The organism is Grimontia sedimenti (assembly GCF_011045095.1).
In the GTDB taxonomy this organism is placed as follows: Bacteria; Pseudomonadota; Gammaproteobacteria; order Enterobacterales; family Vibrionaceae; genus Enterovibrio; species Enterovibrio sedimenti.
The window spans coordinates 1-57,671 of record NZ_JAALDL010000024.1 but is presented as its reverse complement, the minus strand read 5'-3'; the positions used below and the strand labels follow the sequence as shown (position 1 = coordinate 57,671).

The 57,671-nt window shown below is 45.0% G+C and carries 44 protein-coding genes and 1 tRNA gene (1 of these 45 running past the window's edge); 12 read left to right on the top strand and 33 right to left on the bottom strand.

Annotated elements, in window-relative coordinates; translation table 11 throughout:
• On the bottom strand, nt 1-150 hold the 5' portion of the coding sequence (rrtA, locus tag G5S52_RS21785) for a rhombosortase (RefSeq protein ID WP_165018463.1). 414 nt of this gene lie to the left of the window's left edge; only the first 150 of its 564 coding nucleotides appear in the window; the start codon lies at nt 148-150; its stop codon lies off the left edge, out of view.
• Nucleotides 151-199: 49 nt separating this feature from the next.
• Here rrtA and G5S52_RS21780 point away from each other — a divergent pair, with 49 nt between their 5' ends.
• Entirely contained in the window at nt 200-835 is a 636-nt protein-coding gene (locus tag G5S52_RS21780; protein WP_165018462.1) for a tRNA-uridine aminocarboxypropyltransferase, read from the top strand.
• A 143-nt stretch (nt 836-978) separates the two neighbouring features.
• On the opposite strand, the gene G5S52_RS21775 is transcribed toward G5S52_RS21780, so the two are convergent.
• The 10 genes from G5S52_RS21775 to G5S52_RS21730 form a co-directional block, all read right to left on the bottom strand.
• A complete protein-coding gene (locus G5S52_RS21775) occupies nt 979-2,334 on the bottom strand; it encodes an anti-phage deoxyguanosine triphosphatase (RefSeq protein WP_165018460.1) in 1,356 nt (451 codons plus the stop codon).
• Nucleotides 2,327-2,923: a 5'-deoxynucleotidase gene (gene yfbR, locus G5S52_RS21770; RefSeq protein ID WP_165018458.1), complete on the bottom strand. Its 597-nt coding sequence runs from the start codon at nt 2,921-2,923 to the stop codon at nt 2,327-2,329. The genes G5S52_RS21775 and yfbR overlap by 8 nt, the downstream gene beginning before the upstream one ends.
• 146 nt (nt 2,924-3,069) lie before the next feature.
• Complete coding sequence (locus tag G5S52_RS21765) at nt 3,070-3,354, bottom strand: ComEA family DNA-binding protein (RefSeq protein WP_165018456.1); 285 nt, start codon at nt 3,352-3,354, stop codon at nt 3,070-3,072.
• Nucleotides 3,355-3,513: 159 nt separating this feature from the next.
• Complete coding sequence (ppiD, locus tag G5S52_RS21760) at nt 3,514-5,406, bottom strand: peptidylprolyl isomerase (protein WP_165018454.1); 1,893 nt, start codon at nt 5,404-5,406, stop codon at nt 3,514-3,516.
• Nucleotides 5,407-5,656: 250 nt separating this feature from the next.
• The gene (gene hupB, locus G5S52_RS21755; RefSeq protein ID WP_002535556.1) at nt 5,657-5,929 is read right to left on the bottom strand and encodes a nucleoid-associated protein HU-beta; all 273 of its coding nucleotides are present in this window, start codon (nt 5,927-5,929) and stop codon (nt 5,657-5,659) included.
• Between the two features lie 197 nt (nt 5,930-6,126).
• Nucleotides 6,127-8,499, bottom strand: a complete 2,373-nt coding sequence (lon, locus tag G5S52_RS21750; protein WP_165018452.1) for an endopeptidase La — start codon at nt 8,497-8,499, stop codon at nt 6,127-6,129.
• A 159-nt stretch (nt 8,500-8,658) separates the two neighbouring features.
• On the bottom strand, nt 8,659-9,939 hold the full coding sequence (clpX, locus tag G5S52_RS21745; RefSeq protein ID WP_165018450.1) for an ATP-dependent protease ATP-binding subunit ClpX: 1,281 nt from the start codon (nt 9,937-9,939) through the stop codon (nt 8,659-8,661).
• A 139-nt stretch (nt 9,940-10,078) separates the two neighbouring features.
• A complete protein-coding gene (gene clpP / locus G5S52_RS21740; protein WP_002535561.1) occupies nt 10,079-10,702 on the bottom strand; it encodes an ATP-dependent Clp endopeptidase proteolytic subunit ClpP in 624 nt (207 codons plus the stop codon).
• Between the two features lie 107 nt (nt 10,703-10,809).
• On the bottom strand, nt 10,810-12,111 hold the full coding sequence (gene tig, locus G5S52_RS21735; RefSeq protein WP_165018448.1) for a trigger factor: 1,302 nt from the start codon (nt 12,109-12,111) through the stop codon (nt 10,810-10,812).
• A gap of 680 nt (nt 12,112-12,791) precedes the next feature.
• Nucleotides 12,792-12,868 (bottom strand) — tRNA-Arg (locus G5S52_RS21730).
• Nucleotides 12,869-13,176: 308 nt separating this feature from the next.
• On the opposite strand from G5S52_RS21730, the gene G5S52_RS21725 reads away from it, so the two are divergent.
• From G5S52_RS21725 to wecA (G5S52_RS21690), 8 genes are all read left to right on the top strand, one after another.
• The gene (locus G5S52_RS21725; RefSeq protein WP_165018446.1) at nt 13,177-13,674 is read left to right on the top strand and encodes an MgtC/SapB family protein; all 498 of its coding nucleotides are present in this window, start codon (nt 13,177-13,179) and stop codon (nt 13,672-13,674) included.
• 181 nt (nt 13,675-13,855) lie between these two features.
• A complete protein-coding gene (locus G5S52_RS21720) occupies nt 13,856-15,043 on the top strand; it encodes an MFS transporter (protein WP_165018444.1) in 1,188 nt (395 codons plus the stop codon).
• Nucleotides 15,044-15,591: 548 nt separating this feature from the next.
• Nucleotides 15,592-16,302 carry a trypsin-like peptidase domain-containing protein gene (locus G5S52_RS21715; protein ID WP_165018442.1) on the top strand — a complete coding sequence of 237 codons (711 nt, stop codon included), beginning with the start codon at nt 15,592-15,594 and terminating at the stop codon, nt 16,300-16,302.
• Nucleotides 16,303-16,440: 138 nt separating this feature from the next.
• Nucleotides 16,441-17,295, top strand: a complete 855-nt coding sequence (gene folD / locus G5S52_RS21710; protein ID WP_002535569.1) for a bifunctional methylenetetrahydrofolate dehydrogenase/methenyltetrahydrofolate cyclohydrolase FolD — start codon at nt 16,441-16,443, stop codon at nt 17,293-17,295.
• A gap of 220 nt (nt 17,296-17,515) precedes the next feature.
• A complete protein-coding gene (locus tag G5S52_RS21705; protein ID WP_165018440.1) occupies nt 17,516-21,643 on the top strand; it encodes a PKD domain-containing protein in 4,128 nt (1,375 codons plus the stop codon).
• 22 nt (nt 21,644-21,665) lie between these two features.
• Nucleotides 21,666-23,726, top strand: a complete 2,061-nt coding sequence (locus G5S52_RS21700) for a hypothetical protein (RefSeq protein WP_165018438.1) — start codon at nt 21,666-21,668, stop codon at nt 23,724-23,726.
• Nucleotides 23,727-23,847: 121 nt separating this feature from the next.
• Entirely contained in the window at nt 23,848-26,346 is a 2,499-nt protein-coding gene (locus tag G5S52_RS21695) for a S8 family serine peptidase (RefSeq protein WP_165018436.1), read from the top strand.
• A gap of 224 nt (nt 26,347-26,570) precedes the next feature.
• Entirely contained in the window at nt 26,571-27,650 is a 1,080-nt protein-coding gene (gene wecA / locus G5S52_RS21690; RefSeq protein ID WP_165018434.1) for a UDP-N-acetylglucosamine--undecaprenyl-phosphate N-acetylglucosaminephosphotransferase, read from the top strand.
• A gap of 169 nt (nt 27,651-27,819) precedes the next feature.
• On the opposite strand, the gene G5S52_RS21685 is transcribed toward wecA (G5S52_RS21690), so the two are convergent.
• The 4 genes from G5S52_RS21685 to G5S52_RS21670 form a co-directional block, all read right to left on the bottom strand.
• A complete protein-coding gene (locus G5S52_RS21685) occupies nt 27,820-28,113 on the bottom strand; it encodes a hypothetical protein (RefSeq protein ID WP_165018432.1) in 294 nt (97 codons plus the stop codon).
• A gap of 1,165 nt (nt 28,114-29,278) precedes the next feature.
• Nucleotides 29,279-29,773, bottom strand: a complete 495-nt coding sequence (locus tag G5S52_RS21680) for a DUF1353 domain-containing protein (protein WP_205744024.1) — start codon at nt 29,771-29,773, stop codon at nt 29,279-29,281.
• Nucleotides 29,770-30,822 (bottom strand): hypothetical protein, encoded by a 1,053-nt coding sequence (locus G5S52_RS21675; RefSeq protein ID WP_165018430.1) that lies wholly within the window; start codon nt 30,820-30,822, stop codon nt 29,770-29,772. Before G5S52_RS21675 ends, G5S52_RS21680 begins: the two co-directional genes overlap by 4 nt.
• Before the next feature lie 139 nt (nt 30,823-30,961).
• Nucleotides 30,962-31,858 (bottom strand): hypothetical protein, encoded by an 897-nt coding sequence (locus G5S52_RS21670; RefSeq protein ID WP_165018428.1) that lies wholly within the window; start codon nt 31,856-31,858, stop codon nt 30,962-30,964.
• Between the two features lie 506 nt (nt 31,859-32,364).
• On the opposite strand from G5S52_RS21670, the gene G5S52_RS21665 reads away from it, so the two are divergent.
• The 3 genes from G5S52_RS21665 to G5S52_RS21655 all read left to right on the top strand — a co-directional run bounded on the left by G5S52_RS21665 (nt 32,365) and on the right by G5S52_RS21655 (nt 36,241).
• Entirely contained in the window at nt 32,365-32,673 is a 309-nt protein-coding gene (locus tag G5S52_RS21665) for a hypothetical protein (RefSeq protein ID WP_165018426.1), read from the top strand.
• A gap of 10 nt (nt 32,674-32,683) precedes the next feature.
• Nucleotides 32,684-33,394, top strand: a complete 711-nt coding sequence (locus tag G5S52_RS21660) for a hypothetical protein (RefSeq protein WP_205744023.1) — start codon at nt 32,684-32,686, stop codon at nt 33,392-33,394.
• 375 nt (nt 33,395-33,769) lie between these two features.
• On the top strand, nt 33,770-36,241 hold the full coding sequence (locus G5S52_RS21655; protein ID WP_165018422.1) for an FG-GAP repeat domain-containing protein: 2,472 nt from the start codon (nt 33,770-33,772) through the stop codon (nt 36,239-36,241).
• A 180-nt stretch (nt 36,242-36,421) separates the two neighbouring features.
• On the opposite strand, the gene wecA (G5S52_RS21650) is transcribed toward G5S52_RS21655, so the two are convergent.
• The 18 genes from wecA (G5S52_RS21650) to G5S52_RS21565 all read right to left on the bottom strand — a co-directional run bounded on the left by wecA (G5S52_RS21650) (nt 36,422) and on the right by G5S52_RS21565 (nt 57,581).
• Nucleotides 36,422-37,501 (bottom strand): UDP-N-acetylglucosamine--undecaprenyl-phosphate N-acetylglucosaminephosphotransferase, encoded by a 1,080-nt coding sequence (wecA, locus tag G5S52_RS21650; protein WP_165018420.1) that lies wholly within the window; start codon nt 37,499-37,501, stop codon nt 36,422-36,424.
• 495 nt (nt 37,502-37,996) lie between these two features.
• On the bottom strand, nt 37,997-38,821 hold the full coding sequence (galU, locus tag G5S52_RS21645; protein ID WP_165018418.1) for a UTP--glucose-1-phosphate uridylyltransferase GalU: 825 nt from the start codon (nt 38,819-38,821) through the stop codon (nt 37,997-37,999).
• Nucleotides 38,822-39,037: 216 nt separating this feature from the next.
• Nucleotides 39,038-40,204, bottom strand: a complete 1,167-nt coding sequence (locus tag G5S52_RS21640) for a nucleotide sugar dehydrogenase (protein WP_165018416.1) — start codon at nt 40,202-40,204, stop codon at nt 39,038-39,040.
• Nucleotides 40,205-40,218: 14 nt separating this feature from the next.
• The gene (locus G5S52_RS21635; RefSeq protein WP_165018414.1) at nt 40,219-41,646 is read right to left on the bottom strand and encodes a phosphomannomutase; all 1,428 of its coding nucleotides are present in this window, start codon (nt 41,644-41,646) and stop codon (nt 40,219-40,221) included.
• A gap of 1 nt (nt 41,647) precedes the next feature.
• Nucleotides 41,648-42,397, bottom strand: a complete 750-nt coding sequence (locus tag G5S52_RS21630) for a glycosyltransferase family 2 protein (RefSeq protein WP_165018412.1) — start codon at nt 42,395-42,397, stop codon at nt 41,648-41,650.
• Nucleotides 42,397-43,803: a mannose-1-phosphate guanylyltransferase/mannose-6-phosphate isomerase gene (locus tag G5S52_RS21625; protein WP_165018410.1), complete on the bottom strand. Its 1,407-nt coding sequence runs from the start codon at nt 43,801-43,803 to the stop codon at nt 42,397-42,399. Before G5S52_RS21625 ends, G5S52_RS21630 begins: the two co-directional genes overlap by 1 nt.
• 15 nt (nt 43,804-43,818) lie before the next feature.
• Entirely contained in the window at nt 43,819-44,286 is a 468-nt protein-coding gene (locus tag G5S52_RS21620) for a GDP-mannose mannosyl hydrolase (protein ID WP_165018408.1), read from the bottom strand.
• Between the two features lie 13 nt (nt 44,287-44,299).
• A complete protein-coding gene (gene fcl / locus G5S52_RS21615) occupies nt 44,300-45,265 on the bottom strand; it encodes a GDP-L-fucose synthase (RefSeq protein WP_165018406.1) in 966 nt (321 codons plus the stop codon).
• Between the two features lie 10 nt (nt 45,266-45,275).
• The gene (gmd, locus tag G5S52_RS21610) at nt 45,276-46,382 is read right to left on the bottom strand and encodes a GDP-mannose 4,6-dehydratase (protein ID WP_165018404.1); all 1,107 of its coding nucleotides are present in this window, start codon (nt 46,380-46,382) and stop codon (nt 45,276-45,278) included.
• A gap of 13 nt (nt 46,383-46,395) precedes the next feature.
• Nucleotides 46,396-47,031, bottom strand: a complete 636-nt coding sequence (locus tag G5S52_RS21605) for a glycosyltransferase family 4 protein (protein ID WP_165018402.1) — start codon at nt 47,029-47,031, stop codon at nt 46,396-46,398.
• A 428-nt stretch (nt 47,032-47,459) separates the two neighbouring features.
• The gene (locus tag G5S52_RS24390; RefSeq protein WP_165018400.1) at nt 47,460-48,533 is read right to left on the bottom strand and encodes a glycosyltransferase; all 1,074 of its coding nucleotides are present in this window, start codon (nt 48,531-48,533) and stop codon (nt 47,460-47,462) included.
• Nucleotides 48,534-48,535: 2 nt separating this feature from the next.
• The gene (locus tag G5S52_RS21595) at nt 48,536-49,627 is read right to left on the bottom strand and encodes an acyltransferase family protein (RefSeq protein WP_165018398.1); all 1,092 of its coding nucleotides are present in this window, start codon (nt 49,625-49,627) and stop codon (nt 48,536-48,538) included.
• A gap of 7 nt (nt 49,628-49,634) precedes the next feature.
• Complete coding sequence (locus tag G5S52_RS21590) at nt 49,635-50,690, bottom strand: polysaccharide pyruvyl transferase family protein (RefSeq protein ID WP_165018396.1); 1,056 nt, start codon at nt 50,688-50,690, stop codon at nt 49,635-49,637.
• The gene (locus G5S52_RS21585; protein WP_165018394.1) at nt 50,680-51,855 is read right to left on the bottom strand and encodes a glycosyltransferase family 4 protein; all 1,176 of its coding nucleotides are present in this window, start codon (nt 51,853-51,855) and stop codon (nt 50,680-50,682) included. Before G5S52_RS21585 ends, G5S52_RS21590 begins: the two co-directional genes overlap by 11 nt.
• A gap of 65 nt (nt 51,856-51,920) precedes the next feature.
• Nucleotides 51,921-53,084, bottom strand: a complete 1,164-nt coding sequence (locus G5S52_RS21580) for a lipopolysaccharide biosynthesis protein (RefSeq protein ID WP_165018392.1) — start codon at nt 53,082-53,084, stop codon at nt 51,921-51,923.
• Nucleotides 53,085-53,105: 21 nt separating this feature from the next.
• Nucleotides 53,106-54,389 (bottom strand): O-antigen polymerase, encoded by a 1,284-nt coding sequence (locus G5S52_RS21575; protein ID WP_165018389.1) that lies wholly within the window; start codon nt 54,387-54,389, stop codon nt 53,106-53,108.
• A 266-nt stretch (nt 54,390-54,655) separates the two neighbouring features.
• Complete coding sequence (locus G5S52_RS21570) at nt 54,656-56,815, bottom strand: polysaccharide biosynthesis tyrosine autokinase (RefSeq protein ID WP_165018387.1); 2,160 nt, start codon at nt 56,813-56,815, stop codon at nt 54,656-54,658.
• Nucleotides 56,816-57,140: 325 nt separating this feature from the next.
• Complete coding sequence (locus G5S52_RS21565) at nt 57,141-57,581, bottom strand: arsenate reductase/protein-tyrosine-phosphatase family protein (RefSeq protein WP_165018385.1); 441 nt, start codon at nt 57,579-57,581, stop codon at nt 57,141-57,143.
• Nucleotides 57,582-57,671 lie beyond the last annotated feature (90 nt).

The following is a 57,671-nucleotide window of genomic DNA, read 5'->3' as shown; positions in this document are numbered from 1 at the left end:
ATTGGTGTGTGTTAGGTTTCCTGTTACGATTCGCCACCATTGCCCTGCAAGAATATCCGTGCGATCCCATACCATGAGTTGATGGATAGAAGGGATTTGGGCAATGAGTATGATGATGGCGAGTAAGCCAACCAACCTAAGATGAGCCAATATGTGCTCCAAGCTTTGTGATATGAGTAAGTTATAGCGTACCGTGGTCATGAACCAGAAAGCCAGTCGATATTGTCCGCAGTGCGGAAAAGCCAACAAAGCCTGCATTTGCGCTTTCATCCAGAGGATTGAAAGTGATGTGCCAGTGATCGTTCTTCAGCACCCTTCAGAGGTCAAACAACCCATCGGTACGGCACGTATTCTTTCCCTGTCGCTCCCAAACTGTCGAATAATCGTGGGAGAAGACTTCAGTGACAATGATGAGCTAAACCAACTTTTGGACAACGATGTTCATTACGCCCTGCTTTACCCGGCTGAAACATCTGAGCCAATCGGGAACTGGCGACTAGATGGAATGGCTCAAAACAAACAATGCGGTTTAATTTTACTCGACGGTACCTGGCGAAAAGCCTTTAAAATGTATCAGCTTTCCCAAAATCTGCAGGCGCTTCCTTGCGTAAAATTGGATGATATCCAGAGCGGAAATTACCGCATCCGAAAATCCCCAGTCGATGGAGGCCTTTCAACCGTTGAAGCAGGTTTCTACGCCCTGTCGGCCATGGCAGGAGACAGCGAGCCTTTCGAACCACTAATGAATGCCTTCAATGAAATGATTGAGTTTCAGATAAAACAAATGCCGCCCGGTGTGTTTGAGCGGCATTATGGGGGGAAAGATAGGTCCTAGGGTCCTAGGGTCCTAGGGTCCTAGGGTCCTAGGGTCCTACAAAGATTTTAAAGTCGTAGCTGTGACATCAAGCTTTTGCTTTGCCTAGGATCTAGGACCGCTCTTTGCTCTTCCTAGGACCTTATTTCCTTAGGACCTCAAATCTATCGAATCGGATATAGCGGTCCCTGACTTGAAGCGGTAAACATGGTCGCGTGAAGCCTTTGGGCATAGCCGTCTGTCATGCCTGATATGTAGTCTGCAATAGCACGGCGACCGCTTTTTCCTTCCGCGATTTCCTGTTGCCATTGAGCGCGTATCGCGACGGGTAACAATCTTTGCGGGTCAGCATCGAACGCGTCGAACAGCTCCATCACCAATTGCTGACCCTTGTATTCCACCACCTGAAGTTCTGGCTTTTGCACCACAAACTCACTGACAAAAGCTTTTAGGACTGACAGTACTGAATCCATGGTATCGGTCAGCTTGGCGTTCCATTGAAGCAAGGGATCGTCAAAACGATTCACACCATCCTGTACGGAAGGTTCTATCGCAATGGATGTCAGCAGTGTGTTCACCAATGCGCCGATGGCATCTTTTCGCTCGTAATGCGGACCAAACATTTGATCGCTCAGATGCCCAATATTGGCTTCCAGCCAAGGATCACCGCATTCCGCCAGTTTGCTGGCTACGGCTTCCTGCCATTGGTCACGCTGAACAATACCCATCACAATGGCATCTTCGAGGTCATGGACACCGTATGCGATATCGTCCGCCAGTTCCATGATCGAGCAATCAATGGATTTGTATTGTGTGCGGCCATGCTGTTCTTTCGTTGGTGCCAATTTCAACGAGGTAAACAGTTTAGCGTCGTTTCCAGACATGCCACCCAACACCCAGTTAAACCTTTCCAGGTCATCTTGATAGATACCCTTGGCGGGGTGCCACTCTGAGGCTTTTAAATGACGAAACTCGACAACATCAGGCGAAAGCACTGAACGCGATATGGACGCAATCGGCGCCGGATATTTCAATAACCCCAGCAAGGTGCGACGGGCGAGGTTCATGCCGTCATGTTCGGTATAAGGTTCGAGCAAGGTAACGATGCGAAAGGTCTGCGCGTTTCCTTCAAAGCCGCCGTCGTTGCGCATCATATAGTTCAGGGCGATTTCACCACCATGACCGTAAGGCGGATGGCCAATGTCGTGTGCAAGGCACAGACTTTCCATCAAGCTGGTTGAAGGCAAGATATCGCGAAACTCAGGCTGTTTCTCTTTGATTTGAGCGAGGATGCCCGTCCCTATCTGAGAGACCTCAAGTGAGTGTGTCAGGCGCGTGCGGTAAAACTCGCTGTGCTCCGCACCCAACACCTGTGTCTTCGCCTGCAAGCGTCGGAACGCGGCAGAATGCAGTATGCGGGCACGATCTCGCTGAAACACAGAACGCTTGTCATTACGGCGCTTTTTGTTTTCTTCAGCAAGACGCGCTTCCCAATCAGGTAATAGTGCAAACTCAGTCATCGCTGATTTCATCCAAGGAAAGCTCAAAGCTTGGCGCAAACGTCGTCATAAAATATTCAGTCGCCTCACTGCCACGCTCGCTCATGGTTTTTTCCAACCGACGTTTGGCTTGTAGAAACTCATGATTGCCCGCAGAAAGCTCTTCAAGACATTTAAGATAGGCACAAATGGCATCAGCCTGCTTCACCAACCGATAGTCATCTTGATTGATGGCTTCACTGTCGATAAGCGGTCGGTAATCCTCTCGGAATTCTTCTGGCAACATGCCAACCAGCTTGTCTTCGGCTATTTGCTCGATTTTTTTGTATTCATCGGCAATGGCTGGATTGAAATACTTGATAGGTGTTGGCAGATCGCCTGTCAGCACTTCGCTACAGTCATGAAACATCGCCAGCAGTGCGACGCGTTCCGGCGAGTATTGCCCGCCGAATTTTTTGTTTTCTATCAGCGCGAGCGCGTGAGCAACAAAGGCAACCTGGAGGCTGTGCTCAGAGATATTTTCATTAGAGACATTACGCATCAGCGGCCAACGGTAAATAAGCTTCATACGCGCGAGATGGGCAAAAAAGTGGCTGGTTTTCTGACTCATGGCTTCCTTGACGTCATTAGAACAGTTCTTTACTCATTCTGTTGTCGTCAGGCGAATTTAACAAGCCTTAATCGTGATAAGCGGGATTTGGGGAGAGCGTGCTCCCCGGCACACAACGTTGGGGATATTAGGAGACTTTCTTGAGATCAGAGCACGATGCGGTCGCGGTTCTTCTCAACAATTGAGTTGCCAATACCTTTCACGCCCTTCAAATCATCTGCCGATTCAAAGGCACCGTTGGCATTGCGGTAATCTACGATTGCCTGCGCTTTCGCCTTACCAATACCATCCAAATATTTATCCAGCTCTTCGGCTTCAGCAGTGTTGATATTCACTTCGACAGGGACACCCTGAGCGCCGTCCTGCGCGGTTGCCAACGGTGAGAGAATGAGAGAGATGGCAAATATCATTGCCGATACAATCGATTTCATGTCCATTTCCTTTATGGGGTTGATTGGTATGACCAACATAACGGATGAAGGGAATGGTGCGAGTTGAAGGGATAAAAAAAACGACGGGGGACATAAAGTCCCCCGTCGATGCAACTTATCAATTACAGTCGTCTTACAATCATATCAAGTTGGGTTGATTTATTGCTCAACAGCGTCAAGTGTGTAAGTCACTTCAGTGCTTTCTTTCAGCTGTGCGATGACAGATTCCAGATCGATGTTAGCGGTGTTACGCGCAACACGCTCTGCCATCTGGCTTTGTAGGCTGATCTCTTCCGTCGTCGGCTCTTTCACCGCATCCAGAGCAACAACCAGTACATCGCCATTGAAGGTGCGGGTAAAGCCGTATTCTGCTTTGCCTTCAGCCGGTGTTGCCATAGTGAACGCAAGCTCAACGACTTCACGGTCTTGAGAAACGCGCGCCAGCTCAGCGGCTTCACCAAACGCATAACCTGATGCATTCAGACCCGCGTCGTTGCCTTCACTCAGCTCAGACACTAAGGTGTTTGCTAACGCTTCAGCAGCTTTCTCGCCTTCCTGACGCTTCAGCAAATCTGTCACTTGAGTTTCTACCTCTTCGAAAGGCAGCACTGTCTCAGGACGAACTTCGTCAACACGCACAACCACTACATGCTCAGGAGCAATCTCAATGATGTCAGAGTTCAGACCGTCTTCACGCACTTCCGGTTGTTGCAGAGCCTGAGCAACCAGAGGGTTGGCCAATGAACCTTGCAGATCGGACAACGCTACGAAATCAGTTTTCTCAACGTTCGCATTCACAGCATTCGCCGCTTCATCAAGGTTATCTGGCATTTCGAACGCTTTCTCAGCCAGTTCGTTAGACAGAGCGTAGAACTTCTCAACCGCGTGGTTTTGCTTCAGTTGCGCCATGATTTCATCACGCACTTCCGCAAAAGGCTTCGCATCAGATGGCTTGATATCATCCAGCTTGATGATGTGGAAACCAAACTCAGATTGAACCACTTCAGACACATCGCCGTTATTTGCCAGTGCAAATGCCGCTTCTTCGAATGCTGGATCCATCACGCCTTTGTCAAACCAGTCCAACTCACCGCCTTGCTCAGCACTGAAAGTGTCGTCAGAACGGGTTTTCGCCAGTTCAGCAAAGTCAGCACCGCTGTTCAGCTCAGCCAAGACCGCTTCTGCTTTTTCTTTTGCAGCGTCGTCGTCACCCTGAATCATGATATGGCTGACTTTACGCTGCTCAGCGGTGCCGTAATTGGCTTTGTTTGCTTCGTAGTAGGTCTTCGCTTCTTCTTCCGTCACGTCGGCAACGTCTGCGATACCTTCACCAGAGAGCTCAACATAAGAAATCTTGAATTGCTCTGGACGAACGAACTGCGATGGGTTTTGCTCGTAGTAAGCCTGCTTTTGCTCATCAGTGATATCCGCTTTATCGGCGAAATCGGCTAGCGGCAGAGTCAAAGTGCGAACCATGCGCGTTTGACCTTCAAGCTTGTACAGTGCTTCCAGTTCACCTTCCAGCGCGAATTCACTGCTGATCAGGGCATTAACGAACTGTTCTCGAACCAGATCCTGGCGTACATACTCAGCAAACTGATCAGGAGACAGGCCATTGCGGCGAAGTGCTGCCAAATATAAATCGTTGTCAAACAGACCTGTTGAGCCTCGGAATGCTGGCATATCACGAATGGTTTGTTTGATTTGTGCATCGCTCACACGAAGACCTAAGTTCTTCGCTTCCTGATCCAGCAACGCCTGATTCACCATACGATCCAGAACATTGCGGCGGAATTGCGCGAGATAGCTAGGGTCACTCAACAGAGTAGAGAAGAAGTCACCGGCCTGTGCTTGCATCTGTGCACGCTCATTTTGGTAAGCTTGCTCGAATTGATTGCGGCTAATTTCTTGATCACCTACCGTTGCCGCAGGTACCACGGTGCCACCTGCCAGGTAGCCGCCAACACCAGCGAAAACAAAGGAAAAGATAATAAGGCCTAAGATGATCTTAACCGCGATGCTGTTTACGCCTTCGCGTAGTCGCTCCATCATAACGCGCCGTCACTCCTGCTTATTGAAACGTTCGTCTTTCATACAGCTTCTCTTGCACAGCAAAAAGCCAATGCACTGATATGCACACAGTCAATTTGTATCAAGAGGAGTTGTTTCGATTAAAACTAAAAAAGCGCATCGAGAGATGCGCCTTTACACTCTGATTGAGCCTGATTATACGCTGATGTCGCACACTTTACAGCTTAAAACTAGGACTGGTGCGACAAAGAGCAAAACGAAACGTTTAAGATTAGTTAACCGCGTCTTTCAGAGCTTTACCAGCTTTAAAGCCTGGGACTTTAGCAGCTGCAATTTTAATTTCTGCACCAGTTTGTGGGTTACGACCTGTACGTGCTGAACGCTCACGAACAGAGAAAGTACCGAAACCAACCAGAGCAACTTGATCACCGTCTTTCAGGCTATCTGATACTGCTTCAATCAGTGCATCCAGAGCGCGACCCGCTGACGCTTTAGACAGGTCAGCATTTTCTGCAATTTTATCAATTAACTGCGACTTGTTCACTTTTTCATCCCCTTTACAAACGAACCACAAATCCCATTTTTTGCGGCGGCAACCGATTAATGGCGCCAATAGTTATTAAAACAAGACTTAAAAACGCTGTAGCTGTTATGAATTAAGGGCTTGCAGCGTTTTAATTAACTTAGCCCTCAAAAAAAACGCTGACAAGCCTTTTACCGACTGTCAGCGCTTTACGTTGCTTAATTTTGCTGCACGTCACTCTTTTGCGACGAAACCAGCTCTATTCCGAGAGGGTTGTCTTGTAGCGCCAGAGTCAGAACTTCGTCGATCCAGCGCACAGCATGGATGTCGAGGTCTGCTTTAACGTTTTCAGGGATCTCTTCCAGATCACGTTCGTTCTCTTTTGGAATGATCACCGTTTTGATGCCGCCACGGTGAGCAGCCAACAGCTTCTCTTTCAGACCACCGATTGGCAGCACTTCACCACGCAGGGTAATTTCACCCGTCATGGCAACATCTGCACGCACAGGGTTGCCCGTCAGGCTAGATACCAACGCCGTACACATGGCGATACCCGCACTTGGGCCATCTTTTGGTGTTGCACCTTCTGGCACGTGCACATGGATATCACGCTTCTCATAGAAGTCGTTATTGATACCCAGCTTCTCGGCACGAGTACGAACTACTGTCATCGCTGCCTGAATCGACTCCTGCATCACATCGCCCAGAGAACCCGTTTGTGTCAGCTTGCCTTTGCCCGGCATGGATTCAGTTTCGATGGTCAGCAGATCGCCACCCACTTCCGTCCACGCTAGACCGGTGACCTGGCCAATACGGTTGCTCTCGTCCGCTTTGCCGTAGTCAAAGCGTTGAACGCCCAAGTAATCTTTCAGGTTGTCCTGATTGATAACGATGGTTTTCGTGTCTTTATTCAGCAGAATTTCTTTCACTGCTTTGCGGCAAAGCTTGGAAATTTCACGCTCAAGGCTACGCACACCTGCTTCACGGGTGTAGTAACGGATGATACCGATGATCGCTGAATCTTGGATCTCAACTTCTTTTGGCTTCAGACCGTTACGCTTAACCTGCTTATCAACCAAGTGCTGCTTAGCAATGTTGAGTTTTTCGTCTTCGGTGTAGCCCGACAGACGAATCACTTCCATACGGTCAAGCAATGGACCTGGAATGTTCATCGAGTTCGAGGTCGCCACGAACATCACGTCTGACAGGTCGTAATCCACTTCCAGATAGTGATCGTTGAACGCATTGTTTTGCTCTGGGTCCAGCACTTCCAGCAAAGCAGAAGATGGATCGCCGCGCATGTCAGAAGACATCTTGTCGATTTCATCAAGCAGGAACAGTGGGTTTTTCACACCGACCTTTGCCATTTTCTGGATAAGCTTACCTGGCAGAGAGCCAATGTAAGTACGACGGTGACCGCGGATTTCCGCTTCATCACGCACGCCGCCCAGCGCCATACGGGTGTACTTACGGCCTGTTGCCTTCGCAATCGACTGACCCAGAGAAGTTTTACCCACACCTGGAGGCCCCACAAGGCACAGGATTGGCCCTTTAAGCTTGTTCACACGGTTTTGCACCGCCAAGTACTCAAGAATGCGTTCTTTCACACGCTCAAGGCCATAATGGTCTGAGTTCAGAATCTCTTCAGCTTTCGCCAAATCTTTCTTCACTTTCGAGCGCTTCGACCATGGCACGCTGACCATCCAGTCGATATAGCTGCGAACCACCGTTGCTTCCGCTGACATCGGAGACATCATTTTCAGCTTCTGCAGTTCTTGCTCAGTTTTCTCTTTGGCCTCCTGAGGCATTTTAGATTCTTCAATCTTCAGCTTCAGGCTTTCAAATTCGTCAGGCGCGTCATCCAGCTCACCCAGCTCTTTCTGGATGGCCTTCATTTGCTCATTGAGGTAGTACTCGCGCTGGCTCTTTTCCATCTGCTTCTTAACGCGGCTGCGAATACGCTTCTCAACCTGCAGCAGATCGATTTCTGACTCCATCATGGTCATCAAAAATTCAAGGCGCTCAGCGATATCAATAATTTCCAGCACTTGCTGTTTGTCATTGAGTTTCAAAGGCATGTGCGCGGCAATGGTATCTGCAAGGCGGGCAGCTTCGTCAATACCATTCAGTGACGTCAGCACTTCCGGTGGGATCTTTTTGTTCAGTTTGATAAAGCCTTCAAACTGACTGATCGCCGTGCGCACCAGCACTTCTTGCTCACGTTCGTCCATTTCTGGCGTAAGCATGTACTCGGCATCTGCTGTGAAGAAGTCGTCTTCACGGAACTTTCTGATTTCTGCACGCTGTAAGCCTTCCACCAGCACTTTTACTGTGCCATCAGGGAGTTTCAGCAGTTGGAGAATAGAAGCGACGGTACCGACCTTGTAAAGGTCGGAAATGGATGGGTCATCGGTAGCGGCATCTTTCTGCGCAACCAATAGAATCTGCTTGTCATTGTCCATTGCCGCTTCAAGGCAGCGAATGGATTTATCCCGTCCCACAAACAGCGGGATGACCATGTGAGGATAGACAACTACGTCACGCAATGGCAGGACCGGAATCTCAATGCGCTCGGAACGCTCCAAGTTCATATTTTTCTCTCTTCCGTTTTCGTTATTACTGAGTATATGGGGATAGATTGTCAGGATTCAACGGCATATCCGGCAGAAAGTAAAAAAGGGAGCTAATGCTCCCTTTTTTTCGGTAATTTGTTGGTTAAATAAGCAATTTAACCCTATGGGATGTACGCGTTACTCTGCGCCAGCCGCCTGATTTTCTGATGCTTCATAAATCAGCAGTGGATCAGATTCACCTTTGATCACAGATTCATCAATCACCACTTTGGTGACTTCTTTACTTGAAGGCAGATCGTACATCGTGTCCAGAAGCACTGCTTCCACAATTGAGCGCAGGCCACGTGCACCGGTTTTACGGTCCATCGCTTTCTTGGCAATTGCAGTCAGGGCGTCATCACGGAACTCCAGTTCAACACCGTCCAATTCCAGCAAGGCTGCGTACTGTTTGGTGAGTGCGTTCTTAGGTTCGCGAAGGATCTGCACCAGTGCATCTTCATCCAGCTCGCCCAAAATCGCAGTGACTGGCAGACGACCGATGAATTCCGGGATCAAACCGTACTTCACCAAATCTTCTGGTTCCACTTTGCTGAACAGGTCGCTCAGTGTTGCTTCCTGATCTTTTGTACGAACTTCCGCACCAAAGCCAATACCGCTGCCTTTCGCCACACGCTGGTCTACCACTTTGTCGAGACCGGCAAATGCACCACCACAAATGAACAGGATTTTTGAGGTATCAACCTGCAGGAATTCCTGTTGCGGGTGCTTACGGCCACCTTGTGGTGGAACAGAAGCAATCGTACCTTCAACCAGCTTCAACAGCGCCTGCTGAACACCTTCACCGGAAACGTCGCGGGTGATAGATGGGTTGTCGGACTTACGAGAAATCTTGTCGATTTCATCAATGTATACGATGCCGCGTTCTGCTTTTGCTACGTCGTAATCACACTTCTGAAGCAGTTTCTGGATGATGTTTTCAACGTCTTCACCCACATAACCTGCTTCGGTCAGTGTCGTGGCATCTGCCATGGTGAACGGCACATCCAGAAAACGCGCCAGCGTTTCTGCCAACAGCGTCTTACCACTACCGGTAGGACCAATCAGAAGAATATTACTTTTACCCAGCTCGACGCCATCAGCCGTTGTGTCGCCGTTACGAAGGCGTTTGTAGTGGTTGTATACCGCTACAGACAATACTTTCTTCGCACGATCTTGACCGATAACGTAATCATCCAGGTGCGCGCGGATCTCTTGCGGAGTTGGAAGCTCGTTACTGTCGCGCTTAGGCATGACCTCTTTTATTTCTTCACGAATGATGTCGTTACACAGGTCAACACACTCATCGCAGATATAAACAGAAGGTCCAGCAATTAACTTGCGTACTTCATGCTGGCTTTTGCCGCAGAAAGAGCAGTAAAGCAGTTTGCCGCTGCCACCGTCTTTTCGCTTGTCTGTCATTCGCTAACCTCTTTAGGCCTTCGCCTATGTTTACCATGATCTGAGTCTATAACATCTCGGGGAAATTTTCCGAACACCGAGAGACTCAATTCCAGGACAGTTAGTGTTAAGTAAACCTAACCGTCTCAGAATTAATAAATTAATCGCGCTTATTCAGTACCGCGTCAACCAGACCATAGTCAGCCGCATCCTGTGCAGCCATAAAGTTGTCACGATCAGTGTCGCGTTCAATCACTTCCAGCGGTTGACCCGTGTGCTCAGCCAACAGAGTGTTGAGCTTTTGCTTGATGGTCAAAATTTCTTGCGCGTGGATTTGAATGTCAGACGCCTGACCTTGGAATCCGCCAAGTGGCTGGTGAATCATGACACGGGAATTTGGCAGACAGTAACGCTTACCTTTTGCGCCACCCGCCAACAGGAATGCCCCCATTGAGCAAGCCTGACCCATACATACCGTGCTCACGTCTGGTTTAATGTACTGCATCGTATCGTAAATAGACATACCTGCAGTCACCGAACCTCCCGGTGAGTTAATGTAGAGGAAGATATCTTTATCAGGATTTTCTGATTCCAGGAACAGCAGCTGCGCAACAACAAGGTTCGCCATATGATCTTCAACCTGACCCGTCAGGAAGATCACACGCTCTTTCAAAAGGCGGGAATAGATGTCATACGAACGTTCACCGCGGGAAGTTTGTTCAACCACCATCGGCACCAATGCATCCATGATAGAAGGCATTCCGTTTTTTTCTTGAAAGCTCATAGTGTTATATCCCTAAAATAAATGGCCCGGATGAAATTACTTCATACGGACCATTGTTATCAGAAGAGTGAATTCTAAGTCAATTGTCCACTCAACAATTCTAGCACTTATGCTTGAGCTGGGTTCATCAGCTCAGAGAAAGCTTGCTCTTTTTCAGAAACTTGTGCTTTACCCAGCAGTGCGTCGATTGCTTGTTCTTCAAGAGCAACGTTGCGCATGTTTTCCATCAGGCGCTGGTCTTTCTCGTAGTAAGCCACAACTTCTGATGGATCTTCGTATGCAGAAGCCATTTCTTCGATCAGTGCTTTCACGCGGTCTTCGTCAGCTTTCAGCTCTTCTGACTTGATCACTTCACCCAGAAGCAGACCAACCACTACGCGGCGTTTTGCTTGTTCTTCAAACAGTTCGCTTGGCAGTTCTGGTGCGTTTTCCATGTTGCCACCGAAACGCTGAACCGCTTGCTGACGCAGAACGTTAACTTCTTGGTCGATCAGTGCAGCAGGTACATCGATGTCGTTGTTAGCAACCAGACCATCGATCACTTGCTCTTTAATCTTGTTCTTAACCGCTTGCTTCAGTTCGCGTTCCATGTTTTTACGAACTTCTGCTTTCAGGCCGTCAACGCTGCCGTCTTCAACGCCGAAACGTGCAACGAACTCTTCAGTCAGTTCTGGCAGTTCTTGCGCTTCAACTTTGCTCAGTTTGATGTCGAACTTCGCTGCTTTACCTTTCAGGTTTTCAGCGTGGTAGTCTTCTGGGAAAGTCACGTCGATAGTGAACTCTTCACCCGCTTTCTTACCAACGATGCCGTCTTCGAAACCTGGGATCATGCGGCCTTGGCCCATAACCAGCGCGAAGCCTTCTGCTTTACCGCCTTCGAACTCTTCGCCGTCGATAGAGCCAGAGAAGTCCATCGTTACGCGGCTGCTTGCTTCAGCTGCTGCGTCAACTTCTGACCAAGAAGCCTGCTGCTTACGCAGAGTCTCGATCATTTCAGCAACGTCTTCTTCTTTAACGTCAGCCAGTGGCTTAACCACTTCTACTTTGTCCAGATCTTTCAGCGCGATTTCTGGGTAAACTTCGAAAGAAGCTTTGAATACCAGATCTTTGCCTTCTTCAGTGTCAACTGGAGTGAAAGTTGGCGCACCCGCTGGGTTGATTTTCTCTTTGATGATCGCTTCGATGAAATGACGCTGCATCACTTCACCCATCACGTCGTTACGTACAGCTTTACCGTACATACGTGAAACCATCTTCAAAGGCACTTTACCTTTACGGAAACCATCGAAACGACGATTTTTAGCAATATTGCGAAGCTCTGCAGTTACTGCGTCTTCGATGTTTGCTGCTGGAACGGTGATAGTCAGGTGGCGCTCTAGGCCTTCTGTGGTTTCAACGGTAACTTGCATTGTATTAATAACCTCAAAACTTACTCAGGGTCGCTGAGTGATGTTGCCCGGCTCCTGCCGGTAGCATCCTTTCGTGCTACAGCGAATCGTTCGCCATAGCGCCTGTGAATCTGGATACACAGCGCGTTTGCGCGGGTATCGATTAGCCTCAAAATACGAGGCATGATTTTTAAGACGCGCCATTATAGCGGCACCGCCCTGTCGAGTCGAGACGGGCTAGGTCCATCGTCATGTTTCTGTGAGATTGGGGCGAGAAAATGGATTTCAAGGGGGGAAGGAAAAAGAAAGGTCCTAGGGTCCTAGGGTCCTAGAAGACGATACTTATGAGGTTTTCATGTCAAGAGAGCATATTCATGTATTCACGCACTTGATGGAAAATCTGAGCAAAGAGGTCCTAGGTCCTAGGTCCTAGAGAAAGATAGAATTGGTATTTCAACTTTAAGATAAAAATGATGACCAAAACCGCTTAAATCAGACGCCCTACAGCTCTCAGCTCTGGCTTTTCCTAGGACCTAGTGACCTGCTCTTCCTAGGATCTTGTTTTCCTAGTACCTAGGACCTGCTCTTCCCTAGGATCTTCTTTTCCTAGGATCTTCTTTTCAATCAACGTCGAGAATCTGCAGTGAGAAGCGTTCGGGAAAAAATTGCGATGAGAATATGTACGAGGAAGAAGTAGAAAGTGGCACGCCCTACAGGATTCGAACCTGTGACCCACGGCTTAGAAGGCCGTTGCTCTATCCAACTGAGTTAAGGGCGCACTTCATTCACACAGTGTGTGAACGCAGGGCAGGATTATAAAGGCACGAGTTTCTTCGTCAACGCTTTTCCTTGTGCTTTGCTGTTAAATGCCTAAGAAACAAACATAGTTGTTATCCTAACGCGAAAAATCCCCTCCATTTCATCCTCTGTTTCTATTGGCAAACAACATCTGTTCTGACGATAAAATGATTTCATCGTGCTCCCTATTGTTCTTTTTCTCGCTAAGGCGGATATTTCTGCGCCACAAATACCCCACGGTCTGCAGACCCGAGGGGTTAAATTTTTTCTAGCCCGGAAGTAAAGAGAATGAATGAGTTTTGGGATATCACCCCGTTTAGCTGGGAAGGCGTACTCACCTGTGCCGCCTGCGGATGGATTTTAGGCCTTGAACGCCAACTTCGCGGAAAGCCCGTGGGTATTCGCACAGCAATCCTCATTATTCTCGGTACCTACCTTTTTATGCGTCTGGCAACATCCCTTTCAGATAACTCGCTGGATCATGCGCGAGTACTCGGTCAGATAGTTACAGGTGTTGGTTTTCTGGGTGCAGGCGTCATGATGGCGCGTGATGGTCAAATACAAGGGATGACCTCTGCAGCCGTCGTTTGGTTGATGGCGGGCCTTGGTATGGTGATCGCTTTTGACTACGGACGTCAGGCACTGCTTCTTTGTGCGTTTGTACTTTTTGTTCTTGTTGGTCTGGATAAAGTTGAAACGACGTTTTCTTCCCTAACAAAAGGCGTGCATAAACGTTGGGAGAAAAAGCGGAAAAAGACCGGAAAACATGCAGATATCATCGACTAGTAAGCGGTCATTCTGCACAACCATTACCATCAAAAGATTTTATCGTCACCACAAAATTATCTCTCTTTACGTTTGTGGGTGGCGAAATAATAATCGCGCCTGAACGCACCATTCTCTGCGTTAAAACCTGCACTTCCTGTGCAGGTTTTTTAATTTCAATTCAGACAATTAAGGAAAAACATTGCAACAGAACCCTGTTATGCAGGCTGATCGCAACAGCCCTCTTGTGCCTGTTCTTAGCCTAAGCCTTTTTGCCGTTGCGTCAGGTTTCCTGATGAGCCTCATCCCGCTTGCGCTTGACGCACGTGGCATGTCGGTGAATCTTGCCTCCTGGCTCGCGAGCGTGTTTTACGCAGGCCTGCTTGGCGGTGCGTTGATCAGTGCACGCATCGTTGGCAAGTTTGGCCATCGCAGTGCGTTAATTGCGTTTTTGCTTATCGTTGTCAGTACCGTGGGTTTAATGGCATTTAGCGCCTCACCGGCTGCATGGCTGTTTGCACGTTTTGTTGCAGGCATCGCAGTTGCCGGCGTGTTCGTTGTGATCGAATCCTGGCTACTGATGGCAGACACAGAAAAAGCCCGCGCCAAACGTCTGGGCCTTTACATGGCATCGCTTTATGGTGGCTCTGCATTGGGTCAGTTAGGTATTGGCATGTTCGGTACTGAAGGCGCCATGCCACTGATTGTCGTCGCCAGCCTATTCTCAGCTGCAATTTTGCCACCACTGGTGTTCAAAAGGGGTCGCCCGAAAGCGGTAGGCCACGCGAGCATCAAAGTCAGCGAGATGAAAACCCTGCCAGCAGCGGCCTACATTGGCTGTATTGTGTCTGGTCTGGTGCTGGGGTCAATATACGGCCTATTGCCGCTGGAACTCGAAAGCAGTTACAGCCACGACCAGGTCGGCGCATTGATGGCTATCGTGATCCTTGGTGGCATGGTGGTGCAACCGCTGGTGAGCTGGTTGAACTCACGCATGGAGAAAGCTTTACTGATGGCGCTGTTCTGCTTCCTCGGTTTGCTTTCCATTGCGATGATTGAAATCGCTACCGTATCAGCAGGCGTGATGGCGGGCATGTTCCTGCTGGGAGCATCTGCGTTTGCACTATACCCTGTTGCTATTACACTAGCTTGCCGCAACGTGGATGAATCAAAAATCGTAGCAGCTGCAGAGTTGATGTTACTGAGCTATAGCGTAGGTTCCGTGATCGGCCCTGTCCTGGCAGGTGAGGCGATGTCGATGAAGGGCGGCTTAATGTTCTACTTCGTGGTCTGCTTCGCAGCGACTCTGCTTTACATGCTCGGTTCAACCAAGCGCAACCGCTCAACCGGCACTGACGGTGTTGACGAAGCGGTATCGGTAGACATTTGATTCAAAAAGTAATTTAAGCAAGGTGCTCATTGTTAGCGCCTTGCCTTTCTTCCCTCTCTTGGCCTTTTTGCTCCACATCCTTCTCACTGCAAAATTTTCTATACAAAAAGCCCCAAAAACACATTTAAGGTATGTAGTGCGTCTAAATACCGCCGTATTTTTTTGACGCGAGTCACATCGAAACACCCCTTAACGCTAACGCACTCATTTATTGACAAAATACTTTATTAGTAATGTTAAATATCTTCCGGTACATCATACAGTTAGTGGAATTTCGACCAAATAAGCAGGCAGTTGACACCGTGTTTTAACAGAAGTCCAAGGCATCTCATTGAAAAAAGAACAGACGACGGTATAAAACTGTCACAGATCCAACTTTTTGGCTATCACCATAAAAGAAATGCGGCTATGTAACTATATATATCAATAGCTTAATAGTTTTAATGACGAAATAATCAATAGCATTTTGTACATCATTTAAACACTTCCTACGCTCAAATTGTGGGTCTAGAAATTGAGACTCACATCACAGCGTAGGAGGTATCGGCATGTTCCAAGCATTACCGAAAGTGATAGTCAGTGTGTTTCTTTTATTTAGCCTGCAAGGCTGTATCTTGATCAACGGGCCTTTGGATTATGCAGATACTTCCAACGAGCACGATGTAAATTATCTCGCCATAGGCATCCCCTTCGTACTCGGAGGACATGGCACCAGCGTTCCCCTCACTCCGGAAATCAGCTTGACTGCAAAGCATGTCGCCAAACTTGATTACAGTGAAGTGATTGCATATCACCCGGATTGCGACGTTGCCCTTATCAAAGAAGACAATACTGACAAACGCTTAGCCTCCTTGGGTACTGTTCAAACAGATGGCAGCATCACTACCGTCGGCATGGGGCTTACTGGTAAAGTGCTGCTCGGTAAAGGTAAGTACTATCGTGACGTCAATTTTGTCGACAGCACTTTATTTGCAAGATGCCCGGCAAGCATTACTGATGCGCCCATTCAGTCCGGCATGAGCGGCGGCGGCGCGTTCAACGATAACGGTGAACTGGTAGGGATCATTTCAGGTATGTCCAGCTCCGGTTTCCGCATGCTTGATGGCAGCACCCTTGGCAACGAACGAACCAGTGTGTTTGTTTCAACACTTTACGTCAGGGGTTGGCTTATCGAGTCTATCGAAACCTACTATGGCGACTCTATCGACAATCTCACCGCCGGCACACCAAGTTTTTCAGCTGCCTATCTCAGTGAATAACCGCTCTAATTCCAGACAAAGCGCCTTCGGGCGCTTTTTAATACACTATTGACGCAAACGTTTGCCCTATAGCCATGTCACACTTTTTTTGTCAAAATAGCGCCACTTTCCCGTCTATCTCTTTGCCAAAGGAAAAACATGGCCGCTCAAATCATTGATGGAAAACTTATCTCTCAAACTGTTCGCCAGGAAGTTGCTGCACGTGTCGAAGCCCGAAAAGCAGCAGGCCTCAGAGCGCCGGGCCTGGCCGTGGTGTTGGTGGGTGATGACCCAGCTTCCCAAGTTTACGTTGGCAGCAAACGTCGCGTGTGTGAAGAAGTGGGTTTTGTCTCTAAATCCTACGACTTACCATCAACCACCAGCGAAGCAGAACTGCTTGGTTTGATTGATGATTTGAATGCCGATCCAGAAATTGACGGCATTCTGGTGCAATTGCCGCTTCCTGCACAAATGGACCCGACTAATGTGCTTGAGCGCATCCACCCTGAGAAAGACGTAGACGGCTTTCACCCTTACAATGTTGGTCGCTTGTGCCAGCGCATGCCGAAACTGCGCTCATGCACACCGAAAGGCATCATCACATTGCTTGAGCGCTACAACGTGCCTCTGCGGGGTAAACATGCTGTTGTTGTCGGCGCTTCAAACATTGTTGGCCGTCCAATGACGATGGAACTGTTACTGGCTGGCTGCACCACCACCACGTGTCACCGCTTTACCAAAGATTTGGAAGGTCATGTTCGCCAAGCAGATCTTTTGGTTGTTGCTGTCGGCAAACCCAACTTCATTCCCGGTGATTGGATTAAGCCTGGCGCAGTGGTCATTGATGTGGGTATCAACCGACTAGAAGATGGCAAACTGGTGGGTGACGTGGAATATGGCGTGGCTGCTGAGAAAGCCAGTCATATCACGCCAGTACCCGGCGGTGTTGGCCCAATGACAGTGGCAACGCTAATTGAGAATACCCTGCTGGCTTGCGAGCAATACCATTCATAACCAGCGCAAATATTTGGCTGCAGATCGCATTCTGCAGCCAAATACTCAAAAAATCCCCGCTACATTTTTATCCAAATTTCCAAATTTCTTTTGAGTAACCCAACCAGACTAATTACACATTTGAAGTGTCTCGCACATGAGACATTGTAAATAAATTATTAATTACATTAGAGCTTTAAGTTGAAAATAATAAGCCGATTTTATCCAAGGAATCGGACATATGCTCAAAACGAAACCCTCGATCCTGGCCATTGCATTGGCTTCGATACTCGTCGGTTGTGGCGGCTCGGGAGATGACTCGCCCAACACTTCCACACCAAATGTTGAAACCCCGGAAACGGGCACCCCAGATACCGGTAATCCCTCACCTCAGGCTACTTTACTCCAAGCAGTATCTGGCACCCTGACTACCCCAGATTATCAAGCTATCCCTAACGCTGATGTAAGCATTAGCATCGTCGACAAAGCGGGAACCCCCCTATTTCTGCAATCGTCAACAACAGATTCAGACGGTGTTTTTGAAGCACAGTTGCCAACATTTGAGAATGCCAGCAGCGCCACATCAGTAATCGTAAGCTACAACAAAGCTGGCTTCACGAGCGGTGAGAGATTATTCGCCATTGATGAAAGCTCTGTTGCCATTGCAGCAGACGCCATTATCTCCCCCGTTGTTGTTCAATCTTTCAAAAAGCAAGATCTACAGATTGTTGCAAGCAGCAGCGACAAACAAAGTGTCACCTTCTCGTTGGTCAAAGACGGTGACGGTCGCAAAGCAATTCGTGCAGGCACGCCGCTAGCGATGTCTGAAACTGAGTCAGATTTAAAAATTGACCTCCCAATTGAAGCTATCGGAGATGATGTCGAAGCACTGACAGTGGAAATGGCACACTTCGATTCAGCCGATATCACAGACATTCAATCCTTCCCAGGTGATTTTGTCGGATATGGTGAAACGGAAAACCAAGGTGTCGGCACCAACTTTTCTGTCGATAATTCACAGGAAGACCCTTATCGCCTCATTTCCACCACCTTTGCGCAAATCTCTATTACAGACCAAAATGGTGACTTATTACCAATCTCTGAAAGGCTAGCCGCCTCGGGAGATACCCCAACGGTGCAGGCATATGTTTCTCCTGAAGCCTATCGCACCATTACTGAAGACGTTGCGCTGGATATTGCCGGCATTCAAGTCCCTATCTACATCTATAGATACAGCAAATGGGAATTTGTTGGTAACGGTACATTGACCGATAGCCTAGGCGACCCGCTTGACGGACAACTCACTGGCACCCTGCCTGACTATCTGGCAAGCCTACCGGATTCGGTTTACGTGAGCATCCCAGTGACCAGCGCAAACGAGTGGGTTCAGTGGATAAACCTCGACTGGCCCGTTTTTGCAGAACCTACGCAAACTTGTGTAACCGGTAAACTCTCCTACGAACGCGGAGAAGCCTACACACGTGATGTAGCGTTAACACTGCCAGATGGTGGTACCCAATGGCTCTACGCTGATAACAACGGTAATGTTTCAGCAAGCTTCCAAGCCATCGAGGGCGACTCAGCAAACTACAACGTCTACGCCTACAACTATTTCACTCGGGCAGGTGAAAACTACCAGCCAAACGTTTCTACCACTGGCGAATGTGACGTCAACATTGATGTTTCTCATGAGCTGATGAACCCATTCCAATGCTCTATCACTGGTTCTATTGTAGAACCCGATGGCACAACACCAATCGCAAATACATGGATTCAGACAAGATCAGCTGGTACCCGACTCTACGCCGTATCCGACAAGAACGGTGAGTTTTCACTCTCTTCAAACTGTGAAGGAAACGTCACGCTGAGCTTGTTAGATCAAGTCGAAACCATCACTTTACCCGAGGGTTTACAGCCGGGCGATGTATACAATGGCATTACCATTGTAAGAGAAAACAGCGCGCCAAGAATCTCTGCATGGAAGTCTAGTTCAAACAGCTTGCGCGTTTCAGATGAAGGTAAATTTTCATACTACATCTCTGATGGTGATGGTGATGACTTCACCTACCAAATCACCTGCACGAATGCCTGCTCCATCACAGACAATGGTGGCGAATATAGTACTGTCAGATTTGCCGCTGAGGGCAAGCACACTGTGACCATCACCGCTGAAGATGAATATGGCAAAGCCGCATCTAAAGCGCTGGTTTTTGATGTTAAGCCGAACGGCAATGTTGCTCCTGAAATTGTAGGTTTTGATGTCAACGGCCAACGTTATGCTCCAGGCAATGCATTAAACGTCGTTGAAGGGGTAGACCTTGCCATTGATGTTGTTGCGATTGATATGCAAGGCGACAGCATTAATTATGCATGGGAAAACCTACCACAAGGTAACTGTGCTGAGGCTCGTTGCGAATACCCTTCAGTCGCGGCAGGCAATATCGAGCTATCGGTCACAGCAACGGATGACAACGCAACACCTAAGTCATCAGAAGCAAACCTGATTATTTCGGTTAACCCCAACCAGGCACCGGAAGTTCTGGTTTCACCGAGTTCCACAGAGGTACTGACGGCAAACGGATTCACACAAGAAGAATGGCGTATCCGAGCCATTGTGCGTGATGACCAAGATCCTTCACCAACTCTTACATGGGCATTTGTAAATAGCTCCGAGGCAGAAAGTGAAGCATTTACCATTCTCGACAGTCATCAAGCTGCCCTTGTAGAAGGGATGTCGATTGAGACTGGTGAATACACCGTTACCGTCACGGCAACCGATAACCTAGGTGAAACAACGCAAGTTCAAACGGTACTTGTCGTCACAGAAGATGAGCCACCTGTTGTCGAGCTACTTGCTTCAGATTTAGTTGTCGAAATGACTGACAAGGGAGAAGGCGCAAAGGATATTACCTTTGAAGCAACCTTCAGTGACGATCGTACCAGCGAAGACTCACTGGAAGTAAGTTGGTCAGCCACAAACAACCTACCACTGGAAATCTCTGAAGATGCTCAAACAGCCATACTTCGCAAAGAGAGCCTGATTGCAGGTGTAACTGACATCACTATCAGCGTCACGGATGCCCTTGGTCAAACCACATCCAAAACAGTCACTATAGATGTGATAGTCACCGAAGATGTCGCACCGGAAGTGTCTCTTTCTGCAAGCCACAGCGTTGTTGATATCGCAGAGTATGGCCAAGGCGCACATGATGTAGTGTTTACAGCTCAGTTCAGTGATGACATGACACCGACAGCAGATCTGACCGTCAATTGGACGACAGATAACGGTGTGCCTCTCGTTATCTCAGCAGACAAAACACAAGCCACAATAGTCGAAGGTTCTCTGGTCGCTGGAGAAACAAACGTCATCATCACTGTCACAGATGGCTACGACCAATCTACCGTGAAGCAGCAATCTCTGACCGTGAATGTCGCGGATGATGCTGCGCCAGAAGTCACTGTTTCGTCTAGCCACGCCACAGTGGAAATGGTTGAAAATGGTCAGGGGGCGCATGATGTTGTCTTCACAGCAACCTACTCTGATGACTTCACTCCCACAGCCGATCTGGTCGTTACTTGGTCAGCAAGTAATGGTGCAGTGCTGGCTGTCTCCTCAGACAAACAAACTGCAACCCTGAAAGCAGGTGACCTCACCGCAGGAAATACCACGGTAAGAGTGACTGTCGCTGACCAATATGGTCAATCAACCAGTGCTTCTCAGGTACTTGTCGTCTCTATCTCCGACGATGAAAACCCAACCATCTCAGTATCTGCTTCACACACCCATGTTTCCATGAGTGAAGAAGGCGGAGGTTCAACAGATGTTGTATTTACGGCCAGCGTATCAGATGACTACACCGAGGCATCTGAACTGTCTATCAATTGGACAGTTTCTAACGCTGCAGCCCTGCGCGTCAGTGAAGACGGTTTAACAGCGACCTTACTGGGTACCAGCCTGACCGAGGGCACCATTGTTGTCACTGCGACAGTCAGCGACGAGATGGGCCAGTCTTCTAGCGACAGTCAGTCACTGACCGTCGATATAGACAATCGACCTGTTATCACCGCCATGTCTGTCTCGCCATCGGAACAAAAAGTCCTCGCGGGTGAGAAAAACGGTCAGCCAATTACTATCACGGTTGCAGCGTCTGACGACAAAACAGACCTCCTCTCGTTCGGTTGGACATCCAACACCGGCATCACCATCACAGACATGGATAACACCGTAGTGTTCCCAGCCGGTTCATTGGGCGTGGGCACCTACAGCGTCACTGCATATATTGCGGATGAGCTAGGTCAGGAAGTTAGCCAGACAGTGAACTTCAGCATCACCGAACAAGACGGAAACATCGACATTGAAATCGAATAATTCTCAAAAGGACTTGAATATTATGAAGAAACTCAGACTGAACCCGCTTGCGGCTGTCATAATGGCATCGCTGGCATTGGCTGGCTGTAACTCTGAAGAACTGGCCTCAGTGAACGACACCACCGTTAACAATAGCTCTGAGCAAACTGAAAACAGTGGCTCAGAAAATGGCAGTGTAACGGAAGGTATAACTGGTGCGGCCTCTCTCTCCGTCGGCGTTAAATTTCCAAAACCGGAGGCTTCTCCAGCTTGGATTGGCGATTCAACGACAGTCGATGTTGAATTTTATGAAACCGGTATTGTTGGCAGTCAAGGCGATGCATGGAAAGTCAAGAAAGTCTATGAGGCCTGTAATCCAGACACTGACGGTGACAACCCGGCCCCTATCCCTGATGGCGAGATCAACTGCGGAAATGCGCATGAAGGTGCGCTAAAAGGTAATTTCGCCACCTCGGTTTCGCTGACGCCAGAGGCTTCCAACGCAACGATTAACCTGCTGCCAGGTAAATACAGAATTGAAGCTAAGTTCTACAACAGCCAGAGCCAATTGCAGGAAACCAGCGTCAGTTATGTCACACTGACTGCAGGCAATCACTCACTGAAATTGCGTGGTATTGAAGCGACCTGGACCGCGGATAAGCCACTAGCACTTAGCCTGTTAAACAACACAACGCAAGACTGGGATCCAACGGTAGAAGGGACACAGACTGCGGCTGAAACCATGGGCATTACTGGCAACATTGTTGGTGTGCATTTGCCATCAGCGTTGACCTACCCAGGTAGCACTAATTCGAATCAAAGTTTCTTCCAAGACCTGTTGGTCAACGCCGGTGTTCTTAATGAAAACAACCTGCGTCCAACGGATTATGCCACGGCCTTTCAGCCAATCCTGCGCGTAATGAAGGATGGTCAGGAAACCAATCTCTATCCGATTTATTTTTCTGAGCAAACACCCAAATTCGATGACTTTGGGAATGAGATCGGTGGCACCCACTTCTGGAAAAATAGTTCTTTAGCTCTCCTTTTCCAGGAATACACGGCAGCAGGTGCATATACAGGCCTTCTACTTGGAGACCGCTATATTGGGCTATCTGAAAGTGATTGGAACACAGACACATGGAGTGCCCGCTATGCAAACCTGGAAATGGGCCTGTTCAATGACAAAGTGGATGATGGCGAAGCGACAGGTCCAGTCTATACAATCAACCGTCTAGAAGACGTCATGGTCTGGGATGATACTCAGGGCGTGCCAATCGAAACGGTGCAGGTTGCCGAAATTAGCAGCTATCAGGGCGGTAGTGACTTCTGGAAACAAGCCTTTGTTGAGCTTAATGGCGTCAAAAACACCTTTGTCGATGGCAACACTGTTCAGGGGTATCTCATCGAATCCCTATCAAGTGAAGTTAGTGAATGGGACGTGAACATTGAACCTGCGATGTATCTGAGCGCGACACTCGAAAAAATTGCCGTCGCAGAGGGACTTAAAGCGTCTGCTGCAGAGGCAAATTGTACTGAGTTAGCATTTGGAGGCGTCAATCAGGCCTCTACACAATACCGTTGGGATGAGGAAAACCAGCGCTGGGTTGCAGGTATGGTGAACTATGGTTACCAAAACCGCGTGCAGAATGTGCTGGAACCCATTCGTTATGCAATTGAGTGGCGCGAGGACGATATTGCGCGTCACTTAGACGATGCAATTTTATTTCCTGAATCAGAAGAGTACCACCTAGCACTAGCAGACAAGCGCCGGGGAGAAATTGATTCGATCAATACACTAACGCCAGAGTTTTTCGATTCGATTGACTTAAACAAAGATGGCACTGCAACACTATTTGAGGACGGTGTATTTTCTCTCAATGGTGAAAACTACAATAACTGTTTTTTCAACGAAACGTATTCGTGGGACGAAGTGAATGGCGATCAATATACATTCAGTGTTGATTGTGACAATCCTGATGTAAGTACCTTCACTTCTGGCAGCACCTGGGAAGCAACAGGCAAGATGTGTATCCAACCCTTTACGCTTCGCGCCTCTCAGTTGAACGTGGAGTACGAAACTGACGGTGACATCGTCATCGAATAATGTTCCGAAATAAAAGGCGGCCTTAGGCCGCCTTTTTGTCATCATCACACAGCAGAATCGTCGTATGCCTTCAATATTCTCGAAAATTACCCGGGCCTTATATTTTATCGTCTTGATGCTTATGTCAGGTGCGGCTTCTTCCAATGACTGGCTGGTAAGAGTTTCTCCCAGTTTTAATGCCCAGCCCCACCTCAACGCCGTTACTGTTTATTCTTTTTCAAATGGCGATCAGTTACTTGGCTTGGATGAAACCTCTTTTGAAAAAGCAGCTAAACAACTTTTTAGCGACGATGCCGTTATTTACTTTGAAAAAGCGCCCGAGATTATCAGTCGCAAAAAGCCCGTCGCACGCGCTTTTGTTAAATCTCAACAGCAAAACTTTCTCGAAAACGACGGGTTCAAAGAGTTAACACACAGCCAGAGACAATGCGATATGGCAACCATCGCCATACTAGACTCTGGCGTTGACATTGCGCACCCCGCATTTAACCAAGTTAACTTTCCAGATGCGCTCGATACGATTACCGACACTCACACCAGCGACGACCCTTATGGACATGGCACTCATGTCGCCGGGCTCATTGCCGCTCAGGCAACACAAACATTTCCTGAACTTCAGGGGGCATGCACATCAGCAACCGTTTACCCGATCCGTTTTTTAGACCGTTTTGGCGGTGGCACACTGAAAAATGCCATACAAGGCATCCAGTGGGCTATTGATAACAATGCCAAAATCATCAACCACTCTTGGGCAATAGGCTCAGAAAACCAAGCGCTGTTAGACGTCCTGACTGATGCAAATCAGCGTGGCATTGTGCAAGTTGCTGCGGCGGCGAACGCAGGCAGAGACCTTGCCAACTCACCCTACTATCCTGCCGCGTATTCTCAACGCCTCGGAGGCCTTATCAGCGTGGCGAACTGGGACAATCAAACGGGCAATCTCTATACCCTCAGCAATTATGGAGCAAGCAGCGTCGATATCGCCGCGTCTGGCACCGACTTACTGAGTTCACTGCCAAACAATGATTCGGGAACAAAAACCGGCACATCCATGGCCACTCCACTGGTTTCAGCCACTGCAGCCATGATATTGCAACAGCATCCATCTCTGTCTGCCGAAGAAGTTAAAGCACAGATTATTCAAAATGTCGCCCATGAAGCCACGCTTCAACAACGCGTTATTTCCGGCGGTCGGTTAAAGGCCAAAGCCGCGGTTACCGCTACACCCAATGAGGCTTTTTTGCATCACAGTGACACCCACGAAAACCAACTGTCCGTCTATGGTGTCAACTTGCATCAAATCAATGACTGGCAATATGTCACTGCAACCTCCCCTTCAATCAATACCCCAATCCTTCCTGAATCAGTCAGTAAGGAAAGCGTGACTTTCCTTGATTTCTCTATGCCTGTGGGTTGGATAGAAGCCACAACAGCTTCCGGGAAAAGGCTTAGCTTGCTGGTTAAACCTGAGTTACCAGCCCCCGCAGAACTCGAATTATTGAATAATAATCAAGACCATATCGTTACTTGGCGTGGCACCCAGTTTGCCGAGACTTATGAAGTTGAGTGGCGCATGCCGGGCAAGCCATACGCAGAGAAAGCTATCGTCAAAGCGCCTGCTAATCAGTTTCTATTACCGGTTGAATCATCACCGGCGGCGATAAGAATTCGGGCGCTTTACACTTATTCGACAGACAAAGAACACCTCTCCGTCATCGACGGTCAACAAGCCTCAACGTTCATGGAAATCACGCTCGCTCAAGAGCAGGAAGATAACCTGATCGATTTCGGCATCGTTCCTCAAGGTATTCATATTGAATTCGCGCTCACCCAGTTAGGGTTCCCGCAAGATGCCGACCCCTATCTGACCCCATCGAATAGCTCACAAATCGTCAGTGCTATAGAAAACGGGTTAATGCTGCTGAACACCGAAACCGTTGGACCACTAACGAGCATCCTGGAAATAGCAGATCAGCAAGGCGCAGCGATTTGGCAATTACGCGGACAGGTGGAATCGTCACAACACTGGCAGTTAGGGCTAGATACCGGTGACTATGTCAGCATAGACCCGACGGGCGCAGCGCTCGATGTCGCCTTTAAGCAGGGAGGAAACTACCGACTTGTCCTGTCTACCAAACCCAAGGAGAGTGTCATTTTATCACTGACACAAGCGGCGCAAACACCCCAGGAAATAAGGAGCGTGACGTTCGATGGAAAGGCACTGGACGAATCAAACATCACAGTGAACGGAAAGACAACATCACTTCTGCTTTCCAACGACTCAGAAAAAGAAACGGTATCAGTCTCGTTCACCGTTGGAGCGCCATCCGACTCTCAGACTACCCCAGCATCCAGTGACAGTCGCTGTTTTCTGGCCACAATGGCATTCAGCCAAAGCCCGCTGATACTTGATCATCTGCGATTTGTCCGCGACTACGTCATCAAGCCCTTGCCGTATGGAGATACCATCGTCGACGCCTACTACCAGCACTCACCATTCTGGGTGGTGGAACTTCAGGGCAACCCTTGGGCGATTCTAGCGATACAAGTCAGCATTCTGCTCTCACTGTATCTGTTACCCGGTTTCTTTGTGGTGCGGTTTATCAAACGCACGATTTAACAATCCACTTATTTAACCAATGTCCGCATGGCAGCGTCGGGATTTCACCCAACGCTGTCATTTTTATGACACCATGATCGCATAAATGAGACACATTTCTTCATGTAAGTACTCAGTTCCATAGAATATCGCCAGCCTGTACTGATTAAAAAACACACAAAAACAGGCTGCAAAAGCAACGTCAATTTCGCTTTCGAAAAAATGGCTAATATTCAGGAGCTATCATGCTTATCATTACCACGATGATCTTCGGATTGTCGTTCCTATCCTTGTATGTGTTGCGAATACTCGCGTTCCGCATTGGTCTGTTGGATACCCCCTCAACCAGAAAGCTACATCAAGGTGCCATTCCGCTTGTTGGCGGCCTATCACTCTATGTCTGTTTACTCGTCTACTTATTATTACTATCTCATTCAATGGACGCCACTGCAGTCGTCTACCTGATATCCATCAGTGTGCTGACCTTCATTGGAGCATTGGATGACAAGTTTGATGTCAGCTATAAACTCCGCTTCTTCATCCAAATCGCTCTTGCAGTCGTGATGATCAGCAGCGTGGATGTCGCGTTAGTTTACATAGGAGATATATTCGCGTTGGGTGACGTTGAATTAGGGATATTTGGTTATCCGCTGACGATATTAGCGGTAGTGGGTGCAATCAATGCTTTTAACATGGTTGATGGTATTGATGGCCTTCTTGGTGGGATCTCCGTGGTCACATTCGGCGCTTTAGGTTACTTATTCATGAATGCAGGCATTACCGAGTTAGCGGCTATCTGCCTCGTCATCATTACCTCACTGATCCCCTACATTTTGATGAATTTGGGCATTATCGGCAAACAACGAAAAGTCTTCATGGGCGATGCTGGCTCCATGCTCATCGGATTTACCGTCGTATGGCTCTTGATTAAAGCATCACAACCCGGGTTTGAACCTGTCATGCGCCCAGTCACCGCACTGTGGATAATCGCACTTCCTCTGATGGATATGGCGGCGATTATGATCCGACGGATAAAACGCGGAGACTCTCCCTTCAAACCTGACCGTGAACATCTCCATCATATCTGCCAGCGCGCCGGCCTTAATCCGTTTCAGACATTACTGGCAATCTGTACCGTTGCAGCATCCATGGTCGGCTTCGGCATCATTGGTGAAAATATGGCGATTCCAGAGTGGATAATGTTTGGGCTATTTATCGCAACGTTTGGTGCGTATTACCTTTCACTGGCTTATGTGTGGCGAATCCTGACGTTCATCCGCCGTCTCTTCAATAAAGAAGAGTTACCCACACAAAGCGAAGCCTGAATCGACGAAAATTTTCCAAATAAGGTGCTGACGGCTAGTCAGCGCCAAACCTCTCCGTGAATGCACCGCCTTTATCGTCCCTTAAGGCCTCATCCCATAATCAAACTCAGGATGAACACTGTGTACACAATTCACCTAAACTTCATCACATCAACAACAGGACAATAGCCTAAGGTGTTTCGACAGCCTGGCTGACTTTTCGACGTTCACGAGCATAGCAACAGCCAATAACAACCAATACGCCTGCGATATTCGTGATGGCATCCAAAACACTTCCCTCTCGGCCAACCAACCACCAACCTTGAACTACCTCAGATAATACACCTACACAGATCAAAAGCAGCCACAGGTAGCCCCGAAAGCGGAAAGGCAGCATCATCCAAGCCGCAAGGCTGAACAGAAGAAGGTGCGCCACCAAGTCACCATGCCCCCAAAGATAGGCCGTACTATCAATCGACAACACATTGAAGCCCACCGGGGTGAAGAGTGATGAAAGAAGCAGAAATAACATCAAAAAAGAGGAGATATAAAAGGGTTTAGTCAATATAGAGGAAGGTTTCACTCGCTTTGCTCGGTTACATTGTCATCTTAGCTGATAGCGTCTCAAAAAATAGGCACACAAGCAATCCAACGAGCATGTTTAAGACACTCAGCGCGGGAAACAAGAAAGACAAAGCCTCCATATCCAAGGACCCACAAAATGTGCAAGACTATTTTTCGTTGAGTATGTCGCTCTCACGAATAAAAGACTTCTCCATACACGCCAGGCAGGAAACGTAGATTTGCTGTCTTCTAAAAATATGCCTTTGCAGCAAGTTTCTCTTTAGGCGGGTAAACTGAATTTTTTCGCCACAACGTGGGCATTGAAAAAGTGGCACTTCCAACAACTTATCCTCTTTAAAACGCACCGGCTTGATTGAAAAGCAACCATATACAAGTCAAATTATTGACTCAACACATAACAGTAGATCTGACTAGGCAAAGGAATTGGAGTCGCGGGAAATCATGTAATTGCGTAAATGACCTCCCTGTCATTTACATGATCGAGTTATATCTTCCCAAGGCAGTTATCTAATGATGGGTTAGTTGTAGCTCCAAGAAATACAATTTTTTTGCAACTGTAGCATTTCGCTTTTTGCTCATGGCGATGTGACACATTTTTTTCCCACCATGTTCGCTTTTGTCGGGTGAACCCGGCTTTTTCATGACAACTCGGACAACATGTATTAGAAAAAATAAGCATTGGGCTCCACTCTTAATCAATTTCGCGAAAAAATAAACCAATACTACAAAGCTCGCAAGACAATTCATAAAAATAGTCACCACGCAAGGAATTAATCACATAGCGTGATAATCATTCCAAATATACCCTTGAGCATGTATAAGCCTTAGATGGTACCTGTCTATTTTTTTTAACAAACAAACCGACCAACTCGTCTTGTCGTTTCATGATTGACTTTTTATCAACACCATAGAACCAAAGCGTCTTATAAGACACTTATATAATGCTGACATTAATTATCACAGGGTGGATAAGTGTGCACAGGGGGAAAAATATCATCGCTCAATGCGATTAATTGGCGATGATATCGTGATGCTTGCCTGACTTGGTAAACCACCGGCAAATACTATTCAGGAAAAATATCTTCAGCATTTCTCTCGCGGTTTTGTCGCCACGCTCTTCCACCACCGAGCTTGAGAGCAACAAGCGCCAGGAAACTGATCACTTTCGTTCCATTCACGTGCAGGCTCACCTCACGAAAAAGGTCATCCCAGGGGCCACGTTCTTCACAGCGCCACGCTTTTTTGTATCCCGTCGGTGAAGAGGTATCTACCTCCCACAAATACATATAGCGATAACCAAAATCATGAAGTAAGCCCGGGATTAAAAGGAGTCCTGTCGGCGACAGAATAAACCATAGCGGTTTGGGAATAGAGGCACCATCAAAGACAAAGCCTTTAGGAACCACATACCGGTGCCCTTTATATTCATAGGCCCAGTTTTCAACCAGTTTCCATTGGCGCACAAACGTCACCCAGCGCCAGAGTTGAATATGAAATGGCTGGTCTTTGGTTTTGATAGGTAACGGAGCAATCACTGGCATCTCTAATGGCTTTTTCATTGACCCGTCTCCTTACCGAGGATCTCGTTAGCTTTGATTTGCCAAGCTTTCACTTCGCTTTGCTTATCTTCAAACGCTTTGAGTAAGTCCACAGTAATGAAGTAACCCACATCTCCATCGCGCACCGTGGCACCAAAGGAGTAACTGTTCTTCACATGAAGCATCAAGCCATGGCCAATATCATCCACACCGGCCCGGTCGGAATAAGTACTCACCAGCGAAGCCCCACAGGCGAAATCCGCCCCGAAGCAGCTTTGCCAAGCATTAATACCCAGCCATTCTACCGCCAGCGCGGCTTCAAACTGACTGCCGTCGTTGGCATCACCAACGTACTCCATCAACACACTGGGATGGGCCAGAAACAGTTGATACTTTGGCGGCAATACAAAATTCTGAGAGCTTAATTCATCACTGTAGAACCAAGCCGTGAATGGTCGGTCTATAAGTGTCTGCGAGCGACCTTCATCAAAATACCGGTTCCACTGTTTGCCGTATTCAATAGCAAGATCCGACACTACTTGGGCGTTGCGTTGAAACGCAATATCCCTGTAGGTATTAATGGCATCGACCCACCCCATCAAATAAGCGCGACATCCTTTATGCTTCACCGCATCCAGGTTTAATGTCACTTTGCCACTTTCAACATCAACGTAAATTTCATCTGGGTTTTCACTCAGAAAAGCAGACTTTCGGTAATACAGCCCAACAAGGCTATTCACATTTTCAGGTTCCCCCCCTGCCAGCCATTGCTCAGAAAGGAAAGTGTTGCGTTCCAACTCTTCTACAAGAGAAAGTGCGGTTTTTCCGTCATCAAATTGCACCAGTGTGTCAATATCTGATGCGCTGGATTTCACTTCATTAATCCAAAGCACCGCTTTTGTTTCACGGGTGGTTTTCGGCCCTTCAACCAGCGCTTTGCCGAAGTTTTGGGAAAGTTGAGTGAGCTTTTTAAAGCTCACGTTTTTCTCGCCCTGGGGACATTCATTAGCCTGAGAAGAGAAAGCACTCAGTAAACAAAACATCGCAATGACTACATGAAAAAGTTTCATCTTGGCGCCTCCTATCACTCAGTGAAAAAGTCTTTGTAAGTCTTGAGTAGGTCAAAGAGGTCCCTCAGATTTTCAACAGAGTGACCATCTTTTTCCGGAAGTGCACCCAACTTAGGTTTTATCTTCCCGTTCACCGCAATCAACTCCTCGACATCAATAGGAAAGCCTTCTTCGGGCATGATTCGGTACAGAAATTGAGCTGAGACTGTGGGATTTTCAGGTACTCCTCCAACGCATGGGGGTTTTTCGTTGAAAAAAGTTGCTTTGTTCTAAGCGAATGAAAGTTTTTCTCTAAAGTGAGCGGATCAACCCAGTTTTTGTCAACGTCAGGGTTAAAAGGTAAAAACCACGTTAACGGGTCGAACTTATTAAAAACATTGTAATAGTCTGTCACACAACCTGCATCACCTCGACTGGGTTTCACAATGGTTGAAAAAGGGTCAATTCCTGTTTTTAACAATGTTTCGTTCACTTTGAAAAATAGATAGCTGGCATTCGAAATCATCCATAGCGAATCTATTTTATTTCGGGGTGGGATTTTGGCGCCGGTGTCTCCATAGGTTTTAGCCAGCATATCGTGCATAGCGATAGTGCCTAAAGAGTGTGCCATCACATGAAGTCGCCGTCCCGACGTCCGATGCACCAATACCTTGGCAAACTCCGCAGCAAGATGCGTTCTGACTTTTTCTCCGTGTAAACCAGCATACAGAATCACATCCAATATGTGGGTATTGAAGAAAATGTCTTTGCCGACATTGCTTTCAAAATTCACAATTTCAGCAATGAACTTATTAGGAAGTTGCCCTTTAAAATAGTTACCTATGCTTTTGGCACTTGCTTCAATCCGTTTCCTTTCTTCATCAAAGATATGATTATATGCGATGGGAAATACATCCACATGGTCTTCAAAATTAATATGCTCAGTTGATTTATATCTTTTTAGTGTTGCATTGGCGGCGTCAATGACGGTTTTCTTTAATGAATCAGCGGTGTGTTCACCCATGCCATGAGTAATAACAAGAATAGATTTTCCCATTTTGACCTCGACAAGTTGCCATACAGCAAGACAGGCTATTAATGATTGTTCATCTAAACCTTACAGAGTGTATTGATTTTGATAATACACATCCCTACAAACTATCGAGCAACATCCAAACATCAGCTCAGCCCATGAATTCAATACAAGAAAAATTGCTAAAACTATCGAAAAACACTCAAACATTGGCTTAATAAAAATCTCTTTATTGGGATCTTTCAGCATTAACATTTAGATAAAGCATGTTTTTTTCACCATTTGAACATCATCGAAGAACGGCAACCAACTGAAAGCCTTCTCCTGCCAAGCATTAAGAAATACAACGGCCCCTTTCACAAAAAAGCATTGGTCTCACATTGAGATTTTCGGCCATCGAGGCATCTAACACTCTCGTAAACAGACGTTTGAGAACACTCGCAAATACAATTAATTAGGCAGAAGTGTCCATACTCACTGACTGAATTAACGGTCAGAATATTGCCTCCATCAACATGGAGTATCATTCAATGAAGAAAACCACCTTCTGTTTAGCGCTCTTGCTGGCAGGCTGTGGCGGTGATGGCGGCAATTCAACCGATACCGGTTCCGGTGGCGGTGAAACTTCACCTAACACAGTTTCAGCAGACAAAGTGTTTGAACAGGCAACCATCGTTAAAGATCCAACGACAGGCGTGTCTTATCAGGAAGTCAGCGTAAAGGCGGACGAAACGCTTATTGTCGAAACCACTCCCGATATGCCGTTTACCATCGCTCAGGGCAAAGATGCGCCTCAGCGTTTGGTCGTTCAAGGCAATCTCACGATTTCAGCAAAATAAGGAAGTAATGATGAAAAAGTTCATGATGACGGCACTGGCGCTGGTCTGCTCCTCAACCGCTTTCGCTGCCAATGATCACGCAGTATTAAACGTAGAAGGTGAAATTCAAATCAACGGTAAAACCGTGATTGATAAAGAGGGAAACTGGGCGGGTAATACGACTGCCACTCCTGTGATCAATTTGGGTGAGTTACTCACACCAACAGTGAGTAAAGTGGAACTTCAGGACGCTGTTGAAACTGCCAACGAGTATCACCTCACTTACGACGCACAATCTGGACGCACTATTCGAGAAGAGCAGTTAGTCAATGGTGACGTAGTTTGGAGCATGGAGTGGATAGAAAACACGCCAACCTCAAACAAAATCAAATACATCAACGGTGAGTGTGAGCGCGTCGTTTCTAACACGTTCGAAGCATCCACAGGCTACCCATCAGTTCCCGTTGGTACACTCGCCGCGCGCGCAGATGTCATGACTCAAGAAGTCATTTCTAACAGTTGTAATCCCGAAGAAGTTGGCACCAAGACTGATTTCAAAGACACCATGCACATGATTGTCGCAGCAGAAATCAGCTATCCATATGGTCAGACCAAATTGGAAAACTGTATCTATGCAAACCAGTACCTTAGCTGGAGCGGCGAATATCAAACCCGCGTTTACTGCCAAGGACCGGGTCTTGTAGAAATGGGTGATTTCAAACTTAAAGCCATCGTTGAATAAGCGGTAGGTTGAAAGAAATAAGCGGTCCTGGGGAAACAGGCGAAAAATGCGACGGGGCGACCGTCGCTTTTTAATTCATCATGTTGTTTTCGTTGAGGAAGAGCGGTCCTGGGTCCTGGGTCCTGGGTCTTGGGTCCTGGGCAGAGCAAAGACAGTTCTGGGGAGCAGCACTCCTCTGCACGCTCTTGAGCACTGGCTCTTTCCCAGGTCCCAGGACCGCTCTTACTCTTCCTAGGTCCGCTCTCTCTTCTGTCCTTCCTGCTCTCTCTGCCCTTCCCCCTCTCATTCCGAGAACGATTTCCCTTCCTATTCAATAACATACAAATGTATGATTCTGCTTCCAAAAATACCAATAAACTGGACAATTTAAGAACAATGAAAAAAACACTTATCAGCACGCTCGTGGCCAGCGTACTGCTCTCGGGTTGTGGTAGTGATGACAATCAAGTGACCTCCAACGCAACACCTTTAGATGTTCAAACCACCTTCTCCGCACGTTATATCCAAACCTTACCGGGCAAAAATCAACAAGCAGCGGCATATATTGCTCCTGTTGAAGACGCTCAGTACGCAGCCCAAAAAACACAGGTGCGTTATCTGGGTCAGCTAGAAGTCACCAATGTGGACACTGGCGCAGAGCAAGTGTTTGACTGGCCTGTGACACAAACGGTTGATGCTGATGGCAATGTCACCACAACCTCTCACCGCGCACTCACCCTAAAGCCTGGCACTTATGATTTTGCCCTGCTACTGACTACCGAAGGCGCCAACCCTAAGCAGTATCTCGCCAAAGCGCTGGGTCATGAGGTTTTGGAAGGCGAACAACCGGCGATTGAGTTTGTAGTTGAGCCGAACCTTGGCGACACCATCACAAACTTCGACGAAATAGACTATGTGTCTAAACTCGCTTTCCAATGGAAAGCCGAAGAACTGGCAGGTCTGAACAAGCCACAATTTGGTCTGTCGGTGAACGGTGGCGATGAGCAGGTTTTTGAGATCAATAAAGAAACCGGGCTTGCTGAAATCACCATGAATGTCGAACCGGGTGAGTACACCCTGTCGCTTCGCCTTTACGACGGTGATTTGATGGTCGGCCAAAACGAGGAAGACAGTACGGTTAACTTTGTCGAAGGCGAAAACGCCCAAACTGACATCGTGCCAATACAGGCTGATGTGGTATTTGAAGTCGATGAAATCAAAGACCGCGGTACCTTCGCGTTTAACGTTCCAGATGTGTTGATTGAGGAAGTGGGTGGTCTGGAAAACCTGACCCTGAAAGCCACCATCACTGCAGGTGGTATCGAAGCACAAGAGCGTGTACTGGATATTCTAGATGTTAACGGCAGCCACATTGCAAAAGACATGTTCGAAACGGGTGGGGCTGACAAAGTGGGTGTATATCTGGCTTTTTACGACACCCAACACTCGCAAGACTTGGCTGAGCTAACGCCATTTACCAGCTGCACGACGGATGTCACGGTAGAGGCCAACCAAACCCTGGGTTGTAAGGTTGCCCTGAAACGCGAAAGCATTATCACCAACCGCATTCTTGGCACCCTTCGCATCAACGCCGTAAACGAAAACTGGACACCTGCAGAAGGCGCAGACGTTTTACTAAACGGCGAAAAAATCGGTGTTACCGGTTCAGAAATTGGCGCTGGCACGTTCAAAACCCACCTTGTTGCGGGTGAGTATCAGGTAGAGGTGAGGTCTGGTGTAAGCACAGCCCAAGATACACTTTCTATCGCACCACTTTCTGTCGAAAATATTCCATTGACGTTAGTTCGCAATTCCGAAGTCGGCGCAGGTACATTTGTTGAACTTCACACTTATCGCCCTGAGAACTTCTTTGATCATGGTGCGACTGGTGATTTAAACGGTGACGGTAATATAGATCTTGCTTTGGCTTTAGAAGACAATCGTGTCCAGATATTTTATGGCGATGGAAGTGGTGTTTTTCCAACCTCATCCCTTATTGATGTGGCCTACCCATCGACACGAATCAAAATCGTAGATATTAACGGGGATGGTAAAAATGACTTGTTGATGTCAGCGTCATTTAAGGCTGAAAATGGCGGTTTGATGATTTATGAAAACAAAGGGGATAATCAGTACACCCTTCGTCAAACCCTAGAAGCACTAGCACAGTCCTATGTTGACCAACAGTCACTTGAAGCGGTAGACATCAACAATGATGGAAACCTAGAGATTCTTGCATCCACGAGCCGTACCCACTTTGGCATATTTAAACTCAACGCAGATAACCACTTCGAATTAAATAGCACCTACAGTACAGACACGGCACGTGCGATCGCTGTCGGCGATGTAAATAACGATGGTTACGTTGATATCTGGGCAGACTCGCTTTTAGTTAACGACGGTAACGGCAATTTTACATTCAAAAACATATCGCTCGGCAGCGCGAACATCGCAACGGTGCAGTTTGCAGATTTCAATGGTGATGAACATCTTGATCTTCTAGCGACAGATTGGTACGACGGTGAAACCATCGTATTCACCAATGATGGCTTTGCCAACTTCAATACCAGCCACACCGTTTCTACTCACAACCCAGACCGCAACCTACCTGCCGTTGGTGATATTGATCTCGATGGTCATCAAGATATCGTGATGATGAACCGCGCCCTAGACCCAACAACAGGCCGAGAAAAAGCGGCTCTGTACCGTTACATCGGTAATAAACATACCGATTTTACTGAACATAAAATTCAATCAACAACATACCCGGATAAAATGTTACTTGCCGATATAGACAATGACGGCGACCTAGATCTAATCGGCCTTGGGTTCAAAGTGAGTGTGTTTAAAAACACCCCAACCCATTAAACCAATAAAACGAAAAAAGGCGATGGTCACCCATCGCCTTTCCATTCTAAGTCAGAATAATTTGCACAACCCAAGCCGAATTCCCAGCCCCGCCTTCCCTGCTCTTCAAGCTCTTCCCAGGACCCAGGACCGCTCTTGCTCCTCCAAGGACCCTCTCTTGAGCTCTCGCTTTCCCCGCTCTTAAACCGCTTCCTCTACCAACGGCGCTTTCCCTAGCCACTGGCGGATTTTCGCGGTGATACGGAAGATATGGCTGATGGTGTAGAAATACACTGAGAACAGCACAAGGAAACCGATAAACATCGATGTTTCATTGAATTGGTAAATCTCGCCTACGATGCCAATCGCCGCGAAGCTGGTTGCCAGCAGGCAAATCACCACTAAAGTCATACGCGACGACAAACCGATACGCTGACAAATGTGATGCAGGTGCTCACGGTCTGGTCTAAACGGCGAATGCCCTTTGCGGACACGGCGTGTCATGATGGTAGCCATGTCCATCAGTGGCAGCGCAATAAACCAAAGTGCAGCGACAGGGCGAATAGTGCTGGTGTGCTCTACCTGTGAAGCGCGGATAAGGAACCACACTACGGTAAAACCAATCAACATACTGCCAGCATCACCCATAAAGATTTTAAAGCGCTGACCCAAAGGAATACCGAGGTTCAACAAAATGTAAGGGACCAGCGCAGCAATAAACATCATACAGTTCATTGCCAAAGGCGTGTTCCCTTCAAGCCAGAACATCATCCCCAACGCACCAAACGACACCGATGCCAGGCCACCCAGCAAACCATCAATGCCATCGACCATATTGAAGGCATTAATGGCACCAATCACGGCAATCACAGTCACCAAATAACTCACCCAATCCGGCAAAGCGACCGGCACGTTACCCGCGATACTGCCCAAGTTTTCAAGGCTAAGGCCAGCAGCAAAAATCATTGCCAATGAAATGCCAGCCTGAACGAAAAGGCGTATTTTGAAACTGATATCGAATTTGTCGTCCAGCACGCCAATAATAATCAGCACCGCACCACACCCCAGATACAGCCAGTCATCCTGACCGATATCCAAGTACAAAAGCGACGCGATAAACATGGCAAAAAAGATCGACACCCCACCCACCAGCGGGATCGCACCTTTATGGTGTTTACGCGCATTGGGCTTATCGACCAAATTAATTTTCTTCGCCACTTTTCGGAAACAGAAAAGCAGCACAAAGGACAACAAAAATGTTGTTAAGATTGCGAGTGACATGATGATTTAGGTTTTGGTTAGAAAATTTAGCCAAGCCGCAAGGGATAGAGCTTGGCGGAAATTGGTAGTACAGAAACGGTTCTAGGGGTAGAGCGAAAATCGGTCCTGGGAATATCCGGTCCTAGGACCTAGGTAGAACAAGAACAAGAGGTAGAGCGAAAAACGAACCTAGGAAGAACAAAAACGGCCCTAGGACCTAGGTAAAGCAAGGACGGTTCTGGGAAGAGCAAAAGCTAAAAACAAAATCGCTCTGGATCTGCTCTTGTCCGCTCTATGCTCTTCCCAAGATCCTGCTCTTGTCTCTTCCCTAGGTCCCAGGACCCGCTCTTAGCTCTTCCCAGGACCTCGCAATGGTTTACCCCTTTAAGCGGCCCTGGGTATATCCGGTCCTGAGTCCTAGGTAGAGCAAAAGCGGTGCTGGGGACATTCTCACGCTCTCGCTTTTCCCCAGGTCCCAGGACCCGCTCTTAGCTCTTCCCAGGACCTAGCAAGGGTTTACCCCTTGTAGACATTCTCAAAACAATAATTCGTCGCTTCGATAAACCCTTCTACACTGCCGCAGTCAAAGCGTTTGCCTTTGAACTTATACGCCAGCACACAACCGTTCTTTGCCTGTTCAAGAAGTGCATCCGTGATTTGGATTTCACCGCCTTTCCCTGGCTCAGTGTTTTCGAGGATATCGAAAATATCGGGCGTCAGAATATAACGGCCAATAATGGCAAGGTTGCTAGGCTCTGTGCCGGGTGCTGGCTTTTCAACCATGTCGGTGACGCGAATCAGGTTATCCGTTAACGCTTCACCGGCAATTACACCGTACTTGTGGGTTTCTTCCGCAGGCACTTCCTCTACAGCAACAATCGAGCAGCGGAACTGTTTATACAGCGCCACCATTTGCGCCAGTACACCTTCTTCAAGGTTGATGCAAAGATCATCTGCCAGCACAACCGCGAATGGGTTATCCCCTACCAGTTCACGGCCAGTCAGAATCGCATGGCCCAAACCTTTCATTTCGCGTTGGCGAATGTAAGTGAAGTTCGCTGAATCAATCACTTCACGGATATCAGTCAACAAAGCCTCTTTACTGGTGCCTGAAATTTGATGTTCCAATTCATAGTTCTTGTCGAAGTGGTCCATCAGAGAGTGCTTGCCACGGCCAGTAACAATACACATATCCGTCATGCCGGCCTGAATCGCTTCATCAACACCGTATTCAATGAGTGGTTTGTTGACGATAGGCATCATTTCTTTCGGCATGGACTTGGTGGCTGGTAGAAAGCGTGTGCCGTAGCCAGCTGCGGGGAATAGACATTTTTTAATCATGGTTTTAATTATTGAGTTGTAAGCTTTAAATTTCGAGAACGAAAACAACAGAACTGAGATTTGAGAGTTGAGCTACGAGAACGAGAATGGAAGACCTGAGTTTTGAGAGTTGAGGTACAAGAACGAGCTCTGCTCTTCCTGTTCTCTCTGCCTTTCCTGCTTTCTCTGCTCTCTCTGCTCTCCCTGCTCTTACTCAGATCTCGCGACTTCTAGTCGCTAGTCACTCCCAAACAAATCGCGCGTATAAACTTTATCAGCGACATCTGCCAGCTCTTCCGCCATGCGGTTTGAAACGATAACATCAGATTTGGCTTTAAACGCTTCAAAGTCAGTCATGACTTCTGAGTGGAAGAACGATTCTTCTTTCAGTACCGGCTCATATACGACGACTTCGATACCTTTCGCTTTAATACGCTTCATGATCCCTTGAATGGAGGATGCACGGAAGTTGTCTGAACCTGACTTCATGATCAGGCGGTAAATACCGACCACTTTTGGGTTCTTTCGCAAAATAGACTCAGCAACAAAGTCTTTGCGTGTCGTATTGGCATCAACAATCGCCTGAATGATGTTGTTTGGCACTTCCGCATAGTTGGCGCGTAGTTGCTTTGTGTCTTTTGGCAGACAGTAGCCACCGTAACCAAATGACGGATTGTTGTAGTGGCTGCCGATACGAGGGTCGAGGCCAACACCTTCAATGATTTGACGCGCGTCTAAACCATGTGCTTCGGCGTATGAATCCAACTCATTAAAGTACGCCACGCGCATCGCGAGATAGGTATTCGAGAAAAGCTTCACGGCTTCAGCTTCTGTAGAATCCGTGAACAGTACTTGAACATCTTTCTTTTCTGCACCTTCAACTAACAAGTTGGCAAAAATCTGCGCACGTTCGCTTCGCTCACCGACGATGATGCGGGAAGGGTGAAGGTTGTCGTAAAGCGCTTTGCCCTCACGCAAGAATTCAGGCGAGAAAATAATATTCTCACACCCAAACTCTTCTTTGATGCGTTTTGTATAACCCACAGGAACCGTAGATTTAATGACCATGACCGCATCTGGGTTTATGGCCATCACATCTTTAATTACTGCCTCAACCGAGGAGGTATTAAAGTAGTTTGTTTTTACGTCATAGTCAGTCGGTGTCGCGATGATGACGAAAGCAGCCTCTTTATAAGCTTCTTCTTTATCTAACGTCGCATAGAAATTGAGCGCTTTTTCTTTCAGAAAATGTTCAATCTCTTTATCGACAATGGGAGAGGTTTTATCGTTAAGCAGTTTAACTTTTTCTTGAATGATATCGACAGCAACAACCTCGTGGTTTTGCGCCAAAAGCATAGCATTAGACAAGCCAACATAGCCTGTCCCAGCAATAGCAATTTTCATTTTTATCTCTGCTGTTAAAAGAAGTTAGATGTTTGAATGTTGGTAAGCGCCTGACTGACAAATCTTTGCGCTTGCTCTTCAGTATTCGACTCGGCGTAACAACGAAGCTCCGGCGCATTACCTGAAGGTCTAAAGTGAATCACATCGCCATTGACGAGAGCAATGCGCAGCCCATCGGTCAGGTCGATACTTTCAACTTGCACGTTGTCGAAGCCCAAGGTCGCCAGAAAAGATTCTGGCTGTGCTTTGGCAATTTCTAAAATCGCCAGACTCTTTTCAGTAGCAAAATTCTGAATCCGATCGCTATGAGTAAAGCGTTTTGGCAACTGATCGACCAAATGTGAAATCAGCGAATTGCGAGAAGCAGAAAGCAGCATCAGGGCAGGCAGAACAGCATCTCGTGTTGGAAGCGCCTTCACAACAGAACCGTTAAATGAAACGTCAGAGCCAAGCAGAAAGCCGCCATTGGCTTCAAAACCCGCGACATTGCGATATTTCTTCGCCAAGTGAGCAAACTCAGCAATCACGTAAGGTGAACCAATTTTAGTGCGGGAAGCATGTGGAAATTCGCCGGAAAGCTCTACCGATGTATTACAGCTAACAGGTAACGCCAGCGCATCAATACCCAACTCTTTTGCACACAACAGCCCTAGAACATCGCCTCTTAGCCAGTTCCCTTTCTCATCTGACACTAATGGCCTGTCTCCATCACCGTCTGTCGAGAAAATAAAGTCCAGATCATGCTCTTCCGACCATTTTAAGGCTTTTAGCTTGTCTGATTCTGATACCGCTTCTGTGTCGATAGGGACAAACTGGTCACTGCGCTCCAATGAGACAACTTCCGCGCCCAAGTGTTCAAACATCTGCGCATACATATCACGCCCAGCACTCGAATGCTCGTAAATACCAATACGTCGCCCTTTAAGAAACTGGCCATCAAAAAGGGTCACATTTCGCTCAATGTAAGTTTTTGCCGCTTTTGAAGATACTGCTAACTCAGGTTCGTCGGCTGATAGAGTGAACTCAGCACTCACATTCAGAATGGCTTGCTCATCGCTTTTCGTAATTTCGCCATCTGGGCGATAGAACTTTAGGCCGTTACGGTCAAACGGGATATGGCTGCCCGTTACCATAATAGAAGGCATTCCATCTTGCATAGCGACATATGCCAAAGCCGGTGTTGGAACAACACCATAATAAATTGGGATTAAGCCCATATCTTTTACGGCGCTGACAATGGCTTTGGCCATTTGAGGGCTGCTAGGTCGGTTATCTATCGCGATGGCAACCGAATCAAACTTAAATTGACTACGAATGGAAGAGATAAACGCATGCGTGAAAGCCGCACACGCTTCTGGAGTAAATTGCTCTACCAGGCCTCTGGCGCCACTTGTACCAAATTGTATGCCTGAACCGGAGATAACATTAGACGTGATTAACATATTAAGCACTCTTAAAGAACTGAGGTATTTTTGAGAGATTTTTGACCAAAATTGCTTTAGCCCAAGGGACCTCACTGTTGTTAAGTGCTCGAATATCTTCTCTTGTCTTATGAATAATATTTGAAAGACTCCGGTTACTTGCTCCGCCAACGCGCATATTGATTGTTACACTAGGAACATAAGCCAATGTAATTTCAGCTTTCCAGAGGTACCGAAGAAGTGAGTCATAATCAGCAGCGATTTTATAGGACAGATCAAACAGCCCATATTTCTCATACAGTGATCTTTTCATATAGAACGTTGGATGAGGGGGCATCCATCCATATTTCATCGACTCTCGTTTATACTCTTTAGACTTCCAATACCGGAGTACCTTATTGGTATCCAACTTATCTACATACTGCAAATCAGAATAAACCGCATCTGTATCATTCTCTTTAATTGCAGATACGATGTCAGCTACAGCATCGGGATAAGCAAACAGATCGTCCGAGTGCAAAAAACCTACTATGTCACCTGTAGCTGCGCGAATACCTTTGTTGAGGGCATCATAAATACCATTATCTGGTTCTGAAATGGTTTTTGATACACGAGTACAGTTGTTTGCTATGACTTCCAGTGTATTATCAGAAGAATCACCATCAACAATAATGTATTCAATATCGGGATACGTTTGTGACTCTAATGAGCGAAGCGTATCCGTAATGGTTGCAGCACTATTATAAGTGGCCGTAATAATACTAACTTTCATCAATAACCTACGCCATAGTCTTCAATACGTGTCACATCATCTTCGGAAAGATACGCGCCCGATCTGACTTCAATCAATTCAAGTGGGATTTGCCCGGGATTTTCAATAGAGTGCGGCTCGCCAATTGGAATGTAAGTAGACTCATTCTCAGTGAGAAGGAAATATTTTTCGCCATTTCTGACTCTTGCTGTTCCTTTGACGACAATCCAATGCTCTGCGCGATGGTAGTGCATCTGGGTCGCCGTTTTTTCGCCAGGTTTCACCGTCACATGCTTAACGTGGAATCGATCTCCAGAAGCAATCTCATCGTGTGTTCCCCAAGGGCGATAAACCTCACGGTGTTGAAGATGTTCGTCGCGCCCAAGTTCGTTGAGTTGCGTAACAATACTCTTTACATCCTGAACTTTATCTTTATGCGCAACAAGGACCGCATCTTTGGTTTCAACAATCACTAAATCATCAAGACCAACCGTCGCGACCAATTTGTTTTGAGAATATATGTAGCTGTTCTTTGTACTCTCAAGAAGAACGTCACCCTGTACAGCGTTGCCATCATTATCTTTTGTACTGACATCCCACAAAGAAGACCATGACCCCACATCACTCCAATTGGCATTGAGTGGCACCACTGCAGCGTCATTAGTTTTCTCCATAACGGCATAATCAACAGAATCACTGGGGCACTCAGAGAAAATTTGAGAAGGAATGCGGAAAAAATCTAAATCTTTTTCAGCGTTATCCAGTGACGTTCTACAGACCTTTAAGATCTCGGGAGAATGGGCTTCCAGCTCTTGAATAAACTTGGATGCTTTAAAAAGAAACATTCCGCTATTCCAGTAATAGTCCCCACACTCACAATATGTTTTTGCAATATCCAGAGCAGGCTTTTCAACAAATGCATCAACCTGATAAATACCATCATCAATACTTTGGCCGCCCCGAATATAGCCATATCCTGTTTCTGGATGAGTAGGCACGATACCAAACGTTACAAGCTTGCCGTCTTCAGCACTTTTCTTTGCACGTTCTATCGATTGAATAAAAGCATCTGTATCTTTTATCACATGGTCAGCAGCCAACACGAGTAATAGTGGGTCGTCACCATTTTCAACGGCCTTTAATGCAGCCAAGGCAATTGCTGGCGCTGTATTCTTCCCCATCGGTTCGAGGATAATGCCGTCATTTTTTATATTCGCTTTTCTTAATTGTTCAGCGACAATAAACCGATGTTCCTCATTACAAATAAAAATAGAAGGTTGATGTGTTAAGCCACCCAATCGGTTCACCGTTTCCTGCAGCATAGTGGCATCTTTGGTGAGTGATAAAAACTGTTTTGGATATAGTGTTCTAGATAGTGGCCAAAGACGACTACCTGAGCCACCTGCCATAATGACGGGTAACAACATATGTTTTACCTTTTATTATTTGTATGAATCTGAGAAGTAGGCTTTAGTATTGCGATGCACTTGATGGCAATTTAATAACTCTTCGATGTCCCACCACTTATAGTTATTATGCTGCTCTTGTGGAAGTTCTGATAATTCTAGGTCAATACTAAGTTGATATCCGAGCACGACATAGTGCGTTGAAAAAGTCGTCCCGGAGAAGTTATCTTGATAAAGGTGTTGGTAAGGCCCAATAAATTCTGCCTGTCCAATGTCAATCTTTTCACCAAGTTCAATGTGAGTCAGACGCTGAAAAGCATCATTAAAGGTTTCGTCCTTGCAAATACGCCCACCGGGTACAAACCAATAGCCCAGGGCCGGGCGATTGGTTCGATAACCGAGCAAGACCTGATTGGCGTTATTACGCACAATCAGATCAATCGATACCAATGGGGTAGATGCAACGACCGTTTTGAATGTCTCAATATCTAATCGTTGCGTCATAGCGGTTTAACTACTAGTTACGGAAGGAGTTTTGATTCTCTAAAAACCATTGATATGTTTTCGCCAAACCGTTTTCTAAATCGGTTGTGTACTTCCAACCCAAGTCGGCCAAACGCGAGACGTCCATCAGCTTACGGGGCGTTCCATCAGGCTTTGTCGCATCGAAAGAAATGGTCCCTTCGAAGCCTACAACTTTTGCCATGGTTTCAGCCATTTCACGAATCGTACAATCAACGCCAGTGCCAACGTTAATGTGTGAAAGCATAGGCTGAGTGCAAGAACGATATGTGTTGTCAGACAGTTCCATAACGTGGATGCTGGCTGCCGCCATATCATCCACATACAAAAACTCGCGCATTGGTGTGCCCGTTCCCCAAACAACGACTTCAGAGTCATTGTTGAGTTTAGCTTCGTGAAAACGGCGCATTAATGCAGGAATGACATGAGAGTTATCTGGATGAAAATTATCATTCATCCCATACAGATTGGTAGGCATTACACTTCGGTAATTTCGACCGTACTGACGGTTATATGACTCACAAAGCTTAATGCCGGCAATCTTTGCCACAGCATAAGGCTCATTCGTGGATTCAAGTACACCGGTCAACAATGAGGACTCTGTCATGGGCTGCTCTGCCAATTTTGGGTAGATACAAGAAGAGCCCAAAAACAGCAAATTCTGAACACCATGACTATGGGCTGCGTGAATAATATTGCATTCCATCATCAGGTTTTCATAAATAAACTCTGCCGGGAAGGTGTTGTTCGCGTAAATTCCGCCCACCTTCGCGGCCGCCAGGTAGACTTCATCGATGTTTTGCCCTGAAAAGAAGCTCTCAACAGCTTTTTGATCGAGTAAATCAAGCTCACTTCTTCCTCGGACAATCAGTTCGACATCATCCCTTTCTGAAAGCTGGCGGACAATGGCAGAGCCGACCATCCCTTTATGGCCAGCAACAAATACTCTTTTCTTGTTCAAAGCCAATCCCTTAACTCTCTAGAGAAATTGCCACATCAAAGCCGTGCTCTTTCAGCAAAACATGTTGCTTAGCTTTGTCGATGTCAGAAGCCACCATTTCTGCACACATCTCTTCTACCGTAATTTCCGGCACCCAACCAAGCTTCTCTTTCGCTTTTGATGGATCGCCTAACAAAGTTTCCACTTCTGCAGGACGAAAGAATTTAGGGCTAACACGAACAATGATGTCACCCACTTTGACAGCTGGCGCCTTTGCACTATCGACCGCTATCACAGTCGCAATTTCATTCACACCTTCGCCAGAAAACTCAAGTGTGATGCCTGCCTCGTTCGCAGACAAACGAACGAACTCGCGCACTGATATTTGCTTGCCTGTGGCAATAACAAAGTCATCTGCTACATCTTGCTGAAGCATCATCCACTGCATGCGAACATAGTCTTTCGCATGGCCCCAATCGCGTAGTGCGTCCATGTTGCCCAGGTACAAGCAATCTTCCAGGCCTTGAGAGATATTTGCGATGCCACGTGTAATCTTACGCGTGACGAATGTTTCACCGCGACGTGGCGATTCATGGTTAAATAGAATACCGTTACATGCATACATGCCGTATGACTCACGGTAGTTTACCGTAATCCAATACGCATACATTTTTGCAACAGCGTAGGGTGAGCGAGGGTAAAAAGGTGTGGTTTCACGCTGTGGAATTTCACGCACTTCACCATAGAGTTCAGAGGTCGATGCTTGATAGAAACGTGTTTTCTTTTCCAACCCGTTGATACGAATTGCTTCAAGCAAACGTATAGTGCCGAGAGCATCGACATCAGCGGCATACTCTGGTGATTCAAAAGAAACCGCCACGTGCGACATTGCACCCAAATTGTAGATCTCATCTGGCTCAATTTCTTTAACTAGTCGAATCAAGTTAGAGGTATCGGTCAAATCGCCATAGTGCAAATGAATGTTTGAATTATCGTTACAAGCTTGGTCAATGCGCTCGGTATTATAAGAGGAAGCTCGACGAATTATCCCATGAACTTCATAACCTTTCGATAAAAGTAATTCTGCCAAATAGGAACCATCTTGTCCTGTGATACCACTAATTAGAGCTATTTTCATTCAAACACCTTATTCAACCGATGATTTTTGCTAAATTTTCTATATATTTACTTTTTGAGAAGTATTTTTCAGCGTAACTAATATTATATTTGGATATTGTCAAGGATTTTTCTACATTTCTGCAATAATCAAATATTGCAGACTCTAATTCGCTTACAGATCCTTTTGTAACTAGAGATCCGTTCACACCATGTTTCACTAAATCAGGGAGGTAATTATGATTTGTGGTAATTAATATACAACCAGAGGCCATTGCTTCTATTAATGATAAAGGTTGCGCTTCAGTTTTATAAAATGATGGTAATACAAATATCATACTTTCATGGAGTAGAACTGCTTTTTCTTTTCCGTCAATCGAGCCATGATATCTAATGTAATCTTTATCTTTAATAAGGTCTTTAAATTTAATTTTCACTTGTTCGCAAGAAAGAAAATCATCTGACATAGGCGCACCAGCAACATCCAAAGTAACCTCAACTCCTCTTGCTCTGAGGTTATCTACAGCCTCTATTAATTTAAATACCCCTTTGCTTTCCATAATATTTGAGAGATACAATAGACTCAACTCTTTCTTTTTATACACAGTCTTGTCAACAACATCTAAATCAAAGAAATTATGGACTACCTTAACCTCCATATTTGGAAACATTGAGTACTGCTCTTTCATTGATTCAGTTAAAACAATTGAAGTATGTATTCTTTTATAAACTGATCTTATCAAATGTTTTAAAAACCGGCCTTGATTACAATAAAATAATTTAAAGTCCGCACCATGAAGATGATTTACTATCTTAACTCTAAATAAAATAGCCGGAAGTAAAAAAAAGAGATCTCTAAAAAGCCAAACCTTGATCTTGAGGTTGTTATATAAACGGAAATTGGGTCATTGCGTAAAATCAGATTAAAATAAAAACGGAATAAAGAGTATGAATAATGAATTATAATTAAAAGCCAATTTTCTGGCGTCGAGAAGTCATAAAGACTCTTTTTTCCAGTATAACCTTCATAGATCGCTTTAAAAGCTAAAGATTGTCCAGTAAAAGGCTTAGGCATAGGCCCACAAAAAGGATCTTCATATCATCCACTTATAACATTTGAAAATCGTTTATACATATCATCAGAATTATAACTGATCGAGATAGTATCTAAAGAGTTCTTCTTAAACAGAATTCTTTCCTCAATACTAAGCTCATTATAAGCCTTCATCTTACTAATAAGCTCACCTAAGTTTCCCTTAGGAAATGTCCAGCCATTATATCCTTCAACAAGAGCTGAAAATTCTGGCATATGAAGCTGTCTATCATCATGAACAATAGCAGGTAACCCATAATTAAAAGCATGGATAAGGCTGAGTCCTACTGAACCAGAATAAACAAAAAAATCACATTTTGTCGCAATACTTGCTATTTCTGATTCACTAGTAACATTGCCATATAGTTTAACTACTCCATTCAATCCATTGGCATTCAAATAAGTTTCAACTTCATTATAGCAGGGGCCATCACCTATTATGTGTAGAGATATACAATCAGAAACTTCATGCATTGCACGCAGGACAAATTTAATATCGCTTTTAGCAGTAAGCCTTCCTATGAAAAGAGCATTTAGACGTTCCCCCTTAGAGTTAGCATCATTAATATAACCTTTCGGAAAACAGGACCTAATCTCCTTACTATCTAAGCCATTATTTAACGAGTATATATTATTATGCTTTTTTTTAAGTTTTTCCCTTTCGTAATCTGTATAGAGTAAGACCTTATTAGCTATTTTCATCAAAAAGAACCTTATTTGGCAAGAAAGCCCCCTCGTGCCAGCTGTCCATCCATGCCCCCACCAGACTGTCTCTATTTTTCTGATTCTACAAATTAGGAATAAAATCATGTAGTTAATAATTCTTGGATTACCATTTATAACTACAACATCACCTTTCTTGTAACAAAGAAACGGAACGCCTTTTTGCCAAAAAAAAATGCCACCAAATATCTTTTTAAAATTACCGATCTCGACAAAATATTTGCTACCAGAAATGGAATTCACTCCAAGAAAATCCACTTTAGATGCATAGACCTTGAGCAAAAACGAATCACTCAGTTTATCGAAGAGTGAGACTCTATATCTAGGAAGAGCTGGTTGAATTATATGAACATTCACAATTACGCCTTATTTCCAATTAGCTTTATAGTATATCTAGTTAAAGTTCTATGCCCACCATCCATTCTCGCTAAGATTACAGATATGAAAACAGTAACAATGATGGATAGTAAGCAAATTAGCATATGGTTATCGGGAGAAGAAGACTCAATCACAAAGAATGTAAAACCAACTATAGGCATATGTACTGCATATAGAGGAAATGATATCTTAGCCAAATCCGCACCGATTCTTCCAACTTTCAATACATTTGACTTTCTGATATATAAACTAAAACTAGATACAAACAGATAAAATGTTAGAGACAGCGCATAGTCTTCCAAAACACCAAAAGTAACAAATCTAGTACAGATCAAAACCGTTAAAAACACAATAACTGACAAATATTTGTTAATAACTACTTTATAGTGATAAAAAAGAGCTCCGATCATCCAACATGGTAATAGTAGGATCACTTTTTCATTAATCAAATATATTGCAAAAACAACCAAAATAGGAAAAAAGACACTCCTTTTTAAGAAAAAGAATATTATAAATGGCCATAGGAGATAATATACAAACTCAAATGATAGGCTCCAAAGAGGTGAGTTACTACCAAAGTGGCTTCCTATCAACTCCTGAAGAGATAATAGATTTATAATAAAGATAATAAGGCTGATATCGACTTTTTCTTTTGGAGGGACAGAACCATCAACTTCACCTAAGTGATAAACTGAGCTATAGCTTAGCGCTATAGAATCTAAAAAAAATGTAATGATTAGAACTGGCAACAGAACAATAAAGAATCTAAAAAATCTATTAAGTAAATAGTACGAGAAATAAAACTCATTATTATCAATGCCTCTTTTTATAGTACCATGAATGAAATAACCACTAAAAAAGAAAAAAATAATTACCGCTTGATGACCGAACCCTGAAATAAAATAAAAAATTTTGGTAGCAATATCCGGTGAGTATAGTTCAGAGTAAGTTGGTGCTAAAACCGCTCTAAAGTGCCCCAAAAACACAATTATCGCGCAAATTATTCTTAGAAAGTCAAATATGACATGTAACTGTCTATTCTCTGAAAAAGAATTATTATAAATTCTCACCATAACCATACTACTCGTATATACTTTCTAAATCATTTTTCACCATATTTCTTTGTTCAAGAAACAAATGCCCAAAATTAAAACAATTATAATTTTCTCCCATCATAAAAACTTGATTAGGCTTACTTAAATGCGACAAGTTAATTATATTATTTGAAATTCCTATATCTCTGAATAGTGAGCTAATCTTAACGTTAGATTCCGTTATCAAAGCTATTGGAATACACCCGCGAGACATTGCAAAAATCAGTACATGTAAACGATTTGAGAATACGATTTTGTAATCATTATATCCTTTGCATATGTTATCAACTTTCTTAACTTCAGAGTTTATTTCGAATTTTGATTTTATTGAATTCATAAACTCTAAATCTCTCTCAACTTGATATACTAACTCGACATTATCAGAGCCGAAATGTTCTATAACTTTCCCTATTCCTTCAATTAACTCATCGTTATTATCCCTTCTAAAAGATAGTGCAACTTTCCTCTTTAAATTATCAGATATAGGTTCACTATTTTCAAGAAGAAACGCTAGGTCTGTTGACCTTTCAACATTGCTAATCCCGATTCTACCAGCGTAACTTATAGAGTTAGAGTCTCTCAAAAAATGTTTATAAAAATATCGACCTTTTAACCTTTCGATTTTCTCTGTTTTTTTACCAAAGCCGCTAAATGAACCTCCAAACTTACATATCTTGACATTACATGCATATAGAATAGCGTAAATCACTAACTGCATTAAACCAGACATATAGCCTTTAATACTATCTTGCTTTGACCAATCGCCAGGTTTGGTAAAGAAGAATACCTTCTTCCTCAAAATCAAACTTTCTACAATCATATCAACAAGGAAACAAAAATTAGACTTATTTACCTCTTCGCTTTCATCAACCTTGAGTGATTGAAAAAACTCAACAGGAATCTCTGCTGAATTTACTTTAATTTTAGAGTGACTTCTTAGATTTTCTATTAATAATTTATTAATAACTAAATCACCAAAATTTTCGAATTGTGTGTTGGGCCAAATATATGTAATATTTTTTGTTTCTAACTTATTTCTCATTTTTAATTACTTCTTTATAAATACTTAAAGTTCTATTTTTATAGTTGCTACTTTTCTCCGCAATAAAAAATTTATTTATTCCTTCTCTATACTGAGAATAATCAGCAAGACTTAAATTTGAAAATTCTAGAATACACTGGTAGAATTCATCATTATCCTCAACATCAAACACTTTTCCCATACCATATGTGACTATATCATCACAGCAACCGGTTCTTGAAGATACGATACAAGGAATCCCTAGAGATAATGCTTCAATTACAGCCATTCCATATGCATCGGATAGACTTGGCAAAATAAAAAAATCCGCATCTTTCAGGTTAGATAGCACATCCCTTTTGCTTACCGGACCGATAAATTTGACATTTTTAACATCGTCAAAATCTTCTATCAATTTGTAGCATGCTTCGTCAATGGGCCCAATTATTGTAAAACTAATATCATTAGTAGATAATAATCTTGCAGCCTCTAAAATTTTGCCTATTCCTTTTTCTAGGCAAACTCTGCCAAGAAAGACAAAGTTCTTTATAATGTTTTCTTTAATAGGCTTAGGGTTATATGACATACCCATTGTCCCATAAGAGTTCACTACAAATTTTTCGGGGTCTATAATTCCTCTATAACTATCAACTACAATCTTTGAAGGGGCTATTATATAATCACTATCGATTAGTGTATTGTAATTATGCTCATGTCTAAATAAATTAGAAGAATGAAATTTTAGTCCATATCTATTGTATTCATCAGCATATATATTTTTTAGATATATTGGGTTAAGCTCATAACAGTCAGAAATTACTTTAAGCTCTAATTTACGTAGCCAACTTCCGTAACAAAACATCGGCCATCGGTGAACTAGAACCACGTCTCTATAGTTAACTCGGCTAAAATATAGATCACAAGCAGCATAAAAAATCTTGCCAGAATCAATACCTTTTCTTATTAAAAATCTATTTATATGGCCTAGAATGGTAAGAGTAAATGACCCTTTAATATTATCGTTTAAAATAGTAACTTTTCTCGATAATTTTGATAGCAATCCATTTCTATTTGTAGCATTTAGACAATAACCGCTTAGTGAAATTCCATTCTCTTCAAAAAACTGACTGTCATTAATGAAAGTTAATGAATGATCTGGCTTTGCAATTACTAGTACTTTTTTCATTTTATTTCTTCAATTTTAAAGGTAATCTAGGAAGTAACACATATTTAAAGAGGTTATATTTCAACTCACGACCGATAATTAGCACTGTGAATAAAAAACCAATAAATGAACTCATAGTTATCGAGAAAGCAAAAAAATAATAGCCTTGAATTCAAAGAGCTTGAATAGGATAATAAAAATACATTCATCAATATTATTGTTATCTCGACAAGTATAAATTTCCCCTCCATACCTAATTGCTTTATAGATTTTACATTAACTTTTCTGAACACTTGAAAGAATAGAGACAGTCCCCCCACATATACCATAAAACTTGCTTGCGAATACTTATCCCCAAATATATGTGGAACTAACCAATCAGTAAGATATAGTAGAACCAAAAAGCAAGGTAAGCCAACCCATATGAAAAAATAAAGCTGCCAACATACAATATCCTTAATATTATCTTTATTAATTATCGGTAATAGTATAGTTTGTGCAGTTGATATTATAACCGTAGTAACCGCTAAAGGGATTGTAATTGCTACAACATAGTTACCGAATTCAGCTGAACTCAGAATTGAACTCCCCACTAACTTATCAAGCTGTGACGATAATATTGTTAAACAGGTAATCGGATGAAAAATATGAATATTACTTATCACTCGACGCGTACAATAAAGTTTCCATTCTAGCTTCACCATATCCCTAACAATATACACTGAATAAATAGCCACAATAAAGTTTGATATCAGATACGAAATTAAAACTCCTAATATAGTTAGGTTTTCTATTGTAGCAAAAGAGATAATTAAAATAGAGTTAAGCAGTGGATATATATTTCTTACCAACATTAAGCCACTAAATTTTCTATCTCTTTGCAATAGAGCAATTGATATTAAAGTGGTGAAGTTAAGTGGTATAAAAATCAAAAAGTACCAGTAATACCCTTGTATTAACTCTTTGTATGAAGTAATGTGAAGAAAAAATAAAACAAATAGTCCAATAAGTATAGAAATGACGATCCCGCTTAATAAGTCAAGTAAAGTGGGATTGCCTTTTGACTTAACAATAATTTCATTTGAACTAAGATTAGAAATCGCAGATATAATTATTGATAGTGCTATAAGGATTGCTAAATCTCCTCTATCACTAGGAATGAGAAGTCTAGCTAAAATTAGTCCACTTAAGAAGTTAAGTAATAGGGAAAATACACTTCTCGAAAACACCACTCTTATATGATCAATCATTTTTATACTGACTCTCATATCTTATAAAATGATAGGTAATACCATATAAAGATACGACATCAAGTATCCCGGAAGATATCCTCTAGTAATATAGTGAAAAAGACTTGCGGTTGTCACCGCCGACATTATTAATTTTTTCTCGGTGGATATATTACCAGTAATTTTATTGACTACAACTCCAAATAAAGTCGAGCAAATTATAACCCCAATAATTCCAAACGAGAAGTAGAACTCTAAAACATATGTAAAGGCTTCACCAGCCTTTAAGCCTTCCATACTCCCCCAAGATTTAGCCGACTCTTCTAGCGATTTAGGGAAAGGCTTTGTTTCATTATCAAATATTGATTTTGGTAAGACCCTTATGAAAACATGAAGAAACATACTTTCACCAAAATCGTATTCTACATTATTTTCTTCCATATGCTTCAGTAAAGACATGTTTGATATATAATTTCTGGTATATCTAAAAACACTTTCTAAAGGCCCTTTTTCGTAACTTCCATGCATACTGAGTTCGGCAGCTGGCTCAATACCTCGGGATATAGATTTCACATAACCTCTAACATTCCCATACAATACATTAGATCCGATAAAGATAACCAATACGATCGCTATTTTTAATGTGCTTTTTTTGCTTACACCATTTAAATATATATGGCAAATAAATAACGCAAAGACTAGAATGATTATTCTATATCTAAAGCCAAATCCCAACATTATTATTACAACAACTATAGACCATATGAAAAACTCATTTCTTCGCATGCTACTCGCATAAGCCATCACTAATGCTGGGATCGAAAATTCAAATATTTGTTTTAAGTGATTGAATCTGTAATAGCTATCTCTTTCCCATCCGCCTGTTGTGTCATAGAAGACATTTACAAGAAATAGTGTTTTAATACCATATCCACTTATAGCCGCCCACAAAATAACTGATGCTATAGAAACACCTAAAACCAGCCTTATATATGTAACACTTATTTTTTTACTTTCATTTGTTACTAGAAACTCAGTTTCTTTTCTAGGTGTTAATAGATATCCAATTCCAAAAAATGCAACAGATAATATAGTTAATAGAATTCCCTTTGGGAAATATTCAGAAATATCATTACCAAATAAACCCAACCAATCATTAAGTAGTCCATAAGTCGGTGTTAAGAAGTCATACATCAACAACCATGCCATAACATAGAAGTATGCTAAATTCTTTAATAATCCACCTTTATATCTATATATTATGTATACAAATACTATCCAACAGACGAAATAGACGAATAGGGAGAGTGTTTCCTCAGTCATCATAACGCCTCATTTTATATTTTCTTGCATCTATAGCACCAAAAAATTCCTATAAAACAGACATTTACATAATGTAAACTTTCACTTTTAAAGAACTAAAAACAACCAAATAAATTTGCCATAGAAAAGTTTATGGAACTTACTCACTCCAGCATTGAGATAACAAGTTTGAGTCTTGAGGGTGTTTCTGCTCAGGCTAAAAGAGTTAAAAACAATCACACTTTTCTCATTGGGATTAATAAGCTATATTTTAGCCTTTAAAATGCTTACTATTTATAACTGTAATTATAGTAACCGTAGGCTCCGCCTCCATATGCGTTGGCTGCTTTACGTTCTACACAATTGAGAATAAAGCCTTTCACTTCAATACCTGCTTTTGCAAAGCGTTCATTGGCGACTTCAATCTCTTTAATTGGGTTTTTACCAAATCGTCCAACTATCAAAGTGGTACCCGCATGTGCACCAATAATCGAAGGGTCGGTGACCGCTAATACGGGTGGGGTATCAATAATCACTAAGTCGTAATTTTCTGATGCCCAATCTGTGAACGCTTTAAAACGTGGGTGCATTAGCAGCTCTGCAGGGTTCGGCGGTACTTTACCACGGGTGATCACATCCAGATTTTCTACACCGCTTGGCTTGATCACGTCTTGTTGCTCAGCCTGACCTGCCAGCAAGTCGGAAAGGCCATTGTCCCACTGCAAACCAAAATGTCGCTGCATATAACCTTTACGCATATCGGCATCCACCACCAGCACACGTTGACCAGTTTTGGCAATCACAGCCGCGAGGTTGGCAGAAACGAAAGATTTACCAATGCCCGGGCTTGGGCCAGAAATCATCAAAATATTGTTCTTGGCTTCCATCATGGCAAAGTGCAGGCTGGTTCGCAGGCTGCGCAGCGCTTCAATGGAAAGGTCAGCCGGGTTGGCTTCTGCCAATAGCGCTTCTTTTGCAGAAAGGCCGCGCTGTTTTTTCGCTTTCTTTTCTATCTGAACTTGCAGGTCAGAAAGCGGCAGGCTGGCGTATACCGGCAAGCCAATGGCTTCGACATCATCCGGGTTTTCAACGCCGCGGTTAAACGCCGCTTTCAGCAATGCAATCGCCACACCCAGCATGCCGCCTAGCAAGGTTGCCAAAACTGCAATCAAAGGTTTCTTTGGTTTTACTGGTTTGTTGTAAGATGCCGCTTCATCAAGAATACGCACGTTACCCACAGTGCTGGCTTTCACAATGCGCAGTTCCTGCACTTTGTTTAAAAGTTGCACATAGATTTGTTGGTTCACTTCTACATCACGGGTTAAACGCAGCACTTCACGTTGTGTTTTTGGCAGCTTCTGGGTTTGTTTAACAATACGCTCTCTTTCCTGAAGCAGGGTTTGGCGCTTGTCTAGCAATGCTGAGTAAACCGGGTGTTCTTGGGTAAAACGCTGGCTGATTTCACTTTCTTTGAAGGTCAGTTCGTTCAGTTGTTCTTCCAGCTTCACCATCACATCCAGTGTTGCTTTGGCTTCCAGGCTCAAATCGACGGATTCATTTTCCTGACGGAAAACGTTCAGCCTGTCTTCTGCTGCGGTCAGCTTGAATTTAATGTCTGGCAGGTTTTTGTTCAGAAACTCCAAGCTTTGTTCTGCTTCCGCTGCATTGCGTTCTACGTTTTGCAGGAAGTAGTTAGTGGCAATGTCATCCAACAAGGCTTCAATCAGCGCGCGGTTTTCCCCTTCAAAAGAAAGCTGCAACACGCCGCTTTGTTTACCACGTTCGCTCACGCCAAGGTTCTGTTGCAACCATTGAATGGCTTCTAATCTTCCGCGCTTGGCCACGGTAAAGCTGTCGTTGGTGTCTGCATCAATGCTGCGCACCATCAGGCTAAAGCCGTTTTCCTGAGCAGGCTCGCCAACCTTACCCACCAGCACTTCACGGCCTTCGGTATTCTCTAAGCGGTATTCACCGTTTTCTGCGTTGGTCACGACGATACGGAACGCTTCAGTGCGCGCATAATCTGGTACTTCAAAGCGCGCAATATCAATGCTGTTTACATTACCTGTTAAACGCGCCAAGCCTTTACCCACAACCGGGAAGTATTCTGGCGAGGAAATGGTCGTCAGGTTGAATTTATCAACGGTTTTACCCAGTACCATACGAGATTTGATGATCTCGATTTCCGTGGTAGAAGACGATTCACTGGCAAACAGTTCCCCCATCTCACCCAGCGCCGGCATACCGTTGCTTTTTTGCTCCACCTGGATCAGCGCATCGGCTTTATATACGGGTGTTGCCAGCAGTGCATAAGCCACACCAACCACGGCAAACACTGCGGTTACAGAGATGATCATCCAGCGGGCATCGATCAAAATGCCAAACAGCTTACCCAGATCGATTTCATCCGAATCAGTCGATCGGGAATGGGAAATATTTGATGTAGTCATAAATGCCAGTTAATAAATTGTTGGTAGAGACGGTCAAGGGAAGAACAAGAGCGGTCCTGGGAACATCCGGTCCTGGGTCCTCGGGAGAGCCGAGAGCGGTCCTTGGAAAAACCGGTCCTGGGTCCTGGGGAAAGCAAGAGCGGTCCTGGGAAAATACGGTCGTCGATCCGCTCTTTAAGCTCTTCCTAGGCCCTGCTCTTCCTAGGTCCTAGGTCCGCTTTTTAAGCTTTTCCCAGATCCCGCTCTTCCCAGGTCCTAGGTCCGCTCTTTAAACCTTTCCTAGTTCCGCTTCACGCTCTTCCCCAGGCCCGTTCTTTAGTTTCTTTTAAAGCTTCTTCGCCCATGCTTGCGCTGATTCGTCGAGTAACGACCAGGCGAAGTCGAAGGCTTCTCGGCTTTGTTTGTATGGGTCTGGAATGTCTTTTTGGCCAATCCATTGCCCGAATAGCATGGTCTTTCCTCGTGCGGCGGGCGCGATATTGCACACTGCATCGATATGGCCTTTTTCCATGACCAGAATCAGGTCATATTCGCTCGCCATGGCTTCAGTCAGTTGTCGGGAACCATGCCCTACAAGACTGATACCGTGGTCTGCGGCCACTTGGGTTGCCATGCTATCGGCGGGTTTCCCGGTTAATTTACTCTTTTCTACTGCAATTCCCGCTGAATCAATTTGTTTCCCGGGCAGTAAGCTTTTTAAAAGGTATTCGCCAGTCGGTGAACGGCAGATGTTGCCGACGCAGACGACGAGGATTTTGTTGAACATAGAATTCAAAGCCAATGGTTGGTCTGGGTTCTGGGTCCTGGGTCCTGGGTCCTGGGTCCTGGGTCCTGGGTCCTGGGTCCTGGGTCCTGG

What these genes read in the sequence shown, in the direction of transcription:
- tig (WP_165018448.1), bottom strand. Translation starts at nt 12,111, where the DNA reads ATGCAAGTTACCGTTGAAACCACAGAAGGCCTAGAGCGCCACCTGACT.
- G5S52_RS21630 (WP_165018412.1), bottom strand. Translation starts at nt 42,397, where the DNA reads ATGAAAGTTAGTATTATTACGGCCACTTATAATAGTGCTGCAACCATT.
- G5S52_RS21660 (WP_205744023.1), top strand. Translation starts at nt 32,684, where the DNA reads ATGAAAAAGTTCATGATGACGGCACTGGCGCTGGTCTGCTCCTCAACC.
- G5S52_RS21565 (WP_165018385.1), bottom strand. Translation starts at nt 57,581, where the DNA reads ATGTTCAACAAAATCCTCGTCGTCTGCGTCGGCAACATCTGCCGTTCA.
- G5S52_RS21715 (WP_165018442.1), top strand. Translation starts at nt 15,592, where the DNA reads ATGTTCCAAGCATTACCGAAAGTGATAGTCAGTGTGTTTCTTTTATTT.
- G5S52_RS21585 (WP_165018394.1), bottom strand. Translation starts at nt 51,855, where the DNA reads ATGAAAAAAGTACTAGTAATTGCAAAGCCAGATCATTCATTAACTTTC.
- G5S52_RS21780 (WP_165018462.1), top strand. Translation starts at nt 200, where the DNA reads ATGAACCAGAAAGCCAGTCGATATTGTCCGCAGTGCGGAAAAGCCAAC.
- galU (WP_165018418.1), bottom strand. Translation starts at nt 38,821, where the DNA reads ATGATTAAAAAATGTCTATTCCCCGCAGCTGGCTACGGCACACGCTTT.
- G5S52_RS21570 (WP_165018387.1), bottom strand. Translation starts at nt 56,815, where the DNA reads ATGACTACATCAAATATTTCCCATTCCCGATCGACTGATTCGGATGAA.
- clpX (WP_165018450.1), bottom strand. Translation starts at nt 9,939, where the DNA reads ATGACAGACAAGCGAAAAGACGGTGGCAGCGGCAAACTGCTTTACTGC.
- folD (WP_002535569.1), top strand. Translation starts at nt 16,441, where the DNA reads ATGGCCGCTCAAATCATTGATGGAAAACTTATCTCTCAAACTGTTCGC.
- G5S52_RS21680 (WP_205744024.1), bottom strand. Translation starts at nt 29,773, where the DNA reads ATGAAAAAGCCATTAGAGATGCCAGTGATTGCTCCGTTACCTATCAAA.
- G5S52_RS21625 (WP_165018410.1), bottom strand. Translation starts at nt 43,803, where the DNA reads ATGTTGTTACCCGTCATTATGGCAGGTGGCTCAGGTAGTCGTCTTTGG.
- gmd (WP_165018404.1), bottom strand. Translation starts at nt 46,382, where the DNA reads ATGAAAATAGCTCTAATTAGTGGTATCACAGGACAAGATGGTTCCTAT.
- G5S52_RS21580 (WP_165018392.1), bottom strand. Translation starts at nt 53,084, where the DNA reads ATGATTGATCATATAAGAGTGGTGTTTTCGAGAAGTGTATTTTCCCTA.
- G5S52_RS21655 (WP_165018422.1), top strand. Translation starts at nt 33,770, where the DNA reads ATGAAAAAAACACTTATCAGCACGCTCGTGGCCAGCGTACTGCTCTCG.
- wecA (WP_165018434.1), top strand. Translation starts at nt 26,571, where the DNA reads ATGCTTATCATTACCACGATGATCTTCGGATTGTCGTTCCTATCCTTG.
- G5S52_RS21605 (WP_165018402.1), bottom strand. Translation starts at nt 47,031, where the DNA reads ATGTTTCCAAATATGGAGGTTAAGGTAGTCCATAATTTCTTTGATTTA.
- G5S52_RS21640 (WP_165018416.1), bottom strand. Translation starts at nt 40,204, where the DNA reads ATGAAAATTGCTATTGCTGGGACAGGCTATGTTGGCTTGTCTAATGCT.
- lon (WP_165018452.1), bottom strand. Translation starts at nt 8,499, where the DNA reads ATGAACTTGGAGCGTTCCGAGCGCATTGAGATTCCGGTCCTGCCATTG.
- G5S52_RS21635 (WP_165018414.1), bottom strand. Translation starts at nt 41,646, where the DNA reads ATGTTAATCACGTCTAATGTTATCTCCGGTTCAGGCATACAATTTGGT.
- wecA (WP_165018420.1), bottom strand. Translation starts at nt 37,501, where the DNA reads ATGTCACTCGCAATCTTAACAACATTTTTGTTGTCCTTTGTGCTGCTT.
- G5S52_RS21725 (WP_165018446.1), top strand. Translation starts at nt 13,177, where the DNA reads ATGAATGAGTTTTGGGATATCACCCCGTTTAGCTGGGAAGGCGTACTC.
- ppiD (WP_165018454.1), bottom strand. Translation starts at nt 5,406, where the DNA reads ATGATGGAGCGACTACGCGAAGGCGTAAACAGCATCGCGGTTAAGATC.
- G5S52_RS21775 (WP_165018460.1), bottom strand. Translation starts at nt 2,334, where the DNA reads ATGACTGAGTTTGCACTATTACCTGATTGGGAAGCGCGTCTTGCTGAA.
- G5S52_RS21620 (WP_165018408.1), bottom strand. Translation starts at nt 44,286, where the DNA reads ATGACGCAACGATTAGATATTGAGACATTCAAAACGGTCGTTGCATCT.
- yfbR (WP_165018458.1), bottom strand. Translation starts at nt 2,923, where the DNA reads ATGAGTCAGAAAACCAGCCACTTTTTTGCCCATCTCGCGCGTATGAAG.
- G5S52_RS21575 (WP_165018389.1), bottom strand. Translation starts at nt 54,389, where the DNA reads ATGATGACTGAGGAAACACTCTCCCTATTCGTCTATTTCGTCTGTTGG.
- G5S52_RS21670 (WP_165018428.1), bottom strand. Translation starts at nt 31,858, where the DNA reads ATGGGAAAATCTATTCTTGTTATTACTCATGGCATGGGTGAACACACC.
- G5S52_RS21700 (WP_165018438.1), top strand. Translation starts at nt 21,666, where the DNA reads ATGAAGAAACTCAGACTGAACCCGCTTGCGGCTGTCATAATGGCATCG.
- G5S52_RS21590 (WP_165018396.1), bottom strand. Translation starts at nt 50,690, where the DNA reads ATGAGAAATAAGTTAGAAACAAAAAATATTACATATATTTGGCCCAAC.
- G5S52_RS21765 (WP_165018456.1), bottom strand. Translation starts at nt 3,354, where the DNA reads ATGAAATCGATTGTATCGGCAATGATATTTGCCATCTCTCTCATTCTC.
- G5S52_RS21675 (WP_165018430.1), bottom strand. Translation starts at nt 30,822, where the DNA reads ATGAAACTTTTTCATGTAGTCATTGCGATGTTTTGTTTACTGAGTGCT.
- G5S52_RS21705 (WP_165018440.1), top strand. Translation starts at nt 17,516, where the DNA reads ATGCTCAAAACGAAACCCTCGATCCTGGCCATTGCATTGGCTTCGATA.
- G5S52_RS21665 (WP_165018426.1), top strand. Translation starts at nt 32,365, where the DNA reads ATGAAGAAAACCACCTTCTGTTTAGCGCTCTTGCTGGCAGGCTGTGGC.
- G5S52_RS21595 (WP_165018398.1), bottom strand. Translation starts at nt 49,627, where the DNA reads ATGGTGAGAATTTATAATAATTCTTTTTCAGAGAATAGACAGTTACAT.
- G5S52_RS21695 (WP_165018436.1), top strand. Translation starts at nt 23,848, where the DNA reads ATGTCAGGTGCGGCTTCTTCCAATGACTGGCTGGTAAGAGTTTCTCCC.
- clpP (WP_002535561.1), bottom strand. Translation starts at nt 10,702, where the DNA reads ATGAGCTTTCAAGAAAAAAACGGAATGCCTTCTATCATGGATGCATTG.